The organism is Stappia sp. BW2 (genome assembly GCF_008107695.1).
Classification (GTDB): Bacteria; Pseudomonadota; Alphaproteobacteria; order Rhizobiales; family Stappiaceae; genus Roseibium.
This window is the reverse complement of record NZ_VIRG01000070.1, coordinates 971,707-1,029,377: the sequence shown is the minus strand read 5'-3', so window position 1 is coordinate 1,029,377 and position 57,671 is coordinate 971,707. Positions and strand designations below refer to the sequence as shown.

The window sequence follows — 57,671 nt, the reverse complement described above, 5'->3', positions numbered from 1 at the left end:
CTCGCCATCCCGAAGGTCAGGCTGGAGACGAGCAGCAAACCGGTTTCAACCGAAGTCCTGCCCAGATCGAAAAGCTCCTTCGAGGTCGGCCCCGCGGCGGAGTTCTTTGCAAGGACCGCATAGGAGGCAAACAGCAGTGCGAAGATGACTGCGTCGGTCATCAGATAGATCCAGAAACCGAACTCCCGCGAATGAAGGGCGTGCTTCTGTTCTTCTTCCAGAATGGTTGCAGCAGACATTGGCCTCTCCCCTAAACCGTTCCGGTCAACGGTGCGCCGGAGGCAACACCGCGTGGCACAAAATCGCGCATGTCATGCAGGTCGGCCGGCGAAATTTCCGCCAGTCGCTCGCGCTCGATCCGCGCAACCTCTGCAGCGGGCAGCACGAAATCGCTGTTGTCATCCGAAGCGCGGATGGCGACACACACGAGAGAGAGCACGAAGCACAGGGCCACCAGCCACCAGATATGCCAGACGAACGCAAAGCCGAGACCGAAGGCCAGCGCGCCGAGCGCCAGACCGACCCAGGTGTTTTTCGGCATGACGATGTCTTCGTAGTGCTGCGGCGTCTGATAGGCCTGCCCCAGGATCTTCATGTCGTGGAAGGCGTCGATGTCGGTCACCTCTGGCAGAACCGCGAAATTATAGGCTGCCGGCGGGGACGACGTGGCCCACTCCAGGGTACGTCCATTCCACGGGTCACCCGTAATATCCCGGGCGGACCCCCATGTCTTGGCCGACACATAAAGCTGGATGGCAATGCAGGCGATGCCGCAAAGGACAAACAAGGCCCCAATCCCCGCGACAATCAGATAAGGCTGCCAGCTCGGATCGGCATAATGCTCCATCCGCCGGCTCATGCCTTTGAATCCGAGCACATAGAGCGGCATGAAGGCGAGATAGAAACCGATGATCCAGCACCAGAAGGACCTGATGCCCCACTTGGTATCGAGCTTGAAGCCCAGAGCTTTCGGAAACCAGTAGTTCAGCCCGGCAAAATAGCCGAACAAGGCCCCGGGGATCAGCATGTTGTGAAAATGCGCCACCAGGAAGGTGGAATTGTGCATCAGGTAATCGGCCGGCGGTATCGCCAGGAGAACCCCGGTCACACCGCCGATGACGAAGGTCACCATGAAGCCGATCGTGTAGACCATGGACGGGTGGAACTCGATCCGGCCCTTATACATGGTGAACAGCCAGTCGAAGATCTTAACGCCCGTCGGCACCGCAATGATCATGGTCGCAATACCGAAGATCGCGTTGACGTCGGCCGACGACCCCATCGTGAAGAAGTGGTGCAGCCAGACCGTGAAGGACAGGAGTGCGATACAGGCGGTCGCATAGACCAGCGATGTGTAACCGAACAGCCGCTTGCGCGAGAATGTGGCCACCACTTCGGAAAAGATGCCGAAGGCCGGCAGGACAAGGATGTAAACCTCCGGATGGCCCCAGATCCACAGCAGGTTGGCAAACATCATCATGTTGCCGCCATCGCCGTTGGTGAAGAAATGGAACCCAAGCGTCCGGTCGAGCATCAACTGGCCTGCGACCACCGTCAACGCCGGAAAGGCAAAGGCAATCAGGATGGAAGCGCACAGGCTCGTCCACGTGAACATCGGCATGCGCATGAAGGTCATGCCCGGACAGCGGTTCTTGACGATTGTGACGATGAAGTTGATGCCTGAAAGCGTACTGCCCACCCCACTGGTGATCAGTGCCCACAACCAGTAATCGACCCCGACACCCGGGCTGTACTCAACACCGGAATAAGGCGGATACCCGGTCCAGCCAGCTTGAGAGAACTTGCCGACCACAAGCGATATCAGCACCAGTCCCGCGCCGGCCGCCGTCATCCAAAGACTGACGGAATTCAGGAACGGAAAGGCCACATCCCGCGCGCCGATCTGTTGCGGCACGATGATGTTGATCAGCCCGGTCAGGAACGGCATGGCCACGAAAAAGATCATGATGGTGCCGTGGGAGGAAAAGATCTGCTCGAAATGTTCCGGCGGCAGATAGCCTTCGGTATTCAGCGAGAAAGCCTGTTGCGCCCGCATCATCAAGGCATCCACAAAGCCGCGCACCAGCATCACCAACGCCAGCACCACGTACATGATGCCGATTTTCTTGTGGTCGACGCTGGTCAGCCAGTCGGTCCAGAGCACTTTCCACGCCCGTAGCCATGTGATCAGCAGAAAGACGGCAATCCCACCCCCGACGGTGACTGCCGCCCCGCCCATGGCCACCCAGGAATAGAACGGCAGGGCCTCGATAGTCAGACGTCCAAGCATCAGGCAGCCCCCCGGCAGATAAGTTCGGCGGCCTTGCTTTCGTAAGGGCCGACAATCGGCGCGTATTTGCGCAGGATGATTGAAAAGAGATCCGTCTCGAAAGACGAATAGTATCGCACCGGATCGGCAACGCTCTTTTTGTGCAGGTCCACGTAGGCCTTGGCATCCAGGACATCTGCGGCGCCTGCCACCTTTTCTTTCCAGGTGGCAAAATCCGCTTCATTCATGGCATATGCCTTGAAATGCTGGTCGGAAAATCCGTCACCGGAATACATGGTATTGCGGCCGGTGAAAGTGCCCGGACCATCGGCAAGCAGGTTCATTTCGGATCTCATGCCCGCCATGGCGTAGATCTGGCCGCCGAGAGCGGGAATCATGAGCGAATTCATGACAGTGTCGGAGGTGATCTCGATGGTCAGCGGCCGGTCTGCGGGAAACGCGAGTTCATTGACGCTTGCCGTGCCGAGTTCCGGATAGAGGAACAGCCATTTCCAGTCGAGCGCCACCGCCTGCACCTTGAAGGCAGGCTTGTCGGACGCCAGAGGCTTGTAGGGATCGAGCTCATGGGTTGCGTCCCAGACGATGGTCCCGATGACCACCACAATCGCAGCGGGAACCAGCCAGACAACGGCTTCGATGCCCCAGGAGCCATCCCAATCAGGTGCATAATCGGCTGTGTTCCGAGTGCGCTTGCGGTACCGCCAGGCAAACAGGAACGTCAGGAGGATAGCGGGTATCGCCACGATCATCATGATGCCGAATGCCGTGAAAAGCAGATCCCGCTCCGCCAGTGCAACAGGCCCCTTGGGGAAGAGCACCGGTGCATCGGACAGCGCACATCCTTGCAACATCGGAAGACTGCATATCAGTCCGGCCGTCGCGGCGAACCTGAAGGCAGCACGGACCTTTTGTCCGGCAATCCGAGCTCCCATGGCACCCCCTTAGCGAATGGACGGGATCGTCTGTTTCCACGACTTTCAGCGGCCTGCCACCGCGAACGATACGCTTTACATTTGAAAAGCCTAGCCGAGCCCGCGTGGCAATGAAAGGGCGAAAGTCGCAGATGCCGGCAGGCACCCGCAAACGGCTCAGCCGGACAGGTCGATCAAGGCCTGCAACATGAGGTTGGCCCCCTTCTCGATATCGGACCACTCGCTGTGCTCTTCCGGGGCATGACTGATGCCGGCCCGGCTGGGAATGAAAATAAGTCCGGAAGGGCAGAATGACTGCATTGTCTGGGCATCGTGCCCGGCCCCCGACGGCATGCGCCGCGCCGGCAGACCGTCCCGCTCGGCAAGGCTGACCAGCGTGCCTGCAAGATCCGCATCAAGAGCGACCGGTGACAACCAGCTGCGCTCGCTCTTGCGCAAGGTCAGACGATGCCGGTTGGCAACGATATCGGCACTTTCCAGGAACCGCGATTTCAGACCAACCATAATCTCTTCGGAAGTATCCCGCAGAATCACCGAAAAGACTGCACGGCCCGGTATGGTGTGCGGATGGTTCGGGGAAAGTTCGACATGGCCGATAGTAAACCGGGTCTGGTCTGTTCCATGCATATGAATGAGATCCGGAATCGCTCCTGCAAGCTCTGAAAGACCGGCAAAGGCATCAGACCGCAAATGCATGGGCGTGGTGCCCGAATGGTTGGCTATGCCGGTGAGCTCCAGCTCCATGTAGCAGACACCGGAAACTTCCTCGGCAATCCCGATCGGCAAACCTTCGTCTTCCAGGACCGGCCCCTGCTCGATGTGAAGTTCCAGAAAGGCCTTTATCGATCCGGCCGGCCGCGCAGCTTTCAGGATGTCCATCGGCTCGAGGCCAAGACCGGTCATCGCATCGCGCAGCTGGATACCGTCGGCATCGACGGCCTGTTCGATCCACGCAGGTGTAATGGCGCCGGCAATGGCCTGGGAGCCCAGCATGCCGCCGAAGCGCCCCTCCTCTTCGGACGTGGCCGCAACTTCAATCGCCGTTTGGGGCGTGATGCCGGCATCCTTCATCGCACGCACGCATTCCAGTGCCACGCAGGCACCGAGTGAGCCGTCGAAGGCGCCCCCATTGACCACGGTGTCGAGATGCGAACCGGCCATGACGCATGGTCCGGTTTCAGGTCCATACCGCCCGAACAGATTGAGCGCTCCGTCTCGCCAGACCTGCAACCCGTCGGCCTTCATCTGGGCCTCGAACCACTCCCTGCACTCCAGGTCGACACGGGAGAAACCCGGCCGCGTATAACCACCTGTTTCGGGAACAAAGCCGAAGCGATTCACTCCGTTGAGAAGCGTTTTCAGGCGCTCTGGATCGATACGGATGTCATGCTGCGGCATTCTTGTTTTCCTCTATTTATCAGCACTTAAGCGCTTGTTTATTGTCGAAGGCACAACCCTCGACCGAAAATAAATATGAAATAATTATTGCAGCATTGCAATTTATCATGATTAATTATTCTTCAGAAACAACGAGGGGAATGGTCATGAAAAAATTCCTAGCCGCGGCATTTGCCTCGGCCTTCCTCGCCTTTGCACCCCAGGTGCAGGCGCAAACTCCACCGAATATTCTGGTCGTCGGTCAGATCGCGGAACCCAAGTCACTCGACCCGCATGCTGTCACGGCGGTCAACGACTTCCGCATCCTGATGAACCTCTATGACGGACTTGTCCGCTACAAGGACGGCACGCTGGAAGTCGAGCCTTCCCTGGCCGAAAGCTGGACGATTTCGGACGATGGCAAGAGCTACACTTTCAAGCTGCGTGAAGGCATCAAGTTTCACGACGGCTCGCCGTTTAACGCCGAAGCCGTGAAGTTCAACTTCGATCGCATGTTGAACGAGGACAGCCCCTATCACGACACGGGCCCCTTCCCGCTGGCGTTCTTCTTCTCCACGGTTGAACAAGTCGTTGTCGATGATGAGTACACCGTCACCTTCAACCTCAGCGCCCCTTATGCGCCGTTCCTGTCGAACCTTGCCTATCCGACGGGGTTGATCGTCTCGCCCGAAGCCGTCAAGCAATACGGCAAGGATTTCGGTCGTCATCCCTCCGGTACGGGCGCCTACAAGTTTGCAGAGTGGGAAGCCAACTCCAAAGTGGTTGCCGTGCGCAACGAGGACTATTGGGATGGCGCACCTGAGCTGGAAGCCGTGATCTTCCGTCCCATCACCGACGCCAACACCCGCATCGCCGAAATGCTGTCCGGCGGACTGGATGTGATGGTTGAGGTGCCGCCCGACAGCCTCCAGCAGTTCAAGGACGATGCGACCTTCAAGGTGCTGGAACAGGCCGGTCCTCACGTCTGGTTCCTGATCCTGAACTCCCGCGAAGCACCGTTCGATGTCAAGGCTGCGCGTCAGGCCGCCAACTATGCCATCAACAAGAAGGCGCTGGTAGAAAACATCCTGCAAGGCACTGCAGACGTTGCCGCTGGCCCGACACCGCCTGCGTTCGCCTGGGCCTACAACGAAAGCCTGGAGCCCTATCCGTATAATCCGGAAAAGGCCAAGGAACTTCTGAAGGAAGCAGAATACAACGGCGAAGAGATCACCTTCTACGTCACCGAAGGCGGCTCCGGCATGCTCGATCCGATTGCCATGGGCACGGCCATCCAGGCTGATCTTCAGGCTGTCGGCATGAAGGTGAAGATCGAAACGTACGAATGGAACACCTTCCTCGGCAAGGTGAACCCGGGCCTTCAGGGCAAGGCTGCCATGGCGGAAATGGCCTGGATGACAAACGATCCGGACACGCTGCCGTTCCTGGCCCTGCGCACCGACGCCATGCCGGAACAGGGTGGCTTCAACTCCGGCTATTATTCAAACGCCAAGGTGGATGAATTGCTTGAGAAAGCCCGTGAGGAAACCGATCAGGCTGAACGCGCCAAGCTCTACAAGGAAATGCAGGACATCGTCCACGACGACGCGCCCTGGGTCTTTGTCGCCAACTGGAAACAGAATGCCGTCACCAAGGCATCGGTCGAAGACTTCAAACTGCAGCCGTCCTTCTTCCTGATGCTTCAGAAGGTGAAGAAGCCTCTGTAAGACGAAGCCTTTCCCGGCGGGCCATGAAACGGTCTGCCGGGATTTTCGTATCCGGTCCGGCATGCAGCAAGTGTCGGGGAAAACGAAAAAATACACCCCAGGCAACAACATTGCCTCATCCTGAGGAAGCGCAAAGCGCTGTCTCGAAGGATGGGCCGCTTGCTCCGGAGTGTGCCGCCCATCCTTCGAGACGCGCACAAATGCGCTCCTCAGGATGAGGTCGCGGTAGCGGTAGAGGCTTCAGGAAACGGCCGACCGCACTCAGAAAGAGGGAGAGACCATTGGCTGCCTATATCGCCAAACGTCTGCTGGCTGCCATCCCCGTCCTGTTCGGATTGACGATCATCGTCTTTCTGATCATGGCCATGATCCCCGGCGATCCGGCCACGGCCATTCTGGGCTCCTATGCGACGCCGGAAAACGTTGCCAAGCTCAACCGCGATCTGGGCCTCGACAAGACGTTGTTCGAACAATACGTCATCTGGATCGGCAATCTGTTTCATGGCGATCTCGGCCGGTCATACACGCTCAACCGCCCGGTGCTGGATGAAGTGATGGAGCGTTTTTCGGCAACGCTTATCCTCGCCGGCACATCGCTGGTTCTGTGCTCGATCTTCGGCCTTCTCGCCGGCATTGTTTCTGCTGTCCGCCAATACGGCTGGGCGGACAAGATCATCACGCTGCTCGTACTTGTCGGCATTTCCACGCCCTCTTTCTGGCTCGGCCTGCTGCTGATCCTGGTGTTTGCCGTCAAGCTGCGCCTGTTCCCCGCGTCCGGCATGTATGCCATCTATGGTGGCGGTGACCTGGCGGACCTGATCCATCACCTCACCCTGCCCGCATTGACACTTTCAGTCGTCGCAACCGGCGTCATTGCCCGTCTGACACGAACCGCCATGCTGGAAGTTCTCAGGCAGGACTATATCCGCACGGCCCGCGCCAAAGGCCTGTCGGAACGCAAGGTCATCTACAAGCACGCCTTCAAGTCCGCTCTGGTCGGTGTGGTGCCGGTCATCGGCATCCAGGCAGGCTTTGTCATCGGCGGCGCGGTCTATATCGAAACCGTGTTCCAGTGGCCCGGCATCGGCTCCATGCTGGTGACGGCGATTTCCACCCGTGACCTGTTGCTGGTTCAAGGCGGCGTTCTGGTGGTGGCCGCGGCCTATGTGTTTTTCAATCTGCTCGCGGACGTGGTGCAGACCATTCTGGATCCGAGGTTGCGATGATGACTGACACGACCATGAGCGCTCCTTCGAAAACGAAGTCCAAGTCCTCGCGCCCGGGGACACTCGCGCTCCTCCTCAACAACACGCTGGCAACCAGCGGTCTTGTCGTCCTGGTGCTGATCTGCCTCATCGCGCTGGCTGCACCGATCCTGCCGCTGGCGGACCCGGATGTCACAGCCCCGGCTGACCGCCTTTTGCCGGTCTTTGCCGAAGGTCACCTGCTTGGCACCGATCATCTGGGCCGGGATATTCTCTCGCGGCTTATCTGGGGCACGCGCGTGTCCCTCGCCGTCGGGTTGTCGGCAACAATCATCGCTGCCTTCTTCGGCTCGCTCCTGGGGCTCGTTGCCGGGTACGCGGGTGGGCGAACCGATACGCTGATCATGCGCGGCATCGATATGGTGATGGCATTTCCCTATATCCTGCTGGCACTGGCCATCGTCGCCGTGCTTGGCCCGGGCCTGCTCAACGCGCTTTACGCCATTGCTCTCGTCAACATCCCGTTCTTCGCCCGGAACATCCGGGGCATCACGCTCGGGCTGTCCCGGCGGGAGTTCGTCGATGCGGCAAGGCTGTCCGGCAAATCGCCGGTGCAGATCCTGTTTCTGGAAATTCTGCCTAACGTTCTGCCGGTCATCGTCATCACCATGTCGACAACCGTCGGCTGGATGATCCTGGAAACCGCCGGTCTCTCCTTCCTCGGCCTCGGTGCACAGCCGCCCCAGGCCGACCTCGGCTCCATGCTGGGCGAAGGCCGCAAGATCCTTTTCACAGCCCCGCATGTGTCGATCATCCCCGGCCTCATGATTTTCGCACTGGTCATGAGCATCAACCTCTTCGGCGATGGCGTGCGCGATATTCTCGACCCGCGCCTGCGCGCCGGGTCGCTGACACGGCCGGTCTCACGGACGGCCGTTCACAGGAAGGCCGACGATATTCCCGCCCCTTCCCAAAAGGGCGGCGTTCTCGATGTCCGGCAGATGCGCACAGAATTCGAGATCGGCAGTTCCGTCTACAAGGCCGTCGGCGGAGTCGATCTGAACCTGAAAGAGGGCGAATGCCTGGGGATCGTCGGCGAATCCGGTTCCGGCAAATCGGTCACCGCCATGTCGATCATGGGTCTCGTGCCGACCCCTCCCGGCCGGATTGCCGGAGGGGCTGCCTATCTCGACGGAGAGGATCTTTTTGCAGCCAGCGACCGGCGCATCCGGGATTTGCGAGGCGGATCGGTCGCCTATGTCTTCCAGGACCCTTTGTCGACGCTTCACCCGCTTTTCACCGTTGGCGACCAGCTGACGGAAGCCATCACCACGCACCAGCCAATGTCCGGCTCAAAAGCGCGCGAGAAGGCGATCGAACTGCTATCGCTCGTCCGCATTCCGAACGCGAAGGAACGGCTGTCCGCCTACCCCCATGAACTCTCCGGCGGTATGCGTCAGCGGGTCTGTATCGCCATGGCGCTGGCCAATGACGCCAAGGTGCTGATTGCCGACGAACCGACCACCGCGCTTGATGTAACAGTGCAGTCGCAGATCCTGACTCTGATGAACGGTCTGCGCCGGGAACGCAACGCCGCGATCCTGTTCATCACGCACGATTTTGGTGTCGTCTCGGCTCTGTGTGACCGGGTCGCCGTCATGTATGCGGGACGGATCGTTGAAACGGGAACGACGGAAGAGGTACTGGCCAATCCGCGCCATCCCTACACCGCCAAACTGATCGAATGCGTACCGGTTTTGGGCGAACCCGAGCGGCGTCTGGATGCAATCGAAGGCCGTCCGCCAGTCGTCAACAATCTGCCGGAAGGCTGTGCCTTTGCAGCCCGGTGTCCACACGCACAGGCTGCCTGCCGCGCTGGAGAAATTGGCCTTGAGATGTCATCGGATACTCGAGGTGTCCGGTGTCTCTTTCCGTTGAACTCCGGAGCGTCCGCATGAACCAGATCAGCCAGAAGCCGATGGACAGCGAAGCTCTTTTGACCATTCGGGATGTCGAACGCATATTCGGCGGTGGCCGGAAGCTCTTCGGCGGACAACTGCCAGCCGTCCATGCGGTTCAGGGCCTCAGCCTCGACGTGAAGAAAGGCGAGACCCTTGGGGTTGTCGGTGAATCCGGCTGCGGCAAGTCCACCCTTGCTCGTCTGGTCGTCGGTCTCGACCTGCCAACCTCCGGCTCGATCACTTTCAACGGCGAGGATCTGGCTGCGCTGGCACGGAAGGACCGCAATGCGCTGGCCCGCAAGGTTCAATATGTCTTTCAGGACCCGGTTGCCTCGCTCAACCCGCGCAAGACAATCCGCACCATCCTGGAAGCACCGCTCAAGCACCTGACCGACCTGAAGGCCGACCGCCGAGAGGCACGCCTTGCCGAACTGCTGCAGGCGGTCAATCTGGCACCGGAGTTCCTGGAGCGCTATCCGCATGAATTCTCCGGTGGCCAGGCACAACGGATCGGCATCGCCCGTGCGCTTGCGGCGGGACCGGAACTGATCGTGCTCGACGAGCCGGTGTCCGCCCTGGATGTGTCCGTGCAGGCCCAGGTTTTGAACCTTTTGGACAAGTTGAAGGACGACTTCGGCCTCACCTACATCTTCATCAGCCACGATCTCTCGGTGGTGGAAAGCGTCAGCGACCGGGTGGCAGTGATGTACTTCGGCCGGATGGCCGAGCTTGGCCCTGCCAAAGAGATCTTTCGCCATCCGCTCCATCCCTATACGGATCTCCTGATGCGCTCCGCACCTGCACCAGGGCGGCACGATCTGATGTCCGAAGATGCCTCGACCGAACTGCCGGATCCCTACAATCCGCCCAAAGGCTGCGCCTTTGCCGCCCGCTGCGCCCATCGAACCGAGACTTGCATTGCCGGCAAACCGTCACCGGATGAGTCCAAGGCCGGGAACAACCACATTGCAGCTTGCTATCACCCCCTCGGGAAGGCATAGGCATCCCGAAAAACAAGGCATGGTAGACTGACCAGCTATGAGAATTCCCGAAGGAGCGACAGATCCGAAGACACGGAAACGCCTGCGGCGGCCCGATATGGTTGCCCAGCAGATCCGTGAACAGATCGTCGAGGCTGGAATGCGGCCCGGTGACCGGGTTCCTACCGACTGGCTCCTGCCGGAAACGGTCAAGGTGTCCCGGGGGTCTCTGCGCGAAGCGCTGAAGGTTCTGGAATTCCAGGGCCTTATCTCAACCCGCAGCGGACCGGGCGGCGGTGTCTTCGTCGCCTCCGTTGAACCGGGCGAAGCCATTCGCATGCTGGACAATCTGTTCCTGTTCGACCAGCCTTCGATTGCCGATATCTACACTCTCAGAAAGCACCTCGAACCGGAGCTTGCGGCCTCGGTTGCCGGAACGCTGACCGACGAAGCGTTCCAGGCCTTACAAGGCTGCATCCGGCTTTACGAGGACGAGCCCAAGACCGCCGAAGAAGAATACAACCAGCGGCTTGCGGAACTCGATTTTCATGAAGAGCTGGCACGCCACTGCAGAAACCCGATCCTGGCTTTCACCTGTACGTTCCTGCTCAGTCTCCTGCGCGACATGACGGTCTGCCGCTCAATCTACAAGGAACCGAATCCCGCTCTTCGCGAAACCGGCCTGCACTATCAGGTCAAGTTGCTGCGGGCGATGAAATCGGGCGACGGCGAGCTCTGCCGGATGATCATGCGCGGCCATATGATCGAAGCGGAAAAATACATGCAGGAGCGTGCTGAATTGCGCACGCGCGGCAGCAGTACGGCGAAAGCCGCCACGACCAACGGCAGCTAGGGATCCCGAACCGCTTCCAGTTGCTCCGAACTGTCCGGCGACCCGGAGGCCTGCAGCAACTTCGCCGGCGCTTGTTCGAACGTGAACTTGCCGTTCTTCATGCCCCAGACCGGACGAATGATCTCCGAAACGACCTGATTGCCACTCAGAGCCGGCAAAGCGACAAAGGTGGCCTCCGCCCCCACCTCTATCCTGCGCGCCTTGTTGATCAGCCGCCGCGGTGCGGCGGTCACCATGTCGAAACAGGTTTCCAGATCTTCCGCTGACCCGAGTTGGTGGACATTGGCGTAAAGATTGGCCATGCGCGGCAACGAGCAATCGCCGTAAGGCGTAAACGGATTGAGCACGTTGTTTGTTGCGACAGTGCAGCAGACCCCATGTTCGTGAAAAATATGCGCCGGTGCGACCCCGCGCGGTACCAGGCTTTCAGAGTCACGTCCCATCAGAAACAGATCCGTCGACGGCAGCACGGTAAGCGCGATTTCGGCTTTCTTCAGAATGTGAACCGCTTCCAGAAGATCCTTCCGGCAAAGAGCCGACAACTTGGTGACGTGGCCGATGGCAACCCTGCCCCGCCAGCCGAAGGCCATTGTCTGCCGGGCAATTTCATCGAGATGGCGCCAGGAGGGATCGAGATCGAAATCCAGATGAAAATCGAGATCGACATCGTGCCGCCGGGCCATTTCAAACAGGCAGGCGATCTGACCGTTGGGGTCGCTGTCCGTATAGGGACAACCTCCCAGCAAGTCAGCGCCCTCGGCAAGCGCCTGTTCCAGCAGCTCGGCAGTGCCCGGATTGTTGAGAAGCCCTTCTTGCGGAAACACACAAATCTGCAGGTCCAGCGCCCAGGCGAAATCGTGCTTCAACCGCTGAACGGCATGAAACCCCTTCAAGCCGATCCCCGGATCTATCTCCACATGTGTGCGGATGGCATTGGTGCCCTGGACAATGGCCTTTTCCAGAACCTTCCGGCCCCGATCGTAGACATCATCTTCCGAAAACCCCTTTTTTGCCCCGGCAACAGAGGAAATCGCGCCTTCCAGCGTGCCGGTCTCGTTCCGGCACCGGTCGAGAATGCAGGCCTTGTCGAGGTGAAGATGGCTTTCGACAAAACCGGGCACCAGCAGAACGCCTTTGCCATCCACCTCTTCCGAGGCCTGCGGAAGAGCCACGCCGATCGCCGAAATCGTTCCGCTCTCTATCGCAACATCGACAGCCGTTTTGCCGCCGTCGATGAGTACATTCCGGATCACAAGCCCGCTCAAACCTTCGCCTCCGTGGGAGAAACCTGCGCTGTTCCGGCGCCAAGACAGGTCGCCGTCACTCGCAGGCCGGAGGCCTGCTCCGCTGCCAGTTGCTTGAACAAATCAAATGGCAGCAGTTTTGCCAAGTCTCAGAGTGCCCGGATTTTCAGCACGTATTGTTTCCAACGCCGCCGCAAAGTGCTGGTGGAGTTCAGATCCTTCCATCTGCCCAGTCTGACGGTTCGCCGCCTGGAAAACCTCCCCAACTCCAATCAGCATCGGCCCGTCCAGCCCCAACGACGTGACACCGCTTTCAAGTTCGCTGAGAGACCCTGACCAGCGTTGTTCATCGTTGCGGGATATCCCCGAAACGGCAACGACGGGTGTGGTGGCCGAAAGACCTTCGGCAACCAGCCGATCCCTGATCCTGCCGGCCGTTCTGGCCCCCATATAGAAGACGGTGGTTGTTGAGGTATCGGTCAGCCCGTGCCAGTCAACCGTTTCCGGCAACTCGCCGTGGCGGGAATGGCCGGTGACGAACCGAACCGACTGGGCGTGATCGCGATGCGTCAGCGAAATGCCCAGGCGTGCCGCCATCGCGGAAGCTGCCGTGATCCCCGGCACGACAGTTGCCGGAATGCCTTCCGCCGCAAGCCTGTCGAGTTCCTCGCCACCCCGGCCGAAGATCATCGGATCTCCGCACTTGAGCCGCACCACATGTTTGCCCTGTTGGGCGAGCGACACCATCATGTCGTTGATGTCTTCCTGGCGGCAGCTTTCCCGCCCGCCCCGCTTGCCGACCAGCATCCGCTTGGCTTCGCGGCGGGCCAACTCCAGAACCGCATCATCCACCAGATCGTCAAAGAGGATGACATCGGCCGATTGCAGCGCCCGCACCGCCTTCAGCGTCAGATATTCCGCATCGCCCGGTCCGGCACCGACCAGGGTGACTTTGCCAGCCGCAGATGATCTTGCGTCATCCAGAAGCGCTTCTGCGAGATCTTCTTCCTCGACAGGTGCGGATTTCCCGGAAAAGGCAAGATCGGAGATCCGCTCCCAGAAGCGGCGCCGCTGCGCCCCTGCCTCCAGCAGCGACAGCGTCTTCTCGCGCAGCCTGCTTGCCAGTTGCGCCCATCCTTGCAGACTTTCCGGCAGCAGGGTTTCGATACGCCGGCGGATCGCCTGCCCAAGGATCGGCGCAACGCCATTGGTCGAGATGCCAATAACGACGGGCGACCGGTTGACGATGGAGCCGAACTGAAAGTCGCAAAAGGCGGGTTTGTCGATGACGTTTACCGGAAGCCCCATTCCGCGAGCCGCACAGGCAAATGCCTGCGCCTCCCCTTCGCTGACAGCATCTGCGACAGCCAGAACAGCGCCTTCAAAACTGTCGACCGACCAGCACCTCGCATGATGGACAAACCGGCCCTTGGTCGTTTCGCAGGCAATAACCCCTTCGAACGCGGTTCCCAGGTCCTCAGCATAAACGTGAACTTCAGCACCGGCAGCGGCCAGCAACTCCGCTTTCCAGGCGGCCGCATCGGAACCGCCCGCAAGCACCACTTTTCGGCCCTCCAGCGGGAAGAACAATGGCAGACTTGCAAGAGCTCCAACGCGCGCCGGGCGCCTACGGCTCTTGACCTCAGCTGGCTTTCGCAATGTTGGCGTCATCGAGGCTTTCCTTTGCAATATCATCCAGTAGCGTCTGGATTTCGGAGCGGCACGAGCCGCAATTCGTGCCGGCTTTCAGCGTTTCCCCAATCGCGTTGACGCTCTCCGCACCGCAGCGCGCGGCTTCGGCGATCTGATTGCAGCCGACCTGGAAACAGGAACAGACGAGCGCGCCCGGGTCGGGCCTGTCCGCAGGCACCCTTCCTGCAAGAACGCTTGCACGATCTCTCGGCGCCAGGGCGTCTTCGCTCAGCAGGCTGCACGCCCACTGGCGGGAAACCTCCACCGGAGATGCGGAGAAATAGAAGGCTGTCTGCAGGTGGTCCTCTTTCCACTGAGCTTGCCGGAACCAGCCACCGGCAACGTCGGAAATCTCGACAGTTTCGCAGTCTGCCAGGCCAAGCGACGTTGCCAGTTCGGCAAAATCGGCTTCGTTGCGCCCCGCGCATTCCAGTCTGTACCCTCCCGGGACAGGCGCCAGAGCCCAGTAGTCTGCCGCAATTTTTGCCGGCCGTTGGCGCAAGACGGCAAAACCAAACCAGGCCATCGGAGCCTTCGTCACCGCCACCGGAGTGAATTTCGACCCCGGCTGACCCGAGTGCGGATCGGTAGCCGGGGCAACCACTGCGTCGACCCTTGCATTGAACGCAAGCTGATCGGTCCAGTGCATCGGCACGAACACTTGCCCCTCACCGCCCCTGTCCGTAATCAGCGCCCTCACCAGCACCGATCCGTGAGGGCTTTGCACTTTGACGAGATCTGCCGGCGCGATCTTGAGGCGTTTGGCATCCAGCGGGTGAATTTCGGCAAAAGGCTCTGCGAAATGGGCGGTCAGGCGCGGCGTTTTGCCGGTCCGTGTCATCGTATGCCACTGGTCGCGGATCCGGCCCGTGTTCAGCACGAAAGGATACCGCCGTTCGGTCTGACGAGGTGCCTTGAAAACCACAGGGACAAACTGTCCCTGACCGGTTTCCGTGTAGAAACCACCCTCGGCGAAGAACCTTGTTTCGGCAGCTTGCGTGTCAGCGGGCTGCGGCCACTGGAAAGGCTCCAGAGCATCGAACCCGGCATCCGCCACATCCTCATAGGCGCCGATATCGAAATCCCGGCTGCCCTCGTTGCGATATCCAGAGAGCCCTGCATGTTCGCGAAAAATCGCTGCGGGGCCCGGATATGAAAATGCCTCGGCGTAGCCCATGCGCGATCCGACTTCGCTCAGCTGCCACCAGTCGGGACGGACGTCTCCTGGAAGATCCAGAAAGGCACGCTGTCTTGAGATCCGGCGCTCGGAATTGGTGACCGTGCCATCCTTTTCGCCCCAGGCAGCAGCCGGCAGCAGGACGTTCGCATAAGGCACCGTGTCAGCCGCCCGCGTCACCTCTGAAACGACCACGAAGGGACATGCTTTCAGCGCTTCCGCCACGCCGTCGGCGTCCGGTAGACTGTCCACCGGACTGGTCGCCATGATCCAGAGAGCCTTGATCCTGCCATCGCGTACGGCGTTGAAAAGTTCGACCGTCTTCAACCCGGGCTTCTCGGCAATTGCCGGGCTTTTCCAAAAGTCCTGAACGATCCGTCGGTGTTCGGCGTTTTCCAGAACCATGTGGCTTGCCAGCATGTTGGCGAGCCCACCGACTTCCCGCCCGCCCATGGCATTCGGCTGTCCCGTGACCGAGAAGGGACCCATGCCCGGTTTTCCGATCCGGCCGGTCGCCAGATGCGTGTTGACGATGGCATTGACCTTGTCTGTGCCGACAACCGACTGATTGACTCCCTGGCTGTAAACGGTGACCGTCTTTTCCGTGCGGGCAACCATCTCGTAAAACAGCGCGATGTCCTGGCGCTTCAGCCCGGTCGTTTCGGCAATCTGGCCGATTTCACACGGTCCTGCGGCCTTCACCGCAGCCGCAAAACCTTCCGTGAACCGCTTGACGTAACCATCATTAACGAGATCCGCCTCCGCCAGAAAGGACAGCAAGCCATTGAACAGGGCAACGTCCGTATCGGGCTTCAATTGCAAATGAAGGTCCGCGATGGCGCAGGTCGCTGTCTTGCGGGGATCGATAACGACGACACGCATTGCAGGGTTCGCTGCCTTGGCCGCCTCAAGGCGCTGAAACAGCACCGGATGGCACCACGCCAGATTGGAACCGACCAGAACGACAAGATCCGCCAATTCCAGGTCTTCATAGGTGCCCGGAACCGTGTCCGATCCGAACGCCCTGCGGTGACCGGCAACGGAAGACGCCATGCAAAGGCGGGAGTTCGTGTCGATGTTCGCCGAGCCGATGAAGCCTTTCATCAGCTTGTTTGCAACGTAATAGTCCTCCGTCAGGATCTGCCCGGACACATAGAACGCAACGCTTTCTGGACCATGATCACGAACAGCTTCCTGAAAGGTGCGCGCGACAAGATCGAGCGCGTCATTCCAAGTGGCGCGCTTGCCGGAAATTTCCGGATAGAGCAGCCTGTCTTCAAGCGACAGCGTTTCGCCGAGCGCGGAGCCCTTGGAACACAGCCGGCCGTAGTTCGATGGGTGGTCGGGGTCACCTGCAACGCTCACAGTCCCATCCGGGTGCCGGGTGGCGAGGACGCCGCAGCCGACACCGCAATAGGGACAGGTGGTCCGGGTCGTTTTGTTGTTGTTGGTCATTCCATCTTTCCCGGTTCCTGAATTACCAGGCGTTGTACCCAAGGTATTTTCCGGACATCTCGATTTTCACCCGGTCCCCCTTGGGGTTTTCCACTCGGGTGACCGACATGTCGAAATCGATGGCGGACATAATGCCGTCGCCGAATTTCTCGTGGATCAGCGCCTTGATTGTCGGTCCGTAGACACCGACAATTTCATAAAGACGGTAGATGCAGGGGTCCGTCGGCACTGTCTGCGACCAGATCTTGGTCGGGCTTTCCTGCAGAACCAGAGACGCTTCCTGCGGCAGACCCAGCGTTGACGTGATGGCCTCAGCCTTGTCCTCCGGCATGGCGTTCATGCCCATGGCCGCCGAATGGGTCCAGACCGGCGACATGCCGATAGTCTCGGCAATGCCTTCCCAGGTGAGGCCTGCCTGCCGCTTGGCGGACAGGATCATGCTTGTAACGTCTTCACGGGTGAGAGCAGACATTTGGATCTCCTATGGATTGCCGAAAAGTTGGAAGAAAAGGATGGCGCAAAGCACCGCGAGAGCAGCAGAGACGATCTGCCAGAAACGGACAGGATCGCGTTCCGCCAGAGGCACAAAACGGTCGGACGTGAAGGCCGGGTTCGGGCGACGCAGATCTTCAAGAAATGCGCTCAGGGCGTCGTAACGTTTGCCAGGAACCGGATGAACGGCTCGGCAAAGCGCACCGTCGACCCAGTCCGGAACCCGCTCCGTGACGGCCGACGCACTGCGGTAGCGAAGGGCTGCCTGAGCGCGCTCACTCGTTGCTCTGGCAACGGCGGCGCCATAAGGCAGACGGCCGGTCAGCATTTCATAGGCGATGACGCCGAGCGAAAACTGGTCGCTGTATTCTGTGCCGAGATAACCGAGGAACACTTCCGGGGCGGTGTATTGGTGGGTGCCGAGGATCTCGCCCTTGTCGAGAGATGGCGCCGCTTCCATGACACCGGCGATGCGCACAGATCCGAAATCGATGATCTTTACCGTGCCCGAGGCGTCGATCATGATGTTTTCCGGACGCAGGTCCTGATGAACCATCTCCTTGCGGTGAAAGGCCATCAGTCCTCTGGCGACCTGCTCAAGGATGCCACGCACTGTTTCAAGGCTCGGGTGCGGGTTGTCCGTCATCCACTGACGTAGCGTTTGTCCGTTGACGAATTCCGTCGCCAAAAACAGCGTCTGCCGAGCCTGCGGATAGGAGGCAGCCTTCAGCACATGCGGAGAGGCCATCCGGCGGGCAACCCATTCCTCAAGAGCGAAGCGGCGCAGATAATCTTCCTCGCCGCGCAAATCGAGCGAGGGAAACTTGAGGGCGACCGGTTCGCCCGTTTCCTCGTTTTCCGCCAGATAGATATGGCTGCGGCTGGTAGCATGCAGGCCCCGCAGCAGCCTGAACCCTTCATGCTCGCCAGGCACTTTCGGCAGTGGCGCCGGGGGCAAGGTGCCCTCTCCGCTCAGCAGATCTTCAGTGCCCGGGTCCGCGATACCAGTCACCCGGACGATCTGAACAGTCAGATTGTCGTCGCTGCCCGCTTTCAGCGCCTGATCGGCAAGCTCCCTGGCTGTCGTTTCAAGATCCTCACACGCCAGGAGGGCTTCGGCCATATCCTTTGTGCGCAAGGAACCGTGGACACCATCGGTCGTCAGAAGAAATACATCGCCCGAGCGAATATCGAACGCAGCATAATCGAGATCGATGGTTTGTCCGAGACCAAGAGCCCGACCGAGATAGCTTTCCGTTTCGCTGATACGAACCGTGTGGTCTTCGGTCAGTTGCTCCAGGCTCTGGCCGGAAAGGCGCCAGATGCGGCTGTCTCCGACATGAAAGAGATGCGCCTTGCGACCTTTCAGAATCAAGGCGGAAAAGGTGCAGACGTGGCCCCGGTCCGGTTCGGCTGCCTGTTTTGTCTGGCTGAAAAGCCACGAATTGGCGGCTGATATCACCCGGCTCGCCGACGTCTTCACCGACCAGGCTTCCGAGGTGCAATAATAGTCCGTGAGGAAGGATTTGACGGCAGTCTCCGCAGCGATGTGCGCAACCGGACTGGAGGAAATGCCGTCCGCGACTGCAAGCGCAATGCCCTTGTGCACCAGCACCGGGCCCTCCGGCACCACGGTGCCGTGAAAGTCCTGGTTCTGGGCTTTCCGTCCGGCGCAAGAATACTGGCCGGTCTCGACGCTCAGGGCGCTATGTCGGACTTGCATCAGCACGGGAAAAGGGTCCTCCGGAAGAAGCGCTCCGCCGCCAGAGGCGGCGGAGCCTCACACTTATTCGGCAGGCGTTGCGACCGGCGCTTTTTCGTAGCCGGCCTTACGCGAAGGCGAGGTCTTGTAGTGGGTGGCATAGATCATGCCGCCAACGAAGGTGAGCCCGCCGACCAGGTTGCCGAACACCACCGGAATTTCGTTGTAGGCAAGATAATCGAACCAGGTGAAGTTGCCGCCAAGCATGATGCCGGACGGGAACAGGAACATGTTCACGATGGAATGCTCGAAGCCGAGATAGAAGAACACGAGGATCGGCATCCACATGGCCATGATCTTGCCGGAGACCGAGCTGGACATCATCGCGGCCACGACACCGGTCGACACCATCCAGTTGCACATCACGGCGCGAATGAAGACGGTCAGAAGGCCAGCCCAGCCTGCGGCGGCATAGCCAAGGGTTCGCGCTTCACCGATCTTGCCGATTTTCTGGCCGACAGCGTTCGGCTCCTGGCTGAAGGCCATGGTGAAAATGATCGCCATGAAAACCGCGGTCGTCAGGGCACCGGCAAAGTTACCGGTGAAAACCAGACCCCAGTTGCGGAAGACACCGCCCCAGGTGCAGCCAGGACGTTTTGCGATCACGGCCAGTGGTGCCAGCGTGAACACACCGGTCAGCAGATCGAAGCCCAGCAGGTAGAGCATGCAGAAGCCGACCGGAAACAGCACCGAAGCCGCCAGGAAGTTGCCGGTATTAACGGCAATGGTCACGGAGAAGGCCGCTGCAAGTGCCAGAATGGCACCTGCCATATAGGCACGGATAAGTGTGTCCTTGGTGGACATGAAAATTTTCGATTCGCCCGCATCGATCATTTTCGAGGCAAATTCCTGTGGCGTTACGTATGACATCTGAATTCCTTTCGCGAGAGAGCTCAGCCGGTCAGACGGCTTCGTGTGAATAGGAAAGATCAATGAGGATTTGGCCGTCTTCCAGACGGACGGGAAAAGCCGCCGTATGGCCTTCGTCGGCCCCTTGCGCAGCTCCGGTCTCCAGGGAAATGACCCAGTTGTGCAACGGGCAGGTCACACAGCCGTCATGCACGATCCCCTGACTGAGAGGCCCGTTCTTGTGCGGGCACTTGTCTTCCAGGGCGAAGACATCGTCCTTTGCGGTGCGGAAGACGGCGATGGTCATATCGCCGTTCTTCACGCACCGTGCTCCCTCCCTAGGAACATCTTCGAGGGTACCGATATGAACCCATTTACGAATATCGGCGGTCATTCGGCAGCCTCCTTTGTCAGAACAGCCATCGGCTTGAACTCATGTTTGTCCTTGCCGGAGACACGCTCCGACCACGGATCGACCTGTGCGAATTTCTGGGAGAAGACGAAACGGTCGAAATACGCCTTGCGCATCGCCGCATCGTCCATGATCTGGCGCCGGATCTCGTCCAGCCCGATGCGCTTGGCCCACTTGTAGATCCGCTCCAGGTAATGGCCCTGTTCGCGGTACATCTGTGCAAGCGCGGCAACATGCTCGATTGCCTCATCCTCGGTCTTCACCATGCCGAGAACTTCCGTGCCCTTGATGTCGAGACCGGCAGCCCCCGCGAAATGGATCTCGTAACCGCTATCAACGCAGATGATGCCGATGTCCTTGCAAGTCGCTTCCGCGCAGTTTCGCGGGCAGCCGGAGACCGCCATCTTCAGCTTCGCGGGCGTCCAGGAGCCCCACATGAATTTTTCCAGCTTGATGCCGAGACCGGTGGAATCCTGCGTACCGAAGCGGCACCAGTCCGTACCGACGCAGGTCTTCACAGTCCTGAGGCCCTTGGCATAGGCCTGCCCGGAAACGAACCCGGCCTTGCCAAGGTCTGCCCAGACCGCAGGAAGGTCTTCCTTCTTGATGCCCAGCATGTCTATGCGCTGGCCACCGGTGCATTTCACCGCCGGAATGTTGAACTTGTCGACGACATCGGCAATTGCCCTCAGTTCCTTTGAAGACGTCATGCCGCCCCACATGCGCGGAACGACTGAATAGGTGCCATCTTTCTGGATGTTGGCGTGGACACGTTCGTTGATGAAACGGGACTGGTAGTCGTCCGCATATTCATCCGGCCAGTCGGAGACCAGATAGTAGTTGAGCGCCGGCCGGCACTTGGCGCAGCCGCCGGACGTGGTCCATTCCAGTTCCTGCATCACGGCCGGAATGGATTTCAATTCCTTGGACTTGATCAGACGGCGAACCTCGTCGTGGCCGAGGTGGGTGCAGCCACACATCGGTGTGACAGCTGCCGGATTATAGGCGTCGCCCAGAGTCACCTGCATCAACTGCTCGACCAGCCCCGTACAGGTGCCGCAGGAGTTGGATGCCTTTGTGTGCGCCCGCACACCGTCCAGGCTCGTCAGGCCCTTTTCCTTGATCGTGGCAACGATCTTTCCCTTGCAAATGCCGTTGCAGCCGCAGATTTCCGCATCATCCGGCAAGGCTGCAACGGCCGCCGTAGGGTCCAGTGGGGTCCCTCCCTGGTAGGCCTGACCAAAGATAAGCGTCTCACGCATTTCGGAGACGTCGGTCCCTTTCTTCAAAAGGTCGAAGAACCAAGGACCGTCGGAGGTTTCGCCGTAAAGTACGGCACCGACGATCTTGTTGTCTTTCAGGACAATCCGCTTGTAGACACCGGCCGACGCATCCCGCAGGACGATCTCTTCCCGATCGTCACCTTCGGAAAAATCACCTGCCGAATAGAGGTCGACACCGGTTACCTTCAGCTTCGTCGCGGTAACGGACCCCTTATACTCGGAAGAACCGCCAAGCAGGTTGTCGGCAATCACCCCCGCCATTTCATATAGCGGCGCAACAAGGCCGTAGCACATGCCCTGGTGTTCGACGCATTCGCCGAGCGAGAAGATGTCAGCATCGCTTGTGCGCATGTCGTCGCCGACCAGAACACCGCGATTGACGTCCAACCCGACTGCCCTGGCAAGGTCAGCCGACGGGCGGATGCCAACGGCCATGACAATGATCGAAGCCTCGATCTCGGTTCCGTCATCGAGCCGTATGCCCCTCACCTTGCCGGCATCATCGCCCATAATTTCATGGCTGTTTGCCTTGGTGCGTACATCAATGCCGCGGCGCCTGAATTCCTCCTCGAGCAGAAACCCGGCAGCCGGGTCAAGCTGGCGTTCCATGAGGGTCGGCATCAGGTGCAGAACCGTAACGTCCATGCCCTGCATCTTGAGGCCGGCCGCCGCTTCAAGGCCAAGTAGCCCACCACCGATGACGACAGCTCGTCCGCCGCGTTTGGCGGCATTCAGCATCTTTTCCACGTCATCCAGATCGCGATAGGTCAGAACGCCGTCGAGATCCTTCCCCGGAAGCGGGATGATGAAGGGAGACGATCCCGTGGCGATCACCAGCTTGTCGTATGTGACGGTGATGCCCGTGTCCGATGTGACGGTCTTGGCTTGCCGGTCGATCTCGGAAACACGAGCCCCCTTGTGCAGGGTCACACCATGTTCGCCGTACCAGTCGTCGCCGTGGGTGATGATATCTTCATAGGTCTTTTCACCCGACAGCACCGGCGACAGCATCAACCGGTTGTAGTTGACCCGCGGCTCCGCATTGAAAATGGTGACCTCAAAGGCATCCCGGTCTTTTTCAAACAGGTTTTCGAGCATCCGCCCGGGCGCCATGCCGTTACCGACAATGACAAGTTTCTGTTTTGTCATGGCTTTTCTCCAGACTTTCATTCGGCTGCTTCGGCCGCCGCAGATTGACGGGCCATCCGTTTGGCTCGTTTTTCCTGAATGGATTTCAATTGGTCTTCACTGGGATCCGCACCGCCCTCATAGGCTTCCAGGAAGTCCAGAAGCTCCTCGCGGTAGGCGTAGTAATCCGCATGGGCGAGCAGCTCCTTGCGCGAGCGTGGTCGCGGCAGATCCACTTCCATGATGTTGCCGATACGGGCGTTCGGCCCGTTTGACATCATCACCACACGGTCGGCCAGCAGGATGGCCTCATCGACATCGTGCGTGACGCAGACGGCCGTCACCTGGGTGCGCTTCCAGACGTCCATCAGCACGTCCTGCAGCTCCCAGCGGGTCAGGCTGTCGAGCATGCCGAACGGCTCATCCAGAAGCAGAAGCTTCGGTGACAGGGCAAAGGCCCGTGCGATACCGACACGCTGCTTCATACCGTTGGAAAGCTCGGACGCAGCCTTGTGCATTGCGTCCGACAGGCCGACCTTGGCGAGGTAATATTCGATCACATCGCGCTTTTCGGACTTGGACGCATCCGGATAGACCTTGTCGACGCCCAGTTCGACATTCTCGTAGGCTGTCAGCCAGGGCATCAGGCTTGGCGCCTGGAAGACGACTGCCCGGTCTGGACCGGCCTGGGTTACATGGGTGCCATCGAGAACGATGGCACCTTCGGTGATCTTGTTGAGCCCGGCCACCATCGACAGGACCGTCGACTTGCCGCACCCCGAGTGACCGATCAGGGTGATGAACTCGCCCTTCTTCATCTTCAGGTCGAAGCCGTCGACAACCGTCAGCGGCCCCTTTGGGGTCGGATAGACCTTCTTCAACTGCGAGAAGTCGAGATAACGGTCCTGAACCGCGGATTCCGATGCCCGCTCATAGGCCACCGGAAGCTTGTCCGCAGGCTTGGGCCGCTGGGTGATCGGAACGATGTTCGGCAGGACGATTTCCCGCTCCAGATCCGCCCCGCGCTCAGACCCTGCTTCCATCAGATATGCGGTGACCTCGGCCCGCAGCCGAATGAAGTCGTCGTCGTGATTGAGTTCGCCTCTGTCTCGCGGCCGCTGAAACGACACCTTGAACTCCGGACCAAGCGTTGCCGGTGTGCCGGGCTTCAACGGAATGATCCGGTCCGCCAGAAGGATCGCTTCATCGACGTCATTGGTGATGAGAACGATGGTCTTCTTTTCCTCGTCGCAGATCGCGGCGAATTCGTCCTGAAGTTTTGCGCGCGTCAGGGCATCGAGCGCCGACAGCGGCTCGTCCAGCAGCAGAAGCTCGGGCTGCATGGCAAGGGCCCGCGCCACGGCCACCCGTTGGCGCATGCCGCCGGAAAGCTCCGACGGCTTGCGGTCCCTGGCATGCCCCAGGCCGACCATCTCGATGTATTTGTCGCAGATCGCCTTGCGCTCGGCCGAGCTCTTCTTCCTGAAAACACTGTCGACGGCCAGTGCCACATTGCCGAACACCGTGAGCCAGGGCATCAGCGAATAGGACTGGAACACCACGCCGCGATCCGGATGCGGGCCGTCGATTTCCTTGTTCTTGAAGATGATGCCGCCCTTGTCCGGCTCGATCAGACCCGCCAGCAGAGAGATCAGCGTGGTCTTGCCCGTGCCGGAAAAGCCGACAATGGCAATGAACTCACCCTCTTCCACCTTCAGGTTGATGTCATCCAGCACCTGGGTGCGGTCAGCGCCTTGGCCGTAGCTTTTGGAGACGCCGGAGATTTCCAGAAAGGACATATCCGTCTCCTTAGCGATTGGCCGAGAATGTGAAGGCGCGCTGCAAAGCGAACATCAGCCGGTCCAGCATGAAGCCGATGATGCCGATGGTCAGAACCGCGACCATGATCTTGGCGAGCGACTGGGAGGAGCCATTCTGGAATTCGTCCCAGACGAATTTTCCAAGACCCGGGTTCTGGGCCAGCATTTCCGCGGCAATCAGAACCATCCAGCCCACGCCCAGCGACAGGCGCAACCCGGTGAAGATCAGCGGCAGAGAAGACGGCAGAACCAGCTTGGTAACGGTCTTCCAGGTCGGCAGTTGCAGAACACGGCCAACATTCATCAGGTCCTTGTCGACCGAGGCGACACCCAGCGCGGTGTTGATCAGTGTCGGCCACATGGAGCAAAGGGTCACGGTGACGGCGGAAATCAGGAGGGATTTCGACAGCCAGTCGACCGGGTTGGCATATGTCGCCGACACGATCATCGTGACGATCGGCAACCAGGCCAGCGGCGACACCGGCTTGAAGATCTGGATCAGCGGGTTGATCGCCCCGTTGAAGGAGCGCGACAGGCCCGAAGCAATGCCGAGCGGCACGGAGATCAGCGTTGCGATCAGGAAGCCGAGGCCGACAGTCTTCAGCGACGTGCCGATCTGGTCGAGGTAGGTCGGCTTGCCGGTATAGTCACGAAACTTGATCTTGTCGGTCTTGCCTTCGGCTTCGTATTTGGCGTTACGCTTATCCTGGCGCTCGTAGAAAGCAGCCGCCTTTTCACGCTCGCGCACATGATCGTCCCAGAGGTTGACCGCCTGGGACCAGACCGCTGCAGGTCCGGGAACGGCGCCAAGCGACGTCTGCACCTGCGGCGCCAACGCCCCCCAGAGGACGAGAAAGGCAATGATGCCCAGCAGCGGGATCACGAGGACACGTTTGAGCTCCCCCAACTGTTCCTTGGGGTTGTCGCCCGCGGCAATCTTCAGGAGAGGCACGGTCCAGGACAGGCCCAGTGCATCCAGCCAGCCGGCGGCCTTGTTGATCCGTGTGAAGAGTTTTTCCCGTCGCGCGGCGCGGGCAAGATCCTGACTGCCTGCGGTATCGGCATTGGCCATGATGGCGATCCTTGTTCGAAGTCTGTCGGTTCGTTCCGAATGAGAAAGAGGGAGCGGCGGGGCTGCTCGACCGCCGCTCCAGTTGGGGGGAGTTATCAGCCGCCAACAACCTGATTGCCGTCGACCACCTGCTTGCCCTTCAGGCCAATCGGAAGGCTGTCGATGTAGGCGTTCGGCTGTTTGCCGTCGTAGGGAATGCCGTCGATGATGTCCGCCGCGGGGGTCGGAGCACGGTAGCCATCCGTTTCCCACGGGAAGTCTTCCTTGGCCACATACCCTTCCTCGACCAGCATTTCCGCGGCTTTCAGATAGATGTCCGGGCGATAGACAGACCGCGCAACTTCGTCGTACCAGCTGTCCGGCTTGTACTCGGCAATCTGGCCCCAGCGGCGCATCTGGGTCAGGTACCAGACGGCATCGGAATAGAAGGGATAGGTGGCGTAGTAGCGGTAGAAGACATTGAAGTCGGGAACGTCGCGCTTGTCGCCCTTCTCATATTCGAAGGTGCCGGTCATGGAGTTGGCGATCACTTCCGCGTCCGCACCGACATATTCCGAACGGGACAGGATCTCGACGGCTTCCATGCGGTTTGCATTGTCGTTCTCGTCAAGCCACTTGGCTGCGCGGATCAGCGCCTTGGTGAGAGCAAGCGTTGTGTTCGGATATTCTTCGGTAAATTCCTGCGTCAGACCGAACACCTTTTCCGGATTGTTCTTCCAGATCTCGTAATCGGTGATGACCGGGACGCCGATGCCCTTGAAGACAGCCTGCTGGTTCCAGGGCTCGCCGACGCAATAGCCATAGATGGTGCCTGCTTCCAGCGTTGACGGCATCTGCGGAGGCGGCGTCACGGACAAGAGCGCATCGGCCTGAATCTGGCCGGAAATATCGGACTTGGAATAAAAGCCCGGATTGATATCGCCCGACGCCAGCCAGTAGCGCAGCTCGTAGTTATGGGTGGAAACCGGGAAGACCATGCCCATGTTGAACGGCTTGCCCTCGGACTTGAACTGGTCGACAACCGGCTTCAGTGCCGAAGCCTTGATCGGGTGAACCGGTTTGCCGTCTTCCTGCATTTCCAGGTGCGGCTTCATCATCTCGAAGATTTCGTTGGAAACGGTGATGCCGTTGCCGTTCAGATCCATGGAGAACGGCGTCACGATATGTGCCTTGGTGCCGAAGCCGATGGTGGCAGCCAGCGGCTGGCCTGCCAGCATGTGTGCACCGTCCAGTTCGCCGGTGATCACCCTGTCGAGCAGAACCTTCCAGTTGGCCTGCGGCTCCAGCGTGACAAAGAGGCCTTCATCCTCGAAGTAGCCAAGCTCATAGGCAACGGCGAGCGGCGCCATGTCTGTCAGCTTGATGAAGCCGAACGTGAGCTCGTCCTTTTCGACATCCAGCATCTCGGCATAAGCACTGGAAGCGGACACCAGAGCCGTCGCAGCCATCAGGGCACCAAGTGCGGTCCGGCGGGTGATAGTAAGGGTCTTCTTCATTGTCGCGTCCTGTCCCTCGTTCGTCCTGCGCCGTCTTCAGCCGGGCACAGGAACAAAAAAAAGCCGCCGACCGAACCGCACGAGGGGAGGAGGTCCCATGCGATTCAGATCGGCGGCTTTGCCTGTGCACCCAGCAGTGGGTGCGATATTTGGTGGGCCAACGTCGGCCCTACCCCCTTAAAAGCACGATCTGTGCCAGTTTCAGAAAAACGGCTTCTTCCCTTGTTTTCAAGGACTTATGATATCAGGAAAATTTGACCACCTGCACAAGGTGCATATTTGGTCAGCGAAGCATGCAGGCAACTGAGTGTTTTTTGTGCATCGCAACCTCACCTGGATTGCTCCAGTTCGTCTGCTTCGACGTTCAGGAACGAGCGTCGTCAAACATCTCTATGGTTGCGTCTGTCGCCACCCCGGTCAGACCCAGCGCTTCAAGATAGACGGTCGGCGAAAACACCTTTTCAACTTCCTTTTCCGCCTGCTCCGACGGTTCCACCTGCCCCCAACGCACCATCTGCTCGTAGAACCATTTGCCATAAACCGGCATAGGCGCTGCCTTGACGCCGCCGGAGAAGGTGAGAAAGTCCGGAACATCCTTGACTGACTGCGGATCCAGCCTGATCCGGCCAGACAGAGCCGCAAGGCAGATTTCAGTGGGACAGGCCAGAAGATCGGACCTTGCCAGCACCTCTGCCAGCTCCACATTGTTCTTCGGATCGGCGCACCAGTCGGCAGCAGCCGAAAAGGCCCGCATCAGCGCGGCCAGCGTTTCCGGATTGGCTTCGGCCCATTTGCGTGTGACGCCAAGTACTTTTTCCGGACTGTCCGGCCAGATCGCCTGTTTGTAAGTGGCAATTCGCCCCGTTCCCGCCACGACGGCGGCCGTGTTCCAGGGCTCACCGACGCAATAGCCGTCAAGTTGGCCTTCAGCCAAGGCGTCCGCCATGACCTGTGGCGCAAGCACCGTGATCTCCGCATCCCGGTCCGGATCGACCCCGGCGGCGGCAAGCCAATAGCGCAATTCGTAGGCATGGCCTGAAAACGGGTGCACGACACCAAAATGAAGCGGCGGCGCACCAGCCTTCTGCTTTCCGGCGATCACGCGCGCAAGCGCAGCGCCCGTGGATGCAGGATCGCCTTCGGGATCGGCGCCCGCAGCCGCCATATCGGCCCAAAGGACGTTGGACACGGTAATCGCGTTGCCCCCGAGCCCCAGAAGCATGGGGGCAAGCATGGGCACGGCAAGACTGGTCAGGTTGAGGCTGGAGGCAATCGGCATCGGCGCGAGCATATGGGCAACATCGAAATGGCCAACGGAAATCCGGTCGCGGATGTTGGCCCAGGATGTCTCCCGGATCAGCTTGAGCGCAATGCCTTCCTGTTCTGCAAAGCCGAACTCGGCAGCTGCCACGATGACGGCACTATCCAGAAGCGGAATAAATCCTGCGATGACAGGCTTGAGGTTCGTATTCATGATCCTGCAGTCCTCTGGTTGGCCGTTTCTCCCCGTCCGGTCGCTGTTGTTGTCATCGCGTCAGTCTCCCAGCAATCCGCTGGCGATCACAAGGCTCTGTGCCACATCGATGATTTTACGACTCTGGTTCATCGCCGTTCGGCGCAGAAGGTCATAGGCCTCCTGTTCGCTGAGCCCCTTGGATTTCATGAGAATGCCTTTGGCACGGTCGATGGTCTTCCGGTCAGCAAGTTCAGAGCGCACTTCCTCCAGCTCCTCCGTCAGCCTGGAAAACGCGCGGAACCGGCTGATCGCCATGTCCAGGATCGATTTGACCCGTTCCCGCTTCAGTCCGTCGACGATGTAAGCCGATACGCCTGCATCGACGGCCGCCTCGATGGAATTACTGTCCGACTTGTCGACGAACATCGCAATCGGTCGCCGCACCGCCCGCGATACCTGGAACATGTGCTCAAGCTGATCTCGATTCGGGTTCTCCAGATCGATCACAATCACATCCGGATTGATGTCTGAAATCTGGCGAACCAGTCCTTCCATCTGGTGCACGACAATGACTTTGTCGTGCCCGGCATCGCGCAATCCCTGCTCGATGATCGAGGCACGGATCTTGTTGTCATCAATAACCAGAATGGAAAGCCCGCCGCTCATGGCGCCATTATGCGCAGGGCTAGTTTTTATGCAACACAAATGCCGCACTGCAACAACAGCAATATGTGCTTTCAAACCGATCCCCGTCCTTGTGAAACATGGCCAAGGGTGTGGACCCATAAATGAAGACGAAACGGCATGAGACCTGGCGAAACCGCGTCAGGAGGTGTGCGCGGAGCGGGCTTTCTGCCCGGTCAAGCAGGCTGACGACACGCGGTGAAGCCATTTTCATGTCCTTCGGCCTCGACCGGATTGGTCCTTCTCAGGGTTGCGGAAGCTTGAAAATGAGCCACATTTCCCACCCTTCCGCGCCTTTACGAAGACCAATCCGCCTAAAACCATTTCATCTTCATTTATGAGTCCACACCCCGGGGAAGCTCAAATGACAAAAGGCAAAATCTTCTCTGGACAGCGCCCTGTAGCCTTTGAAAGATGCGTTCAGCAAAATTCGGGATGGAGGACAGCGGGATGGCGGACACGTTTGAGCCCAAGGCACATGTAGCCCACATGGAAAAGATGCTGGGTCTGGCGATCGAGGAAGACTGGCGTCCTGTCGTGGAAATGCATATTGCCGCAATCGAAAAAGCTGCCGAAGCGGTACTGGATTTCCCGCTGGAGGATCACGCCGAAGCCGCGCCGGTCTTTGTCCCATGAGCCATGAAACCAAGGAATTGAACAGCCTCACCGCGGCTCAGACAGCCGCTGCCGTCAACAGTGGTGACATGAAGGCTCTGGAAGCTGCCTACGCGTCGCTCCAGGCGATAGAAAGCCTCAACCCCAGGGTCAATGCCTTTACCGACGTTCTGGGCGAACGTGCCCTTCTTGAAGCGCGCGCCGTCGATGACGCAGTCGCGGAGGGCCGCAGCCTGCCGCTTGCTGGTGTGCCCTATGCAGTCAAGAACCTTTACGATGTAGAAGGCCTGACCACGCGCGCCGGTGCGAAGATCAGCCGCGAAAACCCGCCCGCCACCACCGACGCAACACTGGTGCGCAAACTGAAGGAGGCTGGAGCAATCCTGGTCGGTGCAACGCACATGGGCGAATACGCCTATGATTTCACAGGCGAAAACGCGCACGACGGCATCTGCCGCAACCCTCACGATACCGGCTACATGACTGGTGGCTCGTCCTCCGGTTCTGCGGCGGCAACCGCCGCCGGCATGGTGCCGCTTGCCATGGGGTCCGACACCAACGGTTCCATTCGCGTACCGGCCTCGTTCTGCGGCCTGTTCGGCCTGAAGCCGACTTACGGACGCCTTAGCCGCGCGGGAACCTATCCTTTTGTTGGCAGCCTGGACCATCTCGGTCCGCTGACCCGCTCGGCCGAGGACCTGGCCCTGATCTTTGACGTCCTTCAGGGCCATGACCCGGCTGATCCGGCCCAGACGGACCATCCGGAAATTGAAACCCATGCCCGGCTTGCAGAGGACATCGGGCCGCTGCGCATTGCGGTCGCCGGCGGATACTTTCGCGAGAAAGCCCTTCCCGATGCCCTAAATGCCGTTGATCTTGTTGCGCGGGCACTTGGCGCCAGCCTTGAGATCGACATTCCGGAAGCCGCCCGCGCCCGGGCTGCCGCCTATGTCATCACGGCCGCCGAAGGCTCCACCTTGCATCTCAACCGCATCCTGGAACGGCCCCGGGATTTCGACCCGGAAACGCGTGACCGCTTTCTGGCGGGCACGATGGTGCCGGCCATCTGGGTCCAGAAGGCCCAGCGCTTCCGCAGCTGGTTCCGCGACCTCTTCCGCAAGATCTTCGAAAACGTGGACGTCCTTCTGGCACCCGCAACACCCTTCCCTGCCCTTGCCTCCGGCACCAAGACCTTCACCATCGGTGGTGAAACAATGCCGGCCCGGCCCAACATCGGTCTGTTCACCCAGCCAATCTCCTTTATCGGCCTTCCCGCAGTAACGGTTCCCATCTGGCTGGAAGGTGCAAAATTACCCATCGGCGTTCAGGTCATCGCCCCTGCCTGGCGCGAGGACCTCGCGCTTCGTGTTGCTCACCACCTGGAACAGACGGGGGTCTGCCGCGCACCTGTCGCCAAGATCGCGGCCTGAAGCCTGGTGAAGAAGGAACCGGCGCGCACCGTAGGTAACCTGAGTCTGGCGCAGCTGCGTGCGTTGGAAGCTGTGGTGCGCACCGGGAGCTTCACGGAAGCGGCGAAGGAACTCGGCGTTTCACAGCCGTCTATCTCCAATCACATTCAGGGTCTGGAAAGCCGCTTCAAGACAAAGTTGCTGGTAAAAAGCGGCTATTCCGTCTCCGCAACCCCGGCTCTTGCAGCTCTCTTGCCACGTATCAGGGCCTTGCTGGCATTGGCCGGCGATCTGGAAACAGAGCTCTCCCACCACCGCGCCCTTGCCGCCGGTGAACTCAGGATCGGCTATTCCACATATCAGCTCGCCATCCCGATCATCTCGTCCTTCATGGCAAACCACCCGACAATCGCGATCGAAGCCCGCGCCCTCGCAAGCCAGGACATCGTTGACCTGATCGAAACAGGCTCTCTCGATATCGGCTTCATCACCGGCCGCGAAATTCCGGCAGGCCTCAAAGGGGAATTGATCCTGAAGACGCGCGTTGTTCTGGCAGTTCCTCCAGAGCACCCGTTGACGAAGCAGGAGAATGCTTCCTGGAAAGACGTTGCCGAGCTTCCCCTCCTTCAACGCGAAGGAAGTTCCGGAACCCGCAGACTTTTCGAAGCTGCGGCCACGCTTGCCGGGATAAGGCCAATGACCGCACTTGCTCTCGGCTCCTGGGGATCAATAGCAACACTGGTCAGATCCGGTTCGGGTATCGGCGTCGCGCTGGAAGCGGAAATCAGTGAGCGAGACGGCTGTGTCGGTGTACCCATTGAAGATGCGAACCTCGACGCGAACCATTTTGCGGTCTGGCAAAAGGACATGGACAAGGTGGCAGCCATAGAGGCCTTTCGCGACGGTTTGCCCACTTCATGACAGGTTGAAGTCACCCATCAATCCATAATTAAAAGCTATACAATCACACCCTTGATAGACCTTTAGCAGCTCCCGTGGTTACTTGCCCCGACGCTTTCAAAACTTGGCGCCGGTATCGCCTCCATCGCCCGCGATGAAAGCGTGGCGCTGATTTTCAAACGTCTCCAACACAATTCCAGAGACCTTCTGCATGAAACAGAGATCCTATGACCTTGCGATCGTTGGCGCCGGAATCGTCGGACTTGCACACGCACTTGCAGCGGTCAGGCGCGGCATGAAGGTGGTTGTCATTGATCGCGACAAACAGGCCAACGGCGCATCCATCCGCAATTTCGGCTTCGTGACCGTGACAGGTCAGCAGGCGGGCGATTGCTGGCAGAAAGCGGCCCGCAGTCGTCAAGTGTGGGCGGAAGTTGCAGAAGCTGCTCGCATTCCGCTGTTGCATGAAGGCCTGACGATGACCGCAAGGCTTCCGGAATCCGAAGCCGTCATCGAAGCGTTTCTGAAGACCGAAATGGGAGCGGACTGCCAGCGCCTGACGGCGACCGAAGCTGCGCTCAAGGTTCCACGGTTGCGACAGGACAAGATCACCTGCGCCCTCTATTCCCCTCTGGAAGTGAGGGTGGAATCCAAGGATGCCCTGCCCCGGATTGCCAACTGGCTGGAAGAGGCACATGCGGTCGACTTTCTTTGGCAGACAAGCGTCAATTCCGTCGAAACGCCTAAACTGGAAACCTCCCGCGGAACCGTGCACGCGGAGGCCGTGATAGTCTGCCCCGGCGACGATGGCACGACGCTTTTTTCGGACCGGATCTCCGCTTATGAAGTCACACGCTGCAAACTGCAGATGTTGCGCGTAGCCCCGCACAAACGCATCGACCTTGGCACCGCCGTCATGTCCGACCTCGGCCTTGCCCGGTACCTTGGCTATGCTGAACTCCCCGAGGCAACTCCCTTGAAAACCAGGCTGGACCGGGAGATGGCCGACCATCGAGAGAACGGGATTCATCTGATTGTCGTCCAGTCCGAAGACGGCAGCCTCGTCGTTGGTGACAGCCATCACTACAGCGCCACGCCTGACCCGTTTACCGATAAGATCGTGAACGATTTAATCCTGCATGAGATGGAAACTGTCCTGGATCTTGGACCCTATGAGATTTCGGAAACCTGGATCGGCACCTATGCCTCCGCCTCCGACCGTTGGCGCTTTACCGATGCGCCGGACAGCGCCACCCGCATTGTCGTCGTGACGGCCGGTTGCGGCGCTTCAACCGCCTTCGCCATTGGCGAGGAAACAATTGCCGTTCTCTATGCGTAAGGAACCAAGATGAGCAAATTCAAAGCCGTGGTCTTCGACTGGGCCGGCACCATGATCGATTTCGGCTCCTTTGCCCCCATGGGTGTCTTCGTAAAAGCGTTCGAGACATTCGGCATCAAGGCAACCATAAACCAGGCACGTGGCCCGATGGGCAAACCCAAATGGGACCATATCCGCTCCATGATGGACGATCCGGACATCAGCGCCCAATGGACCGCCAAATACGGCCATGCGCCCACGGATGCCGATGTCGACAAGGTCTACAAGATTTTCGTGCCGATGAACGAGGACGTCGTTGCCGATTTCTCCGATCTGGTACCCGGAGCCACCGATGTGGTCAGGTCGCTTCGCGCCAAGGGCATGAAAATCGGCTCGACCACAGGCTACACACGCTCGATCATGGAACGCGTGCTGCCAAAAGCTGCCGAACAGGGCTATGAACCGGACAACCTTGTGTGTGCCGACGACCTGCCGGAAGGCCGCCCCGGCCCTCTCGGCATGTATAAGTGCTTTGTCGATCTGGTCGCCTATCCGCCAAGCGCGGTGATCAAGGTGGATGACACCGAACCCGGCATCGCCGAAGGCGTCGCAGCAGGCTGCCTGACAGTCGGGCTTGCCTTGTCCGGCAATTATGCCGGCAAGACACCGGAAGACCTTGCTGCCCTTTCAGAAGATGAGGTTGACGCACTGCGCCAGCATGCCACGGTACAGCTCAGGAAAGCCGGTGCGGATTATGTGATCGATACGGTCGCGGATCTGCCCGCCCTGATCGAGAAACTGGAAGCTGTATGACGCGTCCGAACATCCTGCTGATCACTGCGGACCAATGGCGGGGCGATTGCCTTGGCACCGTTGGTCACCCGGTTGTGCAGACGCCGAACCTGGATGCCTTCGCCGAAACCGCAACCGTCTTCGAGCAGCACTACGCGGCAACGGCCTCCTGCTCGCCTGCGCGGGCATCGCTCTACACAGGGCTTTATCAGATGAACCACCGGGTCGTCTGGAATGGCGCGCCACTGGATGACCGGTTCGACAACATCGCCCGCGCGGCCCGCCGGGCCGGGTATTCGCCGACACTGTTTGGCTACACCGACACCGCGCCGGATCCGCGCCAGCATCATCCGAACGATCCTGTCCTGTCGACCTACGAAGGCATTCTGCCCGGCTTCCAGGTTCATCAGCCTCTTGCCGAGGATGAAAAGCAATGGCTTTCCTGGATGGCGGCACGCGGCCACGATCCGGCCGGTTTCCCCACCATCCATCATGTGGAACCAGAGGACGGGGAAAAGGTCAGCCTCCGGTCGGCCAGATACTCCAGGGATGAAACCCAGACCGCCTTCCTGACGAATGCTTTCCTCACATGGCTCGGTGAACAGGAGGAAGACCGGCCGTGGATGGCGCATGTCTCCTTCCTGCGCCCGCATCCGCCTATCGCGGTTCCTGCCCCCTATCACACCCTGTATGATCCGGAGGACGGTCCCGGCTTTTCAGGTGCGCCGACCGCAGCCGAAGAAGCTGCATTTCACCCCCTGGTGGCGGCCTTGCAGGATTATCAGCAGCTCGCCTCCCATCTGCCCGGCACCAAAGACCTCGTGCGCGATTTGACGCCGCGCGATCTGAAACGGCTTCGTGCGCTCTATTACGGCATGATTACCGAAGTGGATGCTCAGCTTGGCCGGATCTTTCAGGCGCTGGAAGCCCTCGACAACACGCTGATCATTTTCACGTCCGATCATGCGGAAATGATGGGCGACCACTGGATGCTTGGCAAAGGCGGAATTTACCGTGAAAGCTATCACATCCCCCTGATGATCCGCCCACCGGGAAAGACCAGCGCGACCCGGGTCACTGCTTTCACATCCTCCACCGACATCTTTCCCACCCTGCTGGATCTGCTGGACATTGCCCCTGAACACGCCCCCGACGGCGCAAGCTTGATACCGTATCTTTCCGGCCAAACTCCTCTCTCCTGGCGGGATGCCGCCATGTGGGAATTCGACTACCGGCAGTTTCTGAAGAAATGGCCCGGCGAATTCCCGGCATCTGCCCATGAGGGTTCACCCGCAGCGCTGTGCCGCCTTGGCCGGGACTGGCAATTCGTGCATTTTTCCGGATTGCCGAATATTCTGATGAAGGCGGCCTCCACGCAGGGTGCTCCGGTCAACGAGGCCGCGCAATATCCGGAACAGGTTATTGCCAACCTCAATGCGCTGCTGGGAGCCAGAATGTGCCACAACGACGAAACGTTGGCCCGCTCCCTGGTCTGGGACTACTACCGGGAATAGCCCGGCCTTTCGCCAGTCCGCTTAGGTCCGCATTAAGCTCCAAGCGCCAAGATGAGCCCTTGAGGAGGGTGTTGGAGCATGCAGGCGGCGATGCAAAACAATCGACCTTTTAGATTTGCGGGACGGATAGCACTACGCGCTATCGCCCTCACCGCACTCGCCCTGCTTTGTTTCAAGGCTGCATCCGCGACGGCAGCCGAACTAAAGGTCATCGACTCGACGGAGGCTCCCTGGACATCCATCGGCCGTGTCAACTTCGCCGGGTTCAAGTCGACAACCATGTGCACCGGTACGCTGATCGCGCCCGATCTCGTGCTCACCGCCGCCCATTGCCTTTACAACAAATCGACAGGCAGACCGTTGCCGGTTGACGACCTCCTGTTCATCGCCGGTGTTCGCCGGGACGAATACTCTGCCCGTCTGGTTCCTGCTTGCGTGCTCATCGCACAGGGCTACGAACCTGCTCAAAAACCCAAGCTGCAGGACATTCACAAGGACGTCGCCGTCATCGTACTGAAAGAACCAAGCACCTTGCAGCCCGTTCCGGTTCTCGCTCTGGAAGAAGCGGCGATCCTGACCAGGGAGACAAGATTTCAATCCGCCGGCTATCGCCGGAGCCGCCGTTTCCTGCCCACTGTTGTGCCTGCCTGTCGCGTGCTGGGCACCACGGAGGACAGTTGGGTGACGGATTGCGCTTCGGAAGCAGGCGCGTCTGGCGGGCCCCTTCTGGTCGCAACCCCGAACGGGCTCCGGGTGGCTGGTATCATGTCTGCCAGGATCGATGATCTCCGCTCAGCCATCGTGCCTTTCTACGGATGGCAGGACCTTCTGGCAGACCCGCACTGTCCAGCACAAAGCCCACCTGAGGCCCCGCCCCTCAGACCATCTGTAGATGCGCACGACTGATGCCCGTCCGCCGCGCAAACACTATCCGGACGGAAAAAACAAATTTTCTCTGCACCTCAGCCTGTCGCCCGGTTATGGTGCTACTTCCGTAAGTTCGGTCGGATGCCTTTTCGCAATGCCAGCAGGTTCCGGCCGGCAGACTGTCAGACGCAAAGACTCCCCGGCTCATGTACCAATCAGTGCCTCCTTCCAGTGCCGAACACTTCCGTCCGGTTTCCACCGAGAAGCTTGCCTTTGTAGCCAGCGACACGGAGGAAGCGCTCAAGGCACGGGAAGACCTGTCCGTCCGATACGGCAATGTTCCGGTGGCCGAGGCTGATGTCATCGTGGCGCTCGGTGGCGATGGCCTGATGCTGCAAACGCTTCACAGGCATATGGGCAGCGGCAAGCCGATCTACGGCATGAACCGCGGCTCCGTCGGCTTCCTGATGAACGAATACAAGGAATTCGATCTGAAGGACCGACTTGCCCTGGCCGACATCACGACCATCCGTCCCCTGGAAATGACGGCGACAACCGCAAACGACATTCATCATGCGCTGGCCATCAATGAGGTTTCTTTGCTGCGTCAGACATCGCAGGCCGCCCGGCTGCGCGTATCCGTCGACGGCCGCGTCCGGCTGGAAGAGCTTGTTTGCGACGGCATCATTGTCGCCACTCCCGCCGGAAGCACCGCCTACAATCTTTCTGCACATGGGCCGATCCTGCCGATCACCGCCCAGCTGCTCGCGCTCACCCCGATCAGCGCTTTCCGGCCACGGCGCTGGCGCGGCGCGATCCTGCCCAACGGTGCAAAGGTCGACATCGAGATTCTCGATCCCTTCAAGCGCCCGGTCAGTGCATCGGCGGACCACACAGAAATCCGCAATGTCACCCATGTCGCCGTGCGTGAGGCGCCGGAGGCGGAAGGCGTGATCATGTTCGATTCCGATCACGGCTGGGACGAGCGCATCCTCACAGAAATGTTCCGCTATTAGGGTCAGGACATCCTTACGGAAACATACTGTTAAGCATGATTGTCGATACTGCGGGGCGCAGGCTCTGGCAAACGGTGCTCAAGACATGCTCTTGGGCGCACTCAATGCCAGACCAAGCCAGGATATAGAGGACATTTGCCGTCATGGCCGACACTGCCAAGGACCAGGAATATGAAATCTTGTCCCCGCCATCGGACTTGCGCAGCAAGGTTCGGGAATTGACGCCCCGCGAGGCGAAGAAGTTCGATCCGGTCAAGGCTGCGGAAGCGGCGCTGGCACGCTTGTCATCCCACTTCGGAACATGGATGGACAACGAAAGCGCCACCCTGCTCCGCGCCTGGGAAGCCGTTCGGACCGAAGGATTGAACGACGAAACCTTGGCCAGCCTGTTTCAGGCCGCGCATAACATCAAGGGCCAGGCCCTGACACTCGGCTTTCCGCTGGTCGGTCAGGCAGCTGCCAGTTTCTGCCACCTGATCGAAACCGTGCCCTCCCCCGACAAGCTGCCCCTGTCTCTTGTCGAACGCTACGTTGAGGCCATTCGTGCCATGGTGGCCGAAGGCGCAAAGGACGAAGCCAACAAGACCGGTGTCGAACTGCTGAAAACCCTGCAAGGGGTAACGGAAGAATATCTTGCACAGTTCCCGCCGCAACCGGACGAAACCTGACGTCTCGCAAGACCGGTTCTCAAACGGCGTTCCTGCAGCAACGTCAAACAGTTGATTGACACAGAATTCAGCCAGACATAGCATTCCGGTTATTCTTGGAGATTGGCCGTGAAACATTTTTTCTATGTCTTTTTTCTTTTATTGCTGTCTTTGAATTCCGCACAAGCCGAACGAAGAGTAGCCCTCGTGATAGGCAACTCGGGCTACGCCAACGTCGCGGAGTTGAAGAACCCCTATAACGATGCACAGGGCATGTCGGAAAAGCTCAAGGATCTTGGGTTCGATGTGGTGACAGGCCTTGACCTCAGCCTCAGGGACATGCGCCAGACCGTGCGCGCCTTCATCAAGAAGCTCGACAAGGCTGATCTTGCCCTGTTCTTCTATGCAGGTCATGGCATTCAGGTAAATGGCGAGAACTATCTTGTCCCAGTCGACGCCCAGCTCGATACCCATCTCGACCTGGATTTCGAAACGCTGCCAGCAAACCTCGTGTTGAATGCCATGGAGCAGAGCACGAAGGTAAATCTGGTCTTTCTGGATGCGTGCCGGAACAATCCCTTCACAGAGAACCTTGCCCGGTCCATGGGAACGCGATCAAGCGCTGTTGGCAGAGGCCTTGCGAAGATCGGATCCGGGGTTGGCTCCCTCATTTCCTTTGCCACGCAGCCGGGAAATGTCGCGCTTGATGGCGACGGCAAAAACAGCCCGTTCACATCTGCCCTGATCAAACATCTGGGCACGCCCGGGCAGGACGTTACCCGCGACCTTGTGATGGTGCGTCGGGACGTCCTGGAAGCCACCAAGGGACAGCAGGTCCCCTGGGACAATTCCTCGCTGACAGGTGAAGTCATCCTGAAAGCCGTGGAAGTTGTCGAACCGCCGGAAGAAAAGAAACCGACGATCAACCCGCAGATTGAGCTGACCTATTGGGACAGCATCAAGTCCGGTCAGAATGCCGCTTATTTCGAGACCTATCTGTCTCGCTACCCGGAAGGTCAGTTCGCTGATATCGCGCGGATCCGGATCGACGAAATCAATGCGAAAGCGGAGCGTGACAAGGCCCAGCAGGCCAAGCCGGATACGACGGCCGAGATCACCTACTGGCAGACGATCCAGAACTCGAACCGGCCGGAGATGTTTGAAAGCTACATCACCCGGTATCCCAAGGGGATCTATGCCGACCTTGCCCGGCTGAAAATCGAGTCGATCAAACGCCAGGCCGAAGCCGAAGAGCGCCGAAAGGCCCAAGCCAAGGCACAGGCAGAAGCCCAGACCATCGCTTCGGCGGCGAACACCTCAACTGAAAGAACGGCAACCAAGCCGGCTGACGAAATCACCGTTGCTGCGCTGACACCCGACGAAACACCGGCAAGCGTCTCCCCAGCGCCGGTAACACCGCTCTCGCCTGAGGAACTGGCAACGGCTCTGCAGACCGAGCTCAACCGGGTCGGCTGTTCCGTTGGCCGTGTTGACGGAGACTGGGGTAACAAAAGCCGTCGGGCGTTGAGGACCTACGGGCATGAAGCGGGCATTGATCTTGCCTCACTCGACCCGAGCCCCGCCATTCTGGATCAACTCAAGAAATCAACCGGACGCGTTTGCCCGCTGACCTGTGGACGGAACCAGGAACTAAAGAACGGCCGCTGTGTTGCAACCAGAAAGCCTGACCCTTCTGGCAACAGCAAGAAGTCGAGCACAACCACCAAAACCGCCGATAGTTGCCCGAAAAGTCCGACCGTTTATGGCAACAAGATCATCGGGATGGTGCCCGGTGTCGGACGACAGACATTGACGCACCCCTGCGGCAGAAAGCTTGCTTGCAAAAGCTCGAAGGCCAGTTGGATATTGAACTGCCATTGGCTTTAATCGCTCGGCTGAAGCTAGATTTTTTGAACGCTTAAAGCTGCGTTGTTCCGGCAAGCCCGCGATCTGAAACAAGACCCCGGTGCGGCGTGGAGCGTTTTGCGGATAGGCACATCCCCCGGCGCCGTCTTTATAGACGGCTTCGAACGGTTGGGGTGTCAGCTTACATACAGCCTAACACCTGTCCGTGGTCGCTGCCCGAAAACAAGTGCGCCTTCGAACATAGGCAGACATTTGCTGTTGCCGGATCGCAAAAGCGGCTCAAGCGGCCGCTGTCACCCGTAACCCGCTGTTCTTGACGAGTAGCCGTGCTTCCAGGCGGGCAACATCGATGGCGAAGCGGCGCAGGAACGCGGCAACGTCTTCGTCCGCCCCCAAGGCACCGTCCTGCATTTCGGACAACAGCGTTTCCGTCAGCATCCGGGCTTCGTCCAGCGCCAGGTCGTAGGTGAAATCGGCATCCGCCTGCCGGGCGATATCGATCGCCAGAAGGAAGGCCTGGTGCGCGCGCAGAGGCAGACCAGCCTTGCGGAGCATGGCTTGCAGCGCCGACCGGCGAACCGTCACCAGAAGCTTGCACAGCCTCGGCAGCGGCACCTGGCCCAGGTTGGCAAGCGCTGCAGCGAAAAACCGTAACCGGCCACAGCAGACGGCGCGCAGCAACAACCTTGTGGTCAGCTTTCCGTTGAGACGCAGATGCTCGACGAACTCCGGCAGATCATCCGCACCGGCTTCCAGAGCGAGCCGCAGAACGACCTTGTCTTCCGCATCGCTCAGGAAGGTGTGGCGCTGGTTTTCCGGAACCCGCTCCAGAACGATCGGATGATCGTCAAGGTTCTGCGCGAGCCGCATCAGCAACTGGTAACGCGTGGTCAGCGGCAGATCCCGGGTTTTCAGAAGCTGGTCGCATAGATCCGGCCGGTCTTCGAACCTTTGCGCGATACGCAGAAGCGAAGACTGCAGAATACGCGCACTCCTGTTTTCCAGAAGCTGCCTGCAGGCCTGCTCGCAGCCAACCTCACAAATCGCGGCGCACACCGAAGCCGGCAGTCCCTCGCGCGAGGCAATGGCGCATTGAACAGCATCGCTGCCTTCGGCAAGTAGGTCGACCAGCTCAACGTCTGTCAGAATGGGGGAGTTTTTCAGAACCGGCAAAGCCACTTCGTCTACATCGCTTGCAAGGCAACGCACCACATGACCGGGAGCATAGCTACACGACGCGAGCATGTTCGCTATCGCCTTGCGGACGCCGCGGCTGGGATCGTCGAGAAGGATGGTCAGGGCTGCTGCCATGCTGATCTGTTCCTGGCTGCCCGGTTCGGCTGCCAAATAACGGTCCGCGAATTCTTGCGCGGCCCGTATATCCAAGGATCGCTCGTCAACTTCGTTCAGAGGGTGAAAGTCGTATGCATTCATGGCGGTAAAACAATCTTCCCAAGTGTCGAGTGTTAGTCTGACACCAAAGGCTTAACGATCGGTTCACCATAATTTTGCCAGGTTCTCCGGCCTCAGGCCGGAGGTAACAGGTCCTTTTGCTCTTCTTCGGCTTTCTGGCGGAGGAAACGTGTCAGATCCAGCGGTCCACCCTGATTCACCAACGCCAGTTCCTGCGCCTGAACCTGGTTGGAAGCTCCGGACAGGGCGCTGTAACGGGCGGCCTCTTCCACCGCCGCAAAGGCGGATGCGAATCGCGGATTGACGCCAGCCTGGTTCGAAGCCTCATCATTGCGGAAAAGAGCTTCAAAGGGGCTGGCCGTTTCCGTCGCCTGGAAAGCGGACAGAACTCTGTCGCCCGCGTCGAAATTCTTGCCGTCGCCAGCAGTCTCACGCGTGTTTTGCGGAACCGGACGATTCGACGTTACCGCCCCGGTGGTCTCTTCCAGAAAGGCGGCGCTCGCCGTTGAGGTTACACTCTCGTTCACGGCCCGCTCTGGCAACGGCACATCGGCCTTCGCCAGCTGAAACAGCTCTTCCTGTGGCAACTGGGGCCCGGCCGAGTCGGCCCTGGCAATCTGCCCTGGCCCCGCGGGCTTGGATCGCATGGCAAAGGCCGCTGCCGGGTCTCCTGCCAGATGATCGAAGGATCTCTGATTGATCGTCGCGGCACCTTCCGCAGGCTTTGCATTGGGAAGGGTCGCAACCTGTCTAAGCTCGCCGGAGGTCCGCAGGTTCTTGTTGGTGCTGGCCTGCGCAATCATTGTCACGGCGTCATGTTTGGAAACGATGACCTCGTAGACTTCCTGCATCGACCGGGCTTTGCCATTGGAATGATAGAAGATCGGCTTGTTGGCGCGGGCTTGAGAGGAAAAAATCTTGTCGGCACGCATGTCAGGGTTGGCATCGGCGGCCCCAATCAGTCTGCTGGCCCCATTTGCTCCGAGAAAATGAGCCATATAGAGCTCGCCATCGGTTGGAGCGCGCCCGATTCTGCGCTCCAGATACTGGGCGTTTTTCTGTGTAAGCGCCCCAGCCATCATCGAAGAGATTTCCGGGTCCTTGCGCAGCTCGAGAATTTCCCGCCGCATTTGCGGGTCGCTCACATAGAACTTTCCGTTTCTGGATCGTTGAATCTGATCAGAGTATTTATCAAGACCGTGTTTCGGACCAGCTTCCTTCATTGTTTCCAGCCAGGTGGATTCAATGAATTGGAACAACCCGGTGGCGCTGGATGTCCTGGCCTTTGCCGTGGGGTTGAATGACGATTCTCGCGCAGCTGTCTTGACCAGATAGTCGAATGACGTACCCGTTGATGTACTGGCAGACTGAAACGCAAGCTCGATCCTAGACGCGATCGAGGCGGTGTCAGCAACTCGCATGACCCTGTCTCCTCGACGGAACCAAATTATCACTTCGTTAACCTTCAGCGTTAACTTTCACGCTCAAAAGGTTAACAAAACCTTAACAACACACAGGCGGTGATCTAGGCAACTACAGGCGGGTCTTTTTTCTTTTGGGCCTGGATAGATCTACTTATGCCGAAAGCCGGTAATGTGGACAGCCAAGCGGCGACCGGCCATTTCCTTTGGAAAAACACGCCAGGAAAAATTCGACTACTTTATTCAAATAACGCCGAATTCCGTGAGTCGGCAAGTCGGAAAAAAGGCGCCGACACAGCCGGCGCCTCAAATAGCTGCAATCATATGAACCGGCGTCAGGCCTTGGGCCGCCCCATCTGGAACACCTCGTTCACCGACGCATAGTCCATGTAGCCCAGACGAGACAACGGCTTGTAAAGCGTCACATCCACCATTCCGTCAACGAGAATGCTGTCGTCAATGTGGACACCCACAACCTGGCCGAAAACAACGTAATTGTCCGTTTCGCTTCCAGTCAGTGTCTTCAGCCGCAGCGTCTGAAGGTGCTTGCACTCCAGTGCAGTGACGGCCTTTGCCACCCGTGGGGCTTTCACCAGGTGCGAGGCTGCGGTCTCCAGGCCCGCCAGATCGAACTCGGACACACCGTGTTCAACGCCCGCGGAAGACTGGTTCATCTCATCCTTCAGGCCGAGGTTGGCCATATTGCAGACGAACTCGCCGGTCGCATCGATATTGGAAACGCTGTCCTTGTATCCGCTCGAGGAGAACATGACGATTGGCGGGGTATCGCACACAGCATTGAAGAAGCTGTAGGGCGCCAGATTGGCTTTTCCGTCCGCATCCAGGCTGGAAATCCAGCCGATCGGGCGCGGGGCGACAATCGCCTTGAACGGATTATGCGGCAGGCCGTGGTCGTTTTTTTCCGTTTCGTAAAACATGGGTCAGTCGGTCTCTGTCCAGGTGGAAACAATGTCGGCAAGGTTGGGGCGTGGGCGCTCGAAAGGAGGCTGTGTCGGGGTCCCTATATGAATGAACCCGGCAAACCGCTCGCCGTCGCGCGCGCCCAGATAACGGGCGGCTTCTTCGTCAAAAGCAAACCATTCTGACAGCCACTGCGAGGCAAAGCCCGAAGCTGCCGCAGCCGTGAGCAGATTCATGCAAACCGCTCCGGCGGAAAGCTCCTGTTCCCAGACCGGAATTTTCGGGTGCTGGGCGGCCTGGCTCAGAACACCGATGACCAGCGGACCACGGGTAAACCGGGTCAATTCCTTTTGCCGCTGCTCGCTGTCGAGCGGACCGTTGAGAGCTTCGTAACGATCCGCCAGCCAGACCCCGATCTTTTCTCCCTGGTCCGGCCGGTAAAGCACAAAACGCCAGGGTGCCAGCTTGCCGTGGTCGGGCACGCGCGCTGCAATGGTCAGAATATCGTTGATCTGTTCCTCGGTTGGTCCAGGCACCGTCATGGTAACGCACGGGTGCGAGCGCCGATGCCTTAGGAACTCCAGAGTTGCCGACGATCCGGCGCTGTTACTTGGCATGAATAGATCCTGTCCGCCTGTTGCAGTCGTACGATCCACGTAATTCATTGAACGTAATTGTCAACTTTGATCGCGGGGTCTTGAATTTGCCCAATTTTCGGGCGCAATAAGGGACAACATTGTAATGCGGTGAATCTCGGGTATGTCATCTTGGTTTCTCGGATGGCCTTTCTGCGATGGAAATGCGAAAATCGCAGTGCAAACAGAAACATAGTCATTTCCCTGTGCCCGGTCGAAGCGCACAAGGCAAACCGGGCCGGATCTCAAGGGTCGGTTTCAGGTGACGAATGCCTCAAAAGGCTGGTAAAAGTCTGCGAGTCAAAAATGATAACGAAGTGGGCATGGTGAATTCAGATCCCCTTTCTGGCCGGTCGGTTTGGAAGCGTGCTGTCAAAAGCAGCGCTGTCTCCTTGATGCTGAGTGCCGTCATCGCTATGGGCGCAGCACCTGCCTCGCTGGCACAGACATCGGACGTTCCGCCGGTTCCGCTGGCAAAGCCGGATCCCAACGCCCCCTCCACGCAGCCTGAAGAACCCATCATCAATCTGCTCGACCGCGAACCGGAACCTCTCTTTTCCGACACGCTTGTTCCCTATGCCCCCGCCCGAGCCTCCTCCCCCGGTGTCAAAGGCGGTTTGCGGCAAGGCGCACTTTACTTGATGGCGAAGCTGACCCCAGACAGCCCTCCGCTGAATGACGGTCTTATCTGGCGGATCTATTCGGAGACAACCAATGCGGACGGACGTCTGCAGCTGGTTGCAACGTCCAAGGGCGGCGATGCGGAATTTCGTCTCGACCCGGGCACCTATCTGATCCACACCGCCTATGGCTACGCCCAGGCAACCAACCGCATCGTCATCGGCAAGGAAGTCCAGTCGAAAATGGTGACGCTCAATGCGGGCGGTATCAAGTTCGGCGCGGCCCTCAAGGACGGTGAAGACCTCGATGATCGGGCTGTTGCCTTCGATCTCTATGGCATGGAATTCAACCAGCGCGGCGAGCGGAACCTCATCGCCAGCAACATCAAACCGGGCACCATTCTCCGTCTCGGCGCCAATATGTATCACATCGTCAGCAAATACGGTGATGTGAACGCGGTCGTCCGCGCAGACATCCAGGTGCTGCCGGGCAAACTCACCGAAGCAACGATCTTCCACAAGGCCGCCGGCATCACACTCAAGCTGGTCAACGAACGCGGCGGTGAAGCCATTGCCAACACGACCTGGTCCGTTCTGAGCCCTGGCGGCGATGTCGTCGTGGAAGCAACAGGCGCTTTCCCTGACTTCGTGCTGGCTGAGGGTGAATACGAAGCGCTCGCCCGCAACAACGGGCGCACCTATCTGCACACCTTCCAGGTGGAGCCGGGAGAAGACCGGGAAGTGGAAGTGGTCACTTCCGTCAGCGAACTGGCAAGCCAACAGCAGTCCAGCATCAGCAACTGAGTTGCCGTGGGCGCTCAGCCTGCCGTCAATTCAGTATTGAGTGCGTGAGTGTGATTACTGCCGCCGGCCCAACAAGCGCCGGCTCCGTGTGGCTGGCGCCATCTCCAAGACCTTCGTCTGCAGGAAATCCATGATTTCCTTCTGATCCCCAAACCCGGCCAACGTTTCAAACGGAATTGCCCTGCCTGCGCGCGCCGTCATCACGGAACCGAGGATACGGCGGAATTCGCGCACGAGCAGTGCCAGCCGAAGGGTCAGAGAATATTTGCTCACCAGCTGGAACAGCCAAGAGTTCTGCCCATCGAAATACAGTGGCAGAACGGTCGCCCTTGATGAGCGGATCATCTTCGCGGTGAAGGTCTTCCACGGCAGCTCTTCGGCCTTTCCGAAAGGCTTTGCCGCCGTTGCAACACCGCCGCCCGGAAACACGATGATGGTCGTGCCTTCCTGCAGGAGACGCAGAGCCTCCTTGCGGGTGGCCATATTGGTCTTGAGGGCTTCCTTGGTTTCCTCGAAATCGACCGGCAGCGAGAACGGCCGGACCTCGGGCACCTTCAGCAACTCGTTATTGATCAGGATCTTGAACGGGCGACCAAGCTTTTCAGCAAGCGCCAGGATCGCAAGACCATCGCCAATGCCATAGGGATGGTTGGCGATAAGCACCAACGGACCTTCCGGAAGGTCCTTTGGCGGCCATTCACCATCGGCAACCGAAACGTTGAGATTGATAAGGCCAAGAAGGTCATTCCAGATGTAATCGGATGTGCCGACCATCGTCTCCTTCCACACCTCATAGATGTTGAGCAGCTTCCGGCGGCCGGAGAGCCCTTCGATGGTGCGGATGGTCCAGCGCTTCAGCGGCGGATGTTCCGGATTGGCATAACTGAATTCAGCGTAGTTCACGGCAGTCGTTTTGACCCTGATGAAACGGTGACTAATCCGGAACCCAATACCAGACTTCCTGTTTCATGATTGTGACAGCACATTGCCCTGATGTCAGGGCAATGTGCAAGCTGTCAGATTTTCCCTTAATGCCAGGGAAAACCTTACTTCAGGTCCGGCGGCGTCGCTTCTTCGACAAACGCTGCAATCGCCTCGTCCAGCCCCATCGGGGTCTGGTCCTTGGAGCCAAGACGGCGAACGTTCACGGTCCGCTCCTCGGCTTCACGCATCCCGCACACGATGATCACCGGAACCTTGGCCAGCGAATGTTCGCGGACCTTGTAGTTGATCTTCTCGTTGCGGAAATCGGTCTCGACCTTGAGACCTTTCGCCTTGAGCAGATCCGCCACTTCCTGGCCGTAGTCATCGGCTTCCGAGGTGATCGTCGCGACCACAATCTGGAGCGGAGCGAACCACAGCGGGAAGTGCCCGGCGAAGTTCTCGATCAGGATGCCGAGGAACCGTTCCATGGAACCGCAGATGGCGCGGTGGATCATCACCGGCGTCTTCTTCTCGCCGTCCTTGTCGACATAGAAGGCCCCAAAACGCTCCGGCAGGTTGAAATCGACCTGCGTCGTGCCGCACTGCCACTCACGGCCGATGGCATCCTTCAGGGTGTATTCGAACTTCGGACCGTAGAAAGCGCCCTCGCCCGGCAGAATGTCGGTCTTCACCCGGCCACCTGACTGAGCTTCGATCTGCTTCAGCACATCGGACATGATCGCTTCGGCATGATCCCACGCCTCGTCTGTGCCCACGCGCTTTTCCGGACGGGTGGACAGCTTCACCACGATCTCGTCGAAGCCGAAGTCCTTGTAGACCGACAGAATCAGATCGTTGATCTTCAGGCACTCGTCCGCCATTTGCTCTTCGGTGCAGAAGACATGGGCATCGTCCTGGGTGAAGCCGCGCACGCGCATCAGGCCATGCAGAGCACCCGACGGTTCATAGCGGTGCACCATGCCGAACTCGGCAAGGCGCATCGGCAGATCGCGGTAGCTCTTCAGCCCGTGCTTGAAGATCTGCACGTGGCCTGGGCAGTTCATCGGCTTCAGCGCGAAGATGCGCTCGTCCTCGGCTTCCGGATCGGCACACTGCACGGAGAACATGTTCTCCTTGTACCAGGTCCAGTGACCGGAGGTTTCCCAAAGCGACGTGTGCAGCACCTGCGGCGCGTTCACTTCCTTGTAGGTATCCTTCAGAACCCGGCGCTTGTAGGCGATCAGGCTCTGGAACATGTCCCAGCCCTTCGGGTGCCAGAAGACAACGCCCGGGCCTTCTTCCTGGAAGTGGAACAGGTCCATTTCCCGCCCCAGCTTACGGTGGTCGCGCTTTTCGGCCTCTTCCAGCATATGAAGGTAGGCCTTGAGCTCCTTCTCGCTGTGCCAGGCCGTTGCGTAGATGCGCGTCAGCATTTCGTTGTTGCTGTCACCGCGCCAGTAGGCACCGGCCACCTTCATCAGCTTGAAGGCATCGCCGATCTGCCGGGTGGAGACCATATGCGGGCCACGGCACAGGTCCAGCCACTGGCCCTGCTTGTAGATTTTGAGGTCCTGACCTTCCGGAATCGCGTCGACAAGCTCGACCTTGTAGTCCTCGCCCTTGGCAGCGAAATAACGCTTGGCTTCGTCGCGGCTCCACACTTCCTTGGTGAACTGGGCACCCCGGGCAATGATCTCGCGCATCTTCTTTTCGATGACCGGCAGCTCTTCCGGCGTGAACGGCCAGTCGGCGCCCGTGTCCGGATGGACGCGCTTGAAGTCGTAATAGAAGCCGTTTTCGATCACCGGCCCAATGGTCACCTGGGTACCGGGCCACAGCTCCTGCACGGCTTCAGCCATGACGTGGGCGGCATCGTGACGGATCAGTTCAAGGGCGCGGGGATCGTCACGGGTGACGATCTCGATCTGGTGATTGCCGCTGATCTGGTCGGTGAGATCTTGCAGTTCCCCGTCGAGGGTCATGGCCACGGCCTTTTTGGCCAGCGACTTGGAAATGCCTTCGGCGACGGCAAGACCAGTGGTGCCTGCCTCGTATTCGCGAACGGAATTGTCGGGGAAAGTAAGTTCAATCATCGGTTTTCTCCTGCTCACTCCTGCAGACAAGGCAGGTAAGCTGTTCAAAGGAAATGGAACGAGCCGGGCATAAGGGATTCAAACTAATCCGGCAACCTTTTCCGAAGCATTTCCTTGAATCTGGGTCCGGTGTTGCTCTAACGCGCCTCCAGGCGGCGCACAAACCAGCGAATGAGCTGATCCCAGACAGCATCCTTTTCGGCAAGATCTTCAACCCCGTGATCGAGATTGGGATTGTCGTTGACCTCAATGACCACCACCCGCTCTCCGATCACCTTCAGGTCGACCCCGTAAAGACCATCCCCAATCAGGCGGGCTGCCCGTACGGCGATATCGATGACCGCCGGTGGCGTTTCGGCCATGGAAACAGTCTTGAACCCGCCCTCGACGGCTTTCTTGCCGGTCTCGTGCCGCACGATCTGCCAGTGTTTCTTGGCCATCAGATACTGGCACGCAAACAGCGGTTCGCCGTCCAGCACACCGATGCGCCAGTCGAAATCCGTCGGGCAATACTCCTGGGCAAGCAGAATGGCGCTTTCCTGGAAAAGCTCTTTCAGCTTCTCCTTGATGGCGTCTGCACCCGTCACCCGGAAAACACCGCGGCTGAAGGAGCCGTCAGGGATCTTGAGAACGATGGGTGAGCCGAGCCTGGCCTCCAGGTCACCCGCTTCTTTCAGGGAAGACAGGACGATGGTCTTGGGCGTCGCGATGCCGTGGCTTGCCAGAAGCTCGGTCAGATAGACCTTGTTGGTACAGCGGATCATCGACACCGGATCGTCGATCACCGGCATGCCTTCCTGCACGGCGCGCCGGGCAAACCGATAGGTGTGATTGTCGATGTTGGTGGTCTCGCGAATGAACAGGGCGTCGTATTGCGCCAGCTTGTCGAGATCGCCCTTCCCGATAGGCACGACTTCAACTCCGTGGCGCGCGGCCACCTTGGCCATGTGCTTCAGCGAGGCGATGGAAGACGGCGGCAATTCTTCCTTGGGGTCGGAAAGAACAGCCATGGAATACTTCATCAAGGCGCGTTGTTTCGGAGCCCGCCAGGGACGTGTCGTATAGCTTTCCACCGCAGCCAGAAAATGCGCACGTTCTTCCGCTTCAAGATCGTTCACCGCCAACACGCGGATCCGCTTGATGCTGCGCCACTCGCCCTCTTCCAAGAGCACTTCCAGCACCGGTGCCCGGAACCAGTCGAACAGCAGCCGGGCGAACGGTTCAAGCGCGGGATCACCGACCTGGCCGAGGTAGACCAGCAATCTTGTAACCGCACCGGCAGCTTCGGGCGCCATCTTGCGCAGGCAGCGGTTCAGCCGGTCTTCAAGTTCCGGCAAGGCATGCTGATAGAGCTGCTTGCGGGACAGTTCGATCATGGTCTCGACAACCGGCACCACCCGGTGCTGGCGCGCTTCGGCCAAAAGAGACGCATAATAGCCCGCGCCCTGATAGGCGTAGGACCGGGCCAGGTTGAGAATGGTCGGCTTGGCACCGGCAAACAGTTTTGGATGCGTCAGGTACTCACGCACGGTCATGACCTTGTGCGGTGTATCCGTGTTGGAGAGATCTTTGAGGTGGTCGACCAGAATGACCCAGGAAGACATTGGATCAGGCGTCCTTTCGTATCAGGATTTGAGCACGGACCGCGGTTCTGCCCCAACGGGCCATGCGGTCGAATTCGGCAAAGGGAATCGGAAGATTGGCAGCATCCGCCGGGCTTTCATGGCGCTCTCGCTCCAGCCACGGATCATGAATGATCAGGTGGCGGTCGTCCGCGTCGTGCACGAGCACCCAATGAGGAACTTTTTGACCAAACATGCGGTAGCCGGAGATGAGCGCGATCGCCAGCGTTCCGGCTGAAATCTCGGCAGCAAGGGCCGTTGCTTCCAAAGGGTTTTCCGAACGGGCAACGCCAAGCTCTTCGGCTTCTGTGCGATAGCCTTCCTGAACCAGTGTCAGCACCTTCCGCTTTTCCGGGTCGCGGACGGAGTTGAGAAACAGAAGATCATCGGGAAACAGCCGAACCTCAACGGCAAGCCCGCGCCGCGCCAAGGCATTGGCAAGCCCAAACGGGCCGCAGCCACCATGCCCCGAGGCGAGATAGATCGTCGTCGCCTCCCGCCAGAGCGTAAGCTCGGTCAAGGGTTCTGCCGGCACGGACCGGTCAAAATGCCGTGCCGCCATCAGCGCACAGGCAGGTCCACAGGTGAATTCGGTGGTCTGGGAATAATATGGAGCGTTTCCCGTGCCCAATACCGGACCATGCAGCAGCTTTTCCATGCGCAGCGCAGCGCAGCCGTCCTCGTAATAGGCCTCCACCTTGCCAAGCATGCGGTAGCCGCCACGCTGATAAAGCGCGATGGCGGTCTCGTTGTCCGCCCGCACCTCAAGCCGCAGCACAATGCGCTCGCTGTCGAAGGCGGCAGCCTCGGACGCTTTCAAGAGCTTTGCCCCGAGCCCCTGCCCCCGGCAGACAGGATCGACGGCCAGCGAATATAGCCTTGCCAGCGCCGTGCCCTGGCGCAAAAGCAGCAACGCGTAACCGACCAGCCCGTTCGGACCGATGGCTACCAGAAGCCGTGCGCGGGGGCTGTCCAGAAAACGCTTGAAGCTTCGCCGGGAAATGCGATCCCCGGCAAAGGCGGCGTTTTCAATGCGGAACAATTCGGCAAGGTCGCCGGGCTCGGCAATGCGAATGAAAGTGTCCCCGGTTTCGGCCTGGGGCAAAGCCTTGTCCATGGTGCCTAGAAAGACCCAGTGTCCGGTGTGCCGCGCCCGGTCTCCATCCAAAATTGGCGACGGTCCTGAGGCAGTGTTAAAGCTGCGCGGACCGGTCGGCGGCCTTTGCGAAATACACCTATTTGCGCCTGCTGTCTTCGAGAATTTTCGCAGCGGCAACACATTTTCCAAAACGCAGGAAACAAGGGAAAATACGTTCCTCAGTTGTCCTTGTCGCCACCGCGGAGATCATCATTGCGGCACTGGGAATGACCTCTGGCTGGCGGCTCCTTCGGCGCAAGGCTCCCCCTATCACTCACAAGGCCGTAGCCGCCTTTGCCCGATCCTTACCGGCCTTGGAGAGCGCTGCATCGCGAAGCTGTTTGGCAACCGCTTCCGTACCGCCACGCGTTTCCCGGATCATCGCCAGATCCTCCTCTTCGCTCCGGTTCATCGGCGCGATGGCAAGGTCGGAATAGGTCCGCCTGTCAGGCGATGCCTTGACCTTCCGGTAGATCCGGTAAACCCGCCAGACGGCGGACAGATAGGTCCAATGTTTGGCGACGATTTCAGCCAGATAGCGCGGATAAAAGGTAAGCGGATTTTCAAGCGGCAGGCCACCGCGTCGGTCGGTTCGGAATTTCAGGCGGAAGTAACCGCCCTCCAGCGGATGAACGCCCTCGCATTCGACCATCAGCTTGAACCACATCATCAGAAACAGCTTATTGCCCGGACGGCCCTTGCGGTGTGCAGCGGCCCGGCGCAGCACCGTCTCGATGTGGCCATCTGAATAATAACTCGCCCAGGCCTGCCGATAGGCGTCCTCCCAATCCTCGTCGCTCATTTTCGGGTGATGGTTCACCCGGTGATTGAGGTCATACTTGTTGAGATCGGGATCCATCCAGATGCCTTTGTCGAGCAGCACCTTGTGATCCTCGGAACCCGGCAATGGTGTCAGGTAGAAGAACTCGAGCAGATCGAGAGGAAGCTCTTTCTTGATGATCTCGACGTCATGCAGGACCGACTCTTTCGTGTCCCCTGGAAACCCGATGATGTAACCGGCATAGGTGGTCGCCCCGTGCGCCCGCCATTTCTGCAGCATCTCGCGGTATTCGGTGATCTTGTTCTGCCGCTTTTTGGCAGCAAGCAGGTTGTCCGGATTGATATTTTCCAGACCTATAAAGACCCGGTTCACCCCGGCCCGGGTCGCCTTCTCGATGAAACCGTCAATCCGGTGGCAGAGCGTATCCACCTGGATGATGAACTTGATGTCGAAGTTCTCCTGCTCCCTCAACCGGATCAGGCGGTCGAAGAGGGGTTCCCATTCCCGGTTGCGGGCGAAATTGTCGTCGGTGATGAAGAAGCGGTCGATGCCCTGCGCGACGTTGTCGCGAAAGATCTGCTCCAGATCATCGGCTGACCGAAACCGGCTCTTGCGGCCCTGCACGTTGATGATCGTGCAGAAGGAACACTGGAACGGACAGCCGCGGCCAAGATCGAAACTGGAATGCGATCCGGCCGTGAAGCGAATGTGCTGGGAAGGCAGGATCGGTGTCGGCTCCCCCTCCAGCGACGGCAAATCCGCCATGAAGTTGTAGAGCGGCTTCAGATCTCCAGAAAACGCATCGCGGAAGATGTCGTCCAACCGCCCGTCCTCGGCCTCGCCGGCAAAATAGACGACCCCTTCCTTTTGCAGCTGCACCATTTCTTCCGGCATTTCATCGAGCATGGAAATGCAGCCGGAGACATGAAACCCGCCGATGGCAACCGGGAGGCCTTGCTTCAGGAAAGTGCGCGCAAGGTCGCCGGCGCGCGGAAACTGATTTGATTGAACCCCGACCAGCGCAATAAGCGCAGATCCGCCCGCTTTTCGGATTTGCCGGGCGATCTTGTCCGGACGAACCCGTTTGTTGGTTTCATCAAAGGTGTGAAGATGGATGCGGACGCCCGTTCCGAGCACCTCACGGTTCCGCGCGTTTTCTGCCAGTCCGTTCAGACTGGCAAGTGTGTTGGACGGTATCGCAGAACGAAGCCACTGGATCGGGTAGCCATCGTCGTCATAATGAGTTGGCTTGATCATTATGAAATGGAAGTCGCGTACGCTCATTCTTCCCTCCGCCTACTGGCATGAGAAGCAAGCGTTGCATTGACCTAACGTCAGGTCAACAACTGGTTGATACAGCGCTCAGTCCAACCGGTGTTCCCGCGGAATGTGCTTGCCGGTCCAATGACCGTAACGCCATGGCAAAAACCAGCGTGCATCCGGCGGCAAGGCGTCCGGGACCGGGTCGAAACCGGAAGCCCCCCAAGGGTTACATCTGAGAACACGCGACAGGCCGATCCAGCCTCCAGCCCAGAAGCCGAAGCGGCGGATGGACTGCTCGGTATAGTCCGAACAGGTCGGCGCATAGCGGCAGGTGCGCCCCATGAAGAGAGACAGGGAATGACGGTAGACCCAGATCAGCGCGATTGCGATCATTCCGCCTGGGCCAAGCCGGTTTTGAGGTGTGTTTTTGGGGCCGTGGCTATTGCACATTATCGATGTTCAAAGGCAGCGTTCGAATGCCATCCGGAAGAGGATAGTTTGGCCATCATCCAATCTCGCCGAGTATTGGCCGCTCCTGCCTTCAAGACATTCATTTCCGCCCCGCCATTGCCAACGCGCCACAGCGCAGGGCCAACGCAATCTGCGGCGAGCGCCTTCATGCCGCGGCACCGTCTGCCTTTTTCTTGGCTTCAATCTGGTCGAGCGCATCGACAACGGCATCGAACGTCAGCATCGTTGACGCGTGCCGGGCCTTGTATTCGCGCACAGGTTCCAGAAACTTCAGATCTTCAAAACGACCAGAAGGTGCGTCGCCGCCCTCCTTCAGCATTGCGCGCATTGATTTCTGGACCTCACGCAGTTCAGCCCCGCTCGCGCCGATGATGTTCCGGGCCATGATCGAGGAGGATGCCTGGCCAAGCGCGCAGGCTTTGACGTCATGAGCGAAGTCCGTGACCACTCCGTCTTTCATGCAAAGATCCACAATCACGGTCGATCCACAAAGTTTGGAATGGGCTTTCGCGCTGGCGTCCGGTTGGCCGAGACGACCGACCCGCGGGATGTTTCCGGCGAAGTCGAGGATCTTCGCATTGTAAATGTCGTCAAGCATAACTCGCCTCTTCGTGAAAGCCTGTGACGCGCGACACATTGATGGCGCACTGCTTTCCTATATATACATCAGATGCCACAGCAAATTCGCAAGGGGCAGAGTGGTCGCAGTTGGTTTCTCGCATGTCGCATGCAGGTTGGAAACCGGCTCTTCCCACTCAGAAACTGCGCGTTCGCTTTTTGTATGGAGTATGATAATGGTCCGCGGCTTGAAAGCCCGAGCCATCTGATCTGTGCATCAGTGAGCGCCGTATGACGAGTGACAAGGGTAAAATTGCGAGGATCCCCATGGACGCTGTCCTCAAGCCGGTAGAAACAACATTCGAAAGAAAGACACCGGATCAATTGCAACGGCCTAGCCGTGAAGAAGCTGAAGCTGCAGTGCGAACGCTTCTGGCCTGGACCGGCGACGACCCGGACCGTGAAGGTCTGGTGGAAACACCCAAACGCGTGGTCAAGGCGCTGAGCCAGCTTTACGGCGGCTACTTTGAAGATCCGGCAGAGCATCTGGCCAGGACATTCGAAGACGTGGGCGGCTACAAGGACATTGTCCTTGTGCGCGGCATCCCGTTCCATTCCCATTGCGAACACCACATGCTGCCTTTCATCGGCGAGGCGCATATCGCCTATTATCCGGCGGAAGGCGTGGTCGGGCTTTCCAAACTGGCACGCGTTGTCGACATCTATGCCAAGCGTCTGCAAACGCAGGAAAACTTGACTGCGCAGATCGTATCGGTCATTGACGACGCGCTGGCCCCGCGTGGCTTGGCCGTGATGCTGGAAGCCGAACACCAGTGCATGACCATGCGCGGTGTCCAGAAACCCGGTGTCTCCACGATCACCACCCAGTTCACCGGCGTTTTCCAGGACGATCCTGCCGAGCAGGCGAAATTCATGTCTCTGGTGCGCAGCAAGGGCGCCTGACTTTCCAGCCCTTGCGTTTAAAAAGACGGCAAGGGCTTTCCCCCATGTGCAACACTCACCTGACTGAACGCGCCGACAAGCAAACGGTCGAAAACGGCGACCTGATGATGCCGAAATTCGACCGGGACGGCCTGATTGTGGCTGTCGTCACCGATGTGACGTCAGGCGAAGTGCTAATGGTGGGCTATATGAACGCCGAAGCCCTGAAGCGGACAATCGAGACCGGCGAAGCCTGGTACTGGAGCCGGTCGCGGCAAAGTTACTGGAAAAAGGGTGAAACCTCCGGCCAGATCCAGACCGTCCACGAGATCCTCACCGATTGCGATCAGGATGCCCTGGTGCTGAAGGTTTCAGTCGCTGGAAACGGTGCCACCTGCCACGTGGGATACCGCTCCTGCTTTTACAGAAAAACCGTAAAGAGCAGCGATGGCGCGGTGCGTCTGGAGCGCGTTGAAACCGAACGGGTTTATGATCCCGACGAGGTTTACGGCAAGAGCTGAAGCAGGTCGGAACCCTGCCGGCGATTATCAACAGTTTCTCAGTCGATCACCCCGGCCGCGTTTCGCACGCGCCGGGATGTCATGGTTCGAAAGCAGCTTCGCTCAAGCCATCGTGATGTAGCTGCGCATCTGCTCTGCTTCGAGCTCAACCTGCGCAATCTTGAATTTCACGACGTCACCGATGGAGATCACTCCGGTCAGTTTTCCGTCTTTCACGACGGGCATGTGGCGGAATCTGCCCTGTGTCATGTGGGCCATGACTTCGTTGATGTTGTTCTCTTCGGTGCAGGTAATAACCTTTTTGGTCATGACACTGGAAACCGGCGTTTTCAGCGCGGACACACCTTGTGTACCGATGACACGAACGATGTCCCGCTCTGATACAATGCCATTCACGGCACCATCATCATCGGAGACAACCACAGCACCGATCTTGTGTTTTGCCAGGGTTTCACAAATTTCGCTGAGCAACGCGTCGCTGCGCGCTGTGATAATTTCGTGGCCTTTCCCACTCAGGATTGCGGCTACGGTCATTCAATCACCTCCCATGGCATCAATCGGTCCGTTTTACCGGACCTGATCAACCGACGCTCAATCGGAAGCGATCAAACGTCTACAGTTGATCGACCTGAATGCAGTCTCCCAACCGGTCTCCGCAAAGAGTTTATCCGGCTACTCGACCACCTTCGCACCAACTGGGGCCGGACGTCCATCCGAATCCGGCAGGACGCCCTCCAGTCTTGAAGGTATCATGGCAAAAAAATCTGGCCGCGCAAACTATTGACGTTGCGTCTTGTGGGCTCTTGAGCCTGACTTCAGGAATTCCGCCGCTGCGGCACCGGGTCAAAGAACGGAAACAGGGCAAGGCCGGCGACGAAGCCGCCGATATGGGCTTGCCAGGCAACACTGGCCGGTTGTCCCGCGATGGGCCCGCTCATAAGGCCGAAGAACAGGTTGAGCCCGAACCAAACAGCAACAAAGACAAGAACTTGCCGGTCGCGCAGGCATTCCGACAGGGATTGAGCCGGAACGAAATAGGCGGTCGGATCGTTGTTGCGGATTGCCCCTAGCGGCCCTCCGCGCTCGAACACGAAACGGATGGCGGCCGCCATCTGGCCGGAGATGGCAGCCGACGCACCGATCATCGGTGCCCCCTCGCCCCAATGGGTCGCAAGGTGAGCAAACGCGCCCCCAACCGAACAGGCGGCCGAAAACACCAGAAAGCGTCCGGCACCGAACCGTCTGGCGACAGC

Annotated in this window: 48 protein-coding genes (2 of these 48 only partly in view); 18 read left to right on the top strand and 30 right to left on the bottom strand. The window is 59.1% G+C overall.

Annotated features, from left to right (window positions below):
• The 4 genes from cyoC to FMN63_RS23655 form a co-directional block, all read right to left on the bottom strand.
• A protein-coding gene (gene cyoC, locus FMN63_RS23670; protein ID WP_148586586.1) for a cytochrome o ubiquinol oxidase subunit III crosses the window boundary here: on the bottom strand, positions 1 to 239 show its beginning. Its footprint begins 355 nt before the window's first position; only the first 239 of its 594 coding nucleotides appear in the window; it begins with the start codon at positions 237 to 239; its stop codon lies off the left edge, out of view.
• 11 nt (positions 240 to 250) lie between these two features.
• Positions 251 to 2,290, bottom strand: a complete 2,040-nt coding sequence (cyoB, locus tag FMN63_RS23665; protein WP_148586585.1) for a cytochrome o ubiquinol oxidase subunit I — start codon at positions 2,288 to 2,290, stop codon at positions 251 to 253.
• Complete coding sequence (gene cyoA, locus FMN63_RS23660) at positions 2,290 to 3,141, bottom strand: ubiquinol oxidase subunit II (RefSeq protein WP_209001287.1); 852 nt, start codon at positions 3,139 to 3,141, stop codon at positions 2,290 to 2,292. The genes cyoB and cyoA overlap by 1 nt, the downstream gene beginning before the upstream one ends.
• A gap of 237 nt (positions 3,142 to 3,378) precedes the next feature.
• Positions 3,379 to 4,620, bottom strand: a complete 1,242-nt coding sequence (locus FMN63_RS23655; protein ID WP_148586583.1) for a Zn-dependent hydrolase — start codon at positions 4,618 to 4,620, stop codon at positions 3,379 to 3,381.
• Positions 4,621 to 4,766: 146 nt separating this feature from the next.
• Here FMN63_RS23655 and FMN63_RS23650 point away from each other — a divergent pair, with 146 nt between their 5' ends.
• From FMN63_RS23650 to FMN63_RS23630, 5 genes are all read left to right on the top strand, one after another.
• Positions 4,767 to 6,326, top strand: a complete 1,560-nt coding sequence (locus tag FMN63_RS23650) for an ABC transporter substrate-binding protein (protein WP_148586582.1) — start codon at positions 4,767 to 4,769, stop codon at positions 6,324 to 6,326.
• A 281-nt stretch (positions 6,327 to 6,607) separates the two neighbouring features.
• Positions 6,608 to 7,552 (top strand): ABC transporter permease, encoded by a 945-nt coding sequence (locus tag FMN63_RS23645; protein ID WP_148586581.1) that lies wholly within the window; start codon positions 6,608 to 6,610, stop codon positions 7,550 to 7,552.
• Positions 7,552 to 9,489, top strand: a complete 1,938-nt coding sequence (locus FMN63_RS23640) for a dipeptide/oligopeptide/nickel ABC transporter permease/ATP-binding protein (RefSeq protein WP_148586580.1) — start codon at positions 7,552 to 7,554, stop codon at positions 9,487 to 9,489. Before FMN63_RS23645 ends, FMN63_RS23640 begins: the two co-directional genes overlap by 1 nt.
• Positions 9,486 to 10,493, top strand: a complete 1,008-nt coding sequence (locus FMN63_RS23635) for an ABC transporter ATP-binding protein (protein WP_148586579.1) — start codon at positions 9,486 to 9,488, stop codon at positions 10,491 to 10,493. Before FMN63_RS23640 ends, FMN63_RS23635 begins: the two co-directional genes overlap by 4 nt.
• A 37-nt stretch (positions 10,494 to 10,530) precedes the next feature.
• Complete coding sequence (locus tag FMN63_RS23630; protein ID WP_148586578.1) at positions 10,531 to 11,325, top strand: FadR/GntR family transcriptional regulator; 795 nt, start codon at positions 10,531 to 10,533, stop codon at positions 11,323 to 11,325.
• Here FMN63_RS23630 and FMN63_RS23625 read toward each other — a convergent pair.
• The 13 genes from FMN63_RS23625 to FMN63_RS23565 form a co-directional block, all read right to left on the bottom strand.
• Positions 11,322 to 12,590, bottom strand: a complete 1,269-nt coding sequence (locus tag FMN63_RS23625) for an amidohydrolase family protein (protein WP_148586577.1) — start codon at positions 12,588 to 12,590, stop codon at positions 11,322 to 11,324. The genes FMN63_RS23630 and FMN63_RS23625 overlap by 4 nt on opposite strands.
• A 102-nt stretch (positions 12,591 to 12,692) precedes the next feature.
• The gene (cysG, locus tag FMN63_RS23620) at positions 12,693 to 14,240 is read right to left on the bottom strand and encodes a siroheme synthase CysG (protein WP_148586576.1); all 1,548 of its coding nucleotides are present in this window, start codon (positions 14,238 to 14,240) and stop codon (positions 12,693 to 12,695) included.
• Positions 14,212 to 16,893 (bottom strand): nitrate reductase, encoded by a 2,682-nt coding sequence (locus tag FMN63_RS23615; RefSeq protein ID WP_148586575.1) that lies wholly within the window; start codon positions 16,891 to 16,893, stop codon positions 14,212 to 14,214. Before FMN63_RS23615 ends, cysG begins: the two co-directional genes overlap by 29 nt.
• Before the next feature lie 22 nt (positions 16,894 to 16,915).
• A complete protein-coding gene (gene cynS / locus FMN63_RS23610; protein WP_148586574.1) occupies positions 16,916 to 17,365 on the bottom strand; it encodes a cyanase in 450 nt (149 codons plus the stop codon).
• A 9-nt stretch (positions 17,366 to 17,374) separates the two neighbouring features.
• The gene (locus tag FMN63_RS23605; RefSeq protein WP_148587326.1) at positions 17,375 to 19,108 is read right to left on the bottom strand and encodes a bifunctional protein-serine/threonine kinase/phosphatase; all 1,734 of its coding nucleotides are present in this window, start codon (positions 19,106 to 19,108) and stop codon (positions 17,375 to 17,377) included.
• Between the two features lie 63 nt (positions 19,109 to 19,171).
• A complete protein-coding gene (locus FMN63_RS23600) occupies positions 19,172 to 20,017 on the bottom strand; it encodes a formate/nitrite transporter family protein (RefSeq protein ID WP_148586573.1) in 846 nt (281 codons plus the stop codon).
• 31 nt (positions 20,018 to 20,048) lie between these two features.
• On the bottom strand, positions 20,049 to 20,390 hold the full coding sequence (nirD, locus tag FMN63_RS23595) for a nitrite reductase small subunit NirD (protein WP_205514258.1): 342 nt from the start codon (positions 20,388 to 20,390) through the stop codon (positions 20,049 to 20,051).
• On the bottom strand, positions 20,387 to 22,840 hold the full coding sequence (nirB, locus tag FMN63_RS23590) for a nitrite reductase large subunit NirB (protein WP_148586572.1): 2,454 nt from the start codon (positions 22,838 to 22,840) through the stop codon (positions 20,387 to 20,389). Before nirB ends, nirD begins: the two co-directional genes overlap by 4 nt.
• Before the next feature lie 17 nt (positions 22,841 to 22,857).
• Positions 22,858 to 24,618: an ABC transporter ATP-binding protein gene (locus tag FMN63_RS23585; RefSeq protein ID WP_148586571.1), complete on the bottom strand. Its 1,761-nt coding sequence runs from the start codon at positions 24,616 to 24,618 to the stop codon at positions 22,858 to 22,860.
• A gap of 10 nt (positions 24,619 to 24,628) precedes the next feature.
• Entirely contained in the window at positions 24,629 to 25,711 is a 1,083-nt protein-coding gene (locus FMN63_RS23580; RefSeq protein ID WP_148586570.1) for an ABC transporter permease, read from the bottom strand.
• Positions 25,712 to 25,806: 95 nt separating this feature from the next.
• The gene (locus FMN63_RS23575) at positions 25,807 to 27,207 is read right to left on the bottom strand and encodes a CmpA/NrtA family ABC transporter substrate-binding protein (protein WP_148586569.1); all 1,401 of its coding nucleotides are present in this window, start codon (positions 27,205 to 27,207) and stop codon (positions 25,807 to 25,809) included.
• A gap of 364 nt (positions 27,208 to 27,571) precedes the next feature.
• On the bottom strand, positions 27,572 to 28,681 hold the full coding sequence (locus tag FMN63_RS23570) for a CmpA/NrtA family ABC transporter substrate-binding protein (RefSeq protein ID WP_148586568.1): 1,110 nt from the start codon (positions 28,679 to 28,681) through the stop codon (positions 27,572 to 27,574).
• Positions 28,682 to 28,741: 60 nt separating this feature from the next.
• Complete coding sequence (locus FMN63_RS23565; protein ID WP_148586567.1) at positions 28,742 to 29,329, bottom strand: ANTAR domain-containing response regulator; 588 nt, start codon at positions 29,327 to 29,329, stop codon at positions 28,742 to 28,744.
• A gap of 468 nt (positions 29,330 to 29,797) precedes the next feature.
• On the opposite strand from FMN63_RS23565, the gene FMN63_RS23560 reads away from it, so the two are divergent.
• The 10 genes from FMN63_RS23560 (at position 29,798) to FMN63_RS23515 (ending at position 40,312) form a co-directional block, all read left to right on the top strand.
• Positions 29,798 to 29,983: a DUF4089 domain-containing protein gene (locus FMN63_RS23560; RefSeq protein ID WP_205514256.1), complete on the top strand. Its 186-nt coding sequence runs from the start codon at positions 29,798 to 29,800 to the stop codon at positions 29,981 to 29,983.
• Entirely contained in the window at positions 29,980 to 31,392 is a 1,413-nt protein-coding gene (locus FMN63_RS23555; RefSeq protein WP_148586566.1) for an AtzE family amidohydrolase, read from the top strand. The genes FMN63_RS23560 and FMN63_RS23555 overlap by 4 nt, the downstream gene beginning before the upstream one ends.
• Positions 31,393 to 31,398: 6 nt before the next feature.
• Positions 31,399 to 32,292: a LysR family transcriptional regulator gene (locus tag FMN63_RS23550; protein ID WP_148586565.1), complete on the top strand. Its 894-nt coding sequence runs from the start codon at positions 31,399 to 31,401 to the stop codon at positions 32,290 to 32,292.
• Between the two features lie 190 nt (positions 32,293 to 32,482).
• The gene (locus FMN63_RS23545; RefSeq protein ID WP_148586564.1) at positions 32,483 to 33,610 is read left to right on the top strand and encodes a TIGR03364 family FAD-dependent oxidoreductase; all 1,128 of its coding nucleotides are present in this window, start codon (positions 32,483 to 32,485) and stop codon (positions 33,608 to 33,610) included.
• Positions 33,611 to 33,619: 9 nt separating this feature from the next.
• Positions 33,620 to 34,402, top strand: coding sequence for a phosphonoacetaldehyde hydrolase (phnX, locus tag FMN63_RS23540; protein ID WP_148586563.1), 783 nt, complete (start codon positions 33,620 to 33,622; stop codon positions 34,400 to 34,402).
• Entirely contained in the window at positions 34,399 to 35,895 is a 1,497-nt protein-coding gene (locus tag FMN63_RS23535; protein WP_148586562.1) for a sulfatase-like hydrolase/transferase, read from the top strand. Before phnX ends, FMN63_RS23535 begins: the two co-directional genes overlap by 4 nt.
• A 90-nt stretch (positions 35,896 to 35,985) precedes the next feature.
• On the top strand, positions 35,986 to 36,801 hold the full coding sequence (locus tag FMN63_RS23530; protein WP_209001286.1) for a trypsin-like serine peptidase: 816 nt from the start codon (positions 35,986 to 35,988) through the stop codon (positions 36,799 to 36,801).
• Between the two features lie 167 nt (positions 36,802 to 36,968).
• Positions 36,969 to 37,778 carry an NAD kinase gene (locus FMN63_RS23525; RefSeq protein ID WP_148586560.1) on the top strand — a complete coding sequence of 270 codons (810 nt, stop codon included), beginning with the start codon at positions 36,969 to 36,971 and terminating at the stop codon, positions 37,776 to 37,778.
• A 143-nt stretch (positions 37,779 to 37,921) separates the two neighbouring features.
• Complete coding sequence (locus tag FMN63_RS23520) at positions 37,922 to 38,446, top strand: Hpt domain-containing protein (protein WP_148586559.1); 525 nt, start codon at positions 37,922 to 37,924, stop codon at positions 38,444 to 38,446.
• 108 nt (positions 38,447 to 38,554) lie between these two features.
• Positions 38,555 to 40,312, top strand: a complete 1,758-nt coding sequence (locus FMN63_RS23515; protein WP_286192746.1) for a caspase family protein — start codon at positions 38,555 to 38,557, stop codon at positions 40,310 to 40,312.
• Between the two features lie 258 nt (positions 40,313 to 40,570).
• Here the strand turns inward: FMN63_RS23515 and FMN63_RS23510 are convergent, their stop codons facing one another.
• The 4 genes from FMN63_RS23510 to FMN63_RS23495 form a co-directional block, all read right to left on the bottom strand.
• Positions 40,571 to 41,638, bottom strand: a complete 1,068-nt coding sequence (locus FMN63_RS23510; RefSeq protein ID WP_209001284.1) for a DUF2336 domain-containing protein — start codon at positions 41,636 to 41,638, stop codon at positions 40,571 to 40,573.
• A gap of 179 nt (positions 41,639 to 41,817) precedes the next feature.
• Entirely contained in the window at positions 41,818 to 43,125 is a 1,308-nt protein-coding gene (locus FMN63_RS23505; protein WP_148586557.1) for a transglycosylase SLT domain-containing protein, read from the bottom strand.
• Positions 43,126 to 43,460: 335 nt separating this feature from the next.
• Positions 43,461 to 44,063: a flavin reductase family protein gene (locus FMN63_RS23500; protein ID WP_148586556.1), complete on the bottom strand. Its 603-nt coding sequence runs from the start codon at positions 44,061 to 44,063 to the stop codon at positions 43,461 to 43,463.
• Between the two features lie 3 nt (positions 44,064 to 44,066).
• Positions 44,067 to 44,588, bottom strand: a complete 522-nt coding sequence (locus tag FMN63_RS23495) for a nitroreductase family protein (RefSeq protein ID WP_286192781.1) — start codon at positions 44,586 to 44,588, stop codon at positions 44,067 to 44,069.
• Positions 44,589 to 45,076: 488 nt separating this feature from the next.
• Between FMN63_RS23495 and FMN63_RS23490 the strand changes: the two genes are divergently transcribed.
• Positions 45,077 to 46,105, top strand: coding sequence for an RgsD C-terminal domain-containing protein (locus FMN63_RS23490; protein WP_148586554.1), 1,029 nt, complete (start codon positions 45,077 to 45,079; stop codon positions 46,103 to 46,105).
• A gap of 54 nt (positions 46,106 to 46,159) precedes the next feature.
• On the opposite strand, the gene FMN63_RS23485 is transcribed toward FMN63_RS23490, so the two are convergent.
• The 7 genes from FMN63_RS23485 to FMN63_RS23455 all read right to left on the bottom strand — a co-directional run bounded on the left by FMN63_RS23485 (position 46,160) and on the right by FMN63_RS23455 (position 54,995).
• A complete protein-coding gene (locus FMN63_RS23485; protein ID WP_148586553.1) occupies positions 46,160 to 47,008 on the bottom strand; it encodes a lysophospholipid acyltransferase family protein in 849 nt (282 codons plus the stop codon).
• A 143-nt stretch (positions 47,009 to 47,151) separates the two neighbouring features.
• Entirely contained in the window at positions 47,152 to 49,122 is a 1,971-nt protein-coding gene (gene thrS, locus FMN63_RS23480) for a threonine--tRNA ligase (RefSeq protein WP_148586552.1), read from the bottom strand.
• A 137-nt stretch (positions 49,123 to 49,259) separates the two neighbouring features.
• Positions 49,260 to 50,726 (bottom strand): RimK family ATP-grasp domain-containing protein, encoded by a 1,467-nt coding sequence (locus tag FMN63_RS23475; RefSeq protein WP_148586551.1) that lies wholly within the window; start codon positions 50,724 to 50,726, stop codon positions 49,260 to 49,262.
• Positions 50,727 to 50,730: 4 nt separating this feature from the next.
• Positions 50,731 to 51,912 carry a peptidase C39 family protein gene (locus FMN63_RS23470; protein WP_209001283.1) on the bottom strand — a complete coding sequence of 394 codons (1,182 nt, stop codon included), beginning with the start codon at positions 51,910 to 51,912 and terminating at the stop codon, positions 50,731 to 50,733.
• Between the two features lie 244 nt (positions 51,913 to 52,156).
• Positions 52,157 to 53,947, bottom strand: a complete 1,791-nt coding sequence (locus FMN63_RS23465; RefSeq protein ID WP_148586549.1) for a B12-binding domain-containing radical SAM protein — start codon at positions 53,945 to 53,947, stop codon at positions 52,157 to 52,159.
• Between the two features lie 78 nt (positions 53,948 to 54,025).
• Complete coding sequence (yidD, locus tag FMN63_RS23460) at positions 54,026 to 54,319, bottom strand: membrane protein insertion efficiency factor YidD (RefSeq protein ID WP_205514254.1); 294 nt, start codon at positions 54,317 to 54,319, stop codon at positions 54,026 to 54,028.
• A gap of 223 nt (positions 54,320 to 54,542) precedes the next feature.
• The gene (locus FMN63_RS23455) at positions 54,543 to 54,995 is read right to left on the bottom strand and encodes an iron-sulfur cluster assembly scaffold protein (protein WP_148586547.1); all 453 of its coding nucleotides are present in this window, start codon (positions 54,993 to 54,995) and stop codon (positions 54,543 to 54,545) included.
• Between the two features lie 287 nt (positions 54,996 to 55,282).
• Here FMN63_RS23455 and folE point away from each other — a divergent pair, with 287 nt between their 5' ends.
• Both folE and hisI read left to right on the top strand, forming a co-directional pair.
• Positions 55,283 to 55,918 carry a GTP cyclohydrolase I FolE gene (gene folE, locus FMN63_RS23450; protein ID WP_148586546.1) on the top strand — a complete coding sequence of 212 codons (636 nt, stop codon included), beginning with the start codon at positions 55,283 to 55,285 and terminating at the stop codon, positions 55,916 to 55,918.
• Between the two features lie 44 nt (positions 55,919 to 55,962).
• Positions 55,963 to 56,418, top strand: a complete 456-nt coding sequence (gene hisI / locus FMN63_RS23445) for a phosphoribosyl-AMP cyclohydrolase (RefSeq protein ID WP_148586545.1) — start codon at positions 55,963 to 55,965, stop codon at positions 56,416 to 56,418.
• A gap of 102 nt (positions 56,419 to 56,520) precedes the next feature.
• Here hisI and FMN63_RS23440 read toward each other — a convergent pair whose 3' ends face one another.
• Positions 56,521 to 56,952, bottom strand: coding sequence for a CBS domain-containing protein (locus FMN63_RS23440; protein WP_148586544.1), 432 nt, complete (start codon positions 56,950 to 56,952; stop codon positions 56,521 to 56,523).
• 281 nt (positions 56,953 to 57,233) lie between these two features.
• Positions 57,234 to 57,671: the 3' portion of a rhomboid family intramembrane serine protease gene (locus tag FMN63_RS23435; protein WP_148586543.1), read on the bottom strand. 351 nt of this gene lie beyond the right edge of the window; the window shows 438 of its 789 coding nt (coding positions 352-789); its start codon lies beyond the right edge, outside the window; the stop codon is at positions 57,234 to 57,236.

Bases quoted from the DNA above. Each gene is read 5' to 3' on its own strand.
- FMN63_RS23525 (WP_148586560.1), top strand. From the start codon at position 36,969: ATGTACCAATCAGTGCCTCCTTCCAGTGCCGAACACTTCCGTCCGGTT.
- yidD (WP_205514254.1), bottom strand. From the start codon at position 54,319: ATGATCGCAATCGCGCTGATCTGGGTCTACCGTCATTCCCTGTCTCTC.
- thrS (WP_148586552.1), bottom strand. From the start codon at position 49,122: ATGATTGAACTTACTTTCCCCGACAATTCCGTTCGCGAATACGAGGCA.
- FMN63_RS23500 (WP_148586556.1), bottom strand. From the start codon at position 44,063: ATGTTTTACGAAACGGAAAAAAACGACCACGGCCTGCCGCATAATCCG.
- FMN63_RS23495 (WP_286192781.1), bottom strand. From the start codon at position 44,588: ATGACGGTGCCTGGACCAACCGAGGAACAGATCAACGATATTCTGACC.
- nirD (WP_205514258.1), bottom strand. From the start codon at position 20,390: ATGACCGCCGATATTCGTAAATGGGTTCATATCGGTACCCTCGAAGAT.
- FMN63_RS23545 (WP_148586564.1), top strand. From the start codon at position 32,483: ATGAAACAGAGATCCTATGACCTTGCGATCGTTGGCGCCGGAATCGTC.
- FMN63_RS23440 (WP_148586544.1), bottom strand. From the start codon at position 56,952: ATGACCGTAGCCGCAATCCTGAGTGGGAAAGGCCACGAAATTATCACA.
- FMN63_RS23580 (WP_148586570.1), bottom strand. From the start codon at position 25,711: ATGGCCAATGCCGATACCGCAGGCAGTCAGGATCTTGCCCGCGCCGCG.
- FMN63_RS23520 (WP_148586559.1), top strand. From the start codon at position 37,922: ATGGCCGACACTGCCAAGGACCAGGAATATGAAATCTTGTCCCCGCCA.
- FMN63_RS23560 (WP_205514256.1), top strand. From the start codon at position 29,798: ATGGCGGACACGTTTGAGCCCAAGGCACATGTAGCCCACATGGAAAAG.
- cyoB (WP_148586585.1), bottom strand. From the start codon at position 2,290: ATGCTTGGACGTCTGACTATCGAGGCCCTGCCGTTCTATTCCTGGGTG.
- FMN63_RS23505 (WP_148586557.1), bottom strand. From the start codon at position 43,125: ATGCGAGTTGCTGACACCGCCTCGATCGCGTCTAGGATCGAGCTTGCG.
- FMN63_RS23570 (WP_148586568.1), bottom strand. From the start codon at position 28,681: ATGAATACGAACCTCAAGCCTGTCATCGCAGGATTTATTCCGCTTCTG.
- FMN63_RS23640 (WP_148586580.1), top strand. From the start codon at position 7,552: ATGACTGACACGACCATGAGCGCTCCTTCGAAAACGAAGTCCAAGTCC.
- cynS (WP_148586574.1), bottom strand. From the start codon at position 17,365: ATGTCTGCTCTCACCCGTGAAGACGTTACAAGCATGATCCTGTCCGCC.
- FMN63_RS23535 (WP_148586562.1), top strand. From the start codon at position 34,399: ATGACGCGTCCGAACATCCTGCTGATCACTGCGGACCAATGGCGGGGC.
- FMN63_RS23630 (WP_148586578.1), top strand. From the start codon at position 10,531: ATGAGAATTCCCGAAGGAGCGACAGATCCGAAGACACGGAAACGCCTG.
- FMN63_RS23600 (WP_148586573.1), bottom strand. From the start codon at position 20,017: ATGTCATACGTAACGCCACAGGAATTTGCCTCGAAAATGATCGATGCG.
- FMN63_RS23555 (WP_148586566.1), top strand. From the start codon at position 29,980: ATGAGCCATGAAACCAAGGAATTGAACAGCCTCACCGCGGCTCAGACA.
- hisI (WP_148586545.1), top strand. From the start codon at position 55,963: ATGTGCAACACTCACCTGACTGAACGCGCCGACAAGCAAACGGTCGAA.
- folE (WP_148586546.1), top strand. From the start codon at position 55,283: ATGGACGCTGTCCTCAAGCCGGTAGAAACAACATTCGAAAGAAAGACA.
- FMN63_RS23635 (WP_148586579.1), top strand. From the start codon at position 9,486: ATGAACCAGATCAGCCAGAAGCCGATGGACAGCGAAGCTCTTTTGACC.
- FMN63_RS23455 (WP_148586547.1), bottom strand. From the start codon at position 54,995: ATGCTTGACGACATTTACAATGCGAAGATCCTCGACTTCGCCGGAAAC.
- FMN63_RS23585 (WP_148586571.1), bottom strand. From the start codon at position 24,618: ATGTCCTTTCTGGAAATCTCCGGCGTCTCCAAAAGCTACGGCCAAGGC.
- FMN63_RS23615 (WP_148586575.1), bottom strand. From the start codon at position 16,893: ATGACCAACAACAACAAAACGACCCGGACCACCTGTCCCTATTGCGGT.
- FMN63_RS23475 (WP_148586551.1), bottom strand. From the start codon at position 50,726: ATGTCTTCCTGGGTCATTCTGGTCGACCACCTCAAAGATCTCTCCAAC.
- cysG (WP_148586576.1), bottom strand. From the start codon at position 14,240: ATGACGCCAACATTGCGAAAGCCAGCTGAGGTCAAGAGCCGTAGGCGC.
- nirB (WP_148586572.1), bottom strand. From the start codon at position 22,840: ATGACAAAACAGAAACTTGTCATTGTCGGTAACGGCATGGCGCCCGGG.
- FMN63_RS23650 (WP_148586582.1), top strand. From the start codon at position 4,767: ATGAAAAAATTCCTAGCCGCGGCATTTGCCTCGGCCTTCCTCGCCTTT.
- phnX (WP_148586563.1), top strand. From the start codon at position 33,620: ATGAGCAAATTCAAAGCCGTGGTCTTCGACTGGGCCGGCACCATGATC.
- FMN63_RS23565 (WP_148586567.1), bottom strand. From the start codon at position 29,329: ATGAGCGGCGGGCTTTCCATTCTGGTTATTGATGACAACAAGATCCGT.
- FMN63_RS23465 (WP_148586549.1), bottom strand. From the start codon at position 53,947: ATGAGCGTACGCGACTTCCATTTCATAATGATCAAGCCAACTCATTAT.
- FMN63_RS23575 (WP_148586569.1), bottom strand. From the start codon at position 27,207: ATGAAGAAGACCCTTACTATCACCCGCCGGACCGCACTTGGTGCCCTG.
- cyoA (WP_209001287.1), bottom strand. From the start codon at position 3,141: ATGTTGCAAGGATGTGCGCTGTCCGATGCACCGGTGCTCTTCCCCAAG.
- FMN63_RS23490 (WP_148586554.1), top strand. From the start codon at position 45,077: ATGCTGAGTGCCGTCATCGCTATGGGCGCAGCACCTGCCTCGCTGGCA.
- FMN63_RS23655 (WP_148586583.1), bottom strand. From the start codon at position 4,620: ATGCCGCAGCATGACATCCGTATCGATCCAGAGCGCCTGAAAACGCTT.
- FMN63_RS23605 (WP_148587326.1), bottom strand. From the start codon at position 19,108: ATGCAAGTCCGACATAGCGCCCTGAGCGTCGAGACCGGCCAGTATTCT.
- FMN63_RS23530 (WP_209001286.1), top strand. From the start codon at position 35,986: ATGCAAAACAATCGACCTTTTAGATTTGCGGGACGGATAGCACTACGC.